Below are 56,088 nucleotides of genomic sequence, written 5' to 3' on the forward strand. Positions count from 1 at the left end.
GCGCGACGGCGGTGTTATTGAAGCCGACGCTCGGGCGGTTGGGATCCTGCGCCCAGGCCTGCACACACGGGATGCGCTTGCGTTCTATCAGGTCCCATAACTTCGGATCGTGGGTACGACCGACCACCATCAGCGCATCGACGCCATGCTCCAGCATGGTCTGAACTTCCTTCAGCTCGACCTGCGCATCGAAACCGAAACTGGCGACCAGAAGGGTGTAGCCGGCTTCGTGAACCCGTTCCTGGAAGGCCGCGAGCGTGCGGGAGAATGTTTCCGTTGCCAGTGTCGGCACGACCGCTCCGATGGTCATGCTGCGGCGAGATGCCAAGGTCCTAGCGGCGGCATTGAGTACGTACCCGAGTTCGTCGCAGGCGCGCTGGACGGCCTGTCGCTTGTCGTCACTGACGGCGGCGCTACCGTTGATCACCCGCGATACGGTAGCCGTCGAAACCCCTGCGAGGCGGGCGACATCGTGCAGGCTGGCACGTGATAAGCCTGTTGGGGGAGGGGACATCGAATTACCCATCGTCGAATCCTTGGACTGGCCATTTGGCGAATGGCGTTTGACATTAGGAAAAACCGAAACTAAGTTTTTGTAAACGCTTACATCGGATTATTTATCAAATGTAAGCGATTACATAGCTGCTGTCGCTCCGTATCGACGTTGAAGAGCACAGCCTACGAATCAACGAAAAGACAGGCTTTGAAAGCGTTTACATCGGTTTCGCCGGCCTAAGACAGGACAAGAATCAATGGCAAAGATCAGCTCCATCTCCGTATGCGCAGCCCGCGTGCCGCTGGACAAGGTCACCTCGTTCTCCAACCGCACCGTTCACGCCCGGGACTACGGGCTGGTCAAAGTGACATCCGAGGATGGCGTGACCGGTATCGGCTTCTGCTACGTCGGCAGTGCTGGTGGCGAGCTGCTGCCAATCGCGGTGGAAAAGCTGCTGGCCCCCGTATTGCTGGGTCGCGATTCGCTGGATGTCGAGGCGCTGTGGAAGGAGATGTACCAGGAAGCGCTGCTGCAGGGCCGCGCCGGTGTAGTGATGCGTGCGCTCAGCATTCTCGACACGGCGCTGTGGGATCTCAATGCACGCAGCGCCGGCCTGCCGCTGCACCGCTACCTCGGTGCAGCCAGGGCCGATCGTGTGCCGGCTTACGCCAGCGGCGGCTACTACCTCGACGGCAAGACCCCCGCACTGCTCGGCGAGGAGATGGCGCACTACGTCTCGCTCGGCTTCAAGGCGGTGAAGATGAAAACCGGTCGTTTGTCGCCCAAGGAAGAAGAAGCGCGGGTCGCAGCGGCACGCGAAGCCATCGGCCCCGATGTCGAGCTGATGCTCGACGTCAATAATGGCTGGAGCGACGTTACCGAGGCGCTGCGGTACGTGCGCCGCTTCGAGCGATACGAGCCAAGCTTCGTCGAAGAGCCATTCCTGGTCGATGACATCGACAGCCACGCGCGGCTGGCGCGCGCCACGCCGATTCCCATCGCGACCGGCGAGGTCGAGGCCGGCCGCTGGCGCCACAAGGAACTGCTCGACAAGGGCGGCGCGGCCATCCTGCAGACCGACGCGCTGGTTTGCGGCGGTATCACCGAGTGGCGCCGCATCGCGGCGATGGCGGCCGGTTACGGCGTGCCGATGTACCCGCACTGGTTTCACGATGTGCACGCGCCGCTGGTCGCGGCCACGCCGAACGCCCGTTACGTGGAGTTCTTCTGGGACGACCAGGTGCTCAATTTCCGCCGTCTGATCGACCGCCAGCTGGAGCAGGAAGGCGGCTACATCAAGCTGCACCAATCCCCAGGGCTCGGCTTCAACTTCGATGAGCACGCCGTTGCGCGCTACTCGATCGCGGCTGACAACCAGCCCTGGATGACATTCAAAAACAACCGCTGAGCAGAGATTGGCATCACCCGCTGTAGGGGCGGTGGCGCACGGTTGCCGCCCCTGACCACGTCTTGGCTCGCGTGGCCAGACACCATAAGTCCAACAAGAAATGTGGAGTGAGCGAAATGAAGATCAACCAGAAACTGTCCGTTGCCGTCCTTTCCGCCGTTACGGCGTTTGCCGTTCCCTTCGCCGCCCAGGCGGACTATGTCGCCGGTGACGAAATCGCCGTGCTGCAAGGCTTCAAGCCCGGTGGCGGCAGCGACGTCCTGGCGCAGCTGGTGCAGCCGTACCTAAGCAAGAAGCTGGACGTGAACTTCGTCAACGAGTACATCCCGGGTGCCACTGGCGCGATCGCCTGGACACGTCTGGCCAGACAATCGAAGAAGGACGGCACGGTAGTCAGCATCACCAACACGCCCATGCTGATGACCAACTACATCATGAACGACGCGATCACTTACAACATCGAGGACCTGACCCCGATCGCCAATGTGGTGACCGATTCGGGCATCGCCGTGGTGGCCAAGGACAGCCCCTACAAGACGATCGAGGACCTGTTGGCCGCGGCCAAGGAAAAGCCCGGCCGTGTCACCGTCGGTAACTCCGGGGTGGGCGGCGACGATTTCTTCACCACGCTGGTGATCGAGAAGGCCACGGGTCTTTCCTTCAAGAAGGTGCCGTTCCAGGGCGATGGCCCTTCAGCCACCGCGGCCATGGGCAACAAGATCGACGTCAGCTTCAACAACGTGGGCAACGTCTACAGCCAGATCCAAAGCGGCAACCTCAGAGCACTGGCGGTATTCGCCGACAAGCGCTTCGACAGCCTGCCCGATGTCCCGACGCTGAAAGAGAAGGGCATCGATGTGGTGGCAGGCTCCTCGCGTGGCTACAGCGCACCGGCCGGCATTCCGGACGAGGCCCGCGATCAGCTGATCGCCGCATTCGAAGCGCTGAAAAACGATGAGGCGTTCCTTGCCGACGCCAAGAAGCGGGCCCTCCACATCGACATCGTCACGGGCGACGACTACGGGCAAATGTTTGAAAGCATGGAGACGGAGTTCCAAGGCATCTGGAAGGAAGTAGGCGATCAGCAGCAGTGATTCCATTCGTTGAATGCAGCGAGGGGAGGCGTCCATGAACAAGAACAGGTTGGTACTCGGGCTCTTTGGAATAGTCCTGGCCGCGGTGTTTTTTACCAACGCTCACGGCTATCCGGAGGCTGCCGCACAGATGCCGCTGATCTACTCGGTAACGGTCGCGCTGCTCTCGCTGGCCATGGTGTGTTCGGAATTGCTGCGCTGGCGCGCGGCAAGCCAGCGTGACGACGCGCCAGCAGTCGCCACCGATGAAGTGGAGGTCCGGTCGCGCTACCTCGTGACGGCCGTCGTTTTCGTCCTGGCGGTCGCCTACGTTTCGGTCATCGGCACGCTTGGGTACTTGCTGTCGACCCTGTTGTTCATGGGCCTGTCGCTGCTGCTGATCCGCACCGTTTCGGTGCGTTTCGCAGTGATCGGCACAGTGGTGCTGGTAACGGTGGTGTGCCTGGTGTTCGTGCAGTTCCTGGGTCTTCCCGTGCCGCTGTTGCCAGCAGCGTTCGCCTGATCGCTTCCCTCCATTTCTCGACGAGGTTTTTTGCGTGGAAAGTTCGATCGTCATGACCGGGTTGGCCAACGTGCTGACCCTGGCCAACTTCGCTGCCATTTTCGGCGGCATCCTGCTTGGGCTGTTCGTCGGCGCGATGCCGGGCCTTTCGGCCACCATGGCGTTGGCGCTGCTGTTGCCGCTGACCTTCAACATGGACACCGCCACCGGGTTGAGCATGCTGGCCTCGCTCTATGTCGGCGCATCTTACGGCGGCTCGATCGCCGCGATTCTGCTGCGCACGCCGGGCACGCCTTCGGCCGCCGCGACGGTGCTCGACGGCTTTCCGATGTCGCAGCAGGGTCAGGCGGGCAAGGCGCTGGGGATCTCATTGTTCGCCTCCTTCATCGGCGGCACCATCAGTGGCATTGCCTTGCTGATGGCGGCGCCGCTGCTGGGCAGCATCGTCGTTGAATTCGGGCCAATCGAGCTGTTCGCTATCGCGGTGCTCGGCATTACCATCATCGGCTCGCTGGCCCAGGGCTCGGTGATCAACGGACTGTTTTCCGGTGGCGTCGGGCTGCTGATCAGCACTGTGGGCATGGACCTGACGACTGGCACGCCGCGCATGGCGTTTGGCAACATCAACCTGTTTTCCGGGATCAGCTTCACGGTGGCGTTGATTGGGTTGTTCTCGATCCCGCAGGCGTTGTCGCTGATCGAAAACTCCCATGGTGCCGCCAAGGTGGCCAGCCGTATCACGGATCGGCTGATTCCCAAGTTCAGCGAATTGAAAGCGCTGATGCCGAATATCCTGCGCTCGAGCGGCATTGGTGTGATCGTCGGGCTCATACCGGGCACCGGCGGCGACACCGCAAGCTGGTTTGCCTATAACGAGGCCAAGCGTTTCGCCAAGGACAAGAGCCGCTTCGGCCTCGGCGAGCCCGCCGGGGTCGCGGCACCCGAGGCGGCGAACAATGCGGTGGTCGGTGGCGCGCTGATTCCTACCATCGCGCTCGGCATTCCTGGCAGCTCGGCCACCGCGATCCTGCTCGGCGCGCTGATGGTGCAGGGCATCCTGCCGGGGCCGAATCTGCTAACCGACTACGGCGACGTGACCTACACGCTGATCTGGGCGGTGATCTTCGCCAACATCGGCCTGCTTGCCGTCGGCCTGATGTTCACCAAGGCCAGCGTGGCGGTCACGCGCATCCCGGACGGCTTCATCGCCTGCGCGATCATCGCCTTGTGCATCATCGGCGCCTACGCGATCAACAACAGCTTGTTCGAGGTGGGGCTGATGCTCGGCTTCGGCCTGTTCGGCTATTGGCTGGCCAAGGCGGGCGTGTCGCCGGCTCCGATGGTCATCGGCCTGATTCTTGGCCCGGTGATGGAGAACGCCTTCCATCAGTCGATGCTGATCGGTAACGACGACTACCGGATCTTCCTGACCAGCCCGATCGCCGTGGTGCTGCTGAGCATCGCTGTGTTCTCGGTGCTGCAGGCGACGCCCCTGTTCCGCTGGCTGCTCGCGCCGCTTCGGCGCCGGGCACGACTCGCCTGACGTCGCGCACAGGCGGCCCCTGGGGCAGCCTGGATAACTACAAAAGAGGAGATAGCCATGAGTCATGGTCGCGTCTGGTCGCCGGTCATTACACCCTTTTCGGCAGATCTCTCGCCGGACACGGAACGCTTTGTGGCGCATTGCCGCTGGCTGCTGGACAAGGAACTGGGCCTGGCAGTATTCGGCACCAACTCGGAAGCCAATTCACTGGCCGTCGAGGAGAAAATCCGCTTGCTCGATACGCTCATCGATGCGGGCGTTCCCGCCGCGCGGCTGATGCCAGGTACCGGTAGTTGCGCACTGCCGGATACCGTGGCGCAAACCCGCCACGCGGTGGCCAAGGGCGTCGAAGGGGTGCTGATGCTGCCGCCGTTCTACTACAAAGGTGTATCCGATGAGGGGCTGTTCCGCTACTTCAGTGAGGTAATCGAGCGGGTCGGCGACGAGCGTCTACGCATCTACCTCTACCACATCCCGCCGGTGTCGCAGGTGCCGCTGTCTCTGGCGCTGATCGAGCGTCTGCTCAAGGCCTACCCGGCCAATGTGGTCGGCCTGAAGGACAGCTCCGGCGATTGGTCCAACACCCAGGCCGTGATCGAGCAATTCGCCGGTGACGGTTTCCAGGTCTACGCCGGCAGCGAGTCCTTTTTGCTGCAAACCCTGCGCGCTGGCGGCGCTGGCTGTATCAGCGCCACGGCAAACGTCAACCCGGGTCCGATTGCGCGGCTCGCCAAAACCTGGCAGGCAGCGGATGCGGATGATCAACAGGCCGCTTTGGTACGCACCCGCAAAATCTTTGAGCGTTTCCCGTTGATCGGCGCGCTCAAGGCCGTTACCGCGAGGTTCGGCGACAGCGAGCAGTGGACGCGCCTGCGCCCGCCGCTGGTGGAACTCGACCAGCAGCAGCGCGGTGAGCTGTTCGCGCTGCTCGACGACCTTGGATTCGACATGCCGGGCCTCAAGCAAAGCTGATCATGGAGTTACCGATGCACAAGAAACGAATCGTCGCCCTGCGCCGGCTGAAGGAATCGCATCTGCAGCGCTTGCGTGAAGCCTTTGAAGTCGCCTATTTCGAAGAGCCGGAGCTACAACCTGAGGCGGTTGCCGCCGCGCTGCGCCAGGCTCATGGGCTGATTGGCGGCAAACTGCAGGTCACCTCGGCGATGCTCGACGAGGCGCCCGCATTGGAGGCCGTCGCCACCATCTCGGTGGGCTACGACAACCTGCCGGTGGCTGAGCTGAGCCGCCGCGGGATCCTCCTGACCAATACCCCCGATGTGCTCACCGAAACCACCGCCGACACCGGATTCATGCTGATCATGGCCAGCGCCCGGCGTCTGGTGGAACTGGCCAACATGGTGCGTGAGGGCCGTTGGACTCAGCACGTCGGCGAGCCGCACTTTGGCCACGATGTGCACGGCAAGACCCTCGGCCTGGTCGGGCTCGGGCGCATCGGCCGAGCCATCGCCCGTCGCGCCTTGGGCTTCAATATGCGCGTGCTGTATAGCAACGCCTCGCCCAAGCCCGATCTGGAGGCCCAGTGGGGGCTGGAGCGCCGCAGCTTCGAACAGTTGCTGGCCGAGTCGGACTTCGTCTGCCTGACCGTGCCACTGACCGAACAGACCGACCACCTGCTCGGCTACGAGCAATGCCAGGCAATGAAACGCTCGGCATTTCTCATCAATGTCTCCCGCGGCCGAGTGGTCGATGAGGCCGGATTGATCCGCGCGCTGGATGAGCGGCTGATTGCGGGGGCGGGGTTGGACGTATTCGAGCAGGAGCCGGTCGCAGCTGATTCGCCGCTGCTGCGCATGGACAATGTAGTCACCCTGCCGCACATTGGTTCGGCCACTCATGAAACCCGTGCAGCGATGGCCAGTTGCGCGGTGGAGAATATCTGTCAGGCCCTGCGCGGTGAGCGCCCGCGGGACCTGGTCAATCCAGAAGCCCGCCCAGGCGGGTTCGTACAACCCCAGCAGGAACAGCCCGTAGATGCCAAGTAATCATTCGCGACGCTTGGCGTCGATTTTGAACCTGCACGACCTTGATCGCGTTGCGAAACGCCATCTGCCGCGACCTATCTACGGCTATATCGCCAACGTCGCCGAGGATGGACACACCGCCCGGGCCAATCGAAGCGCCTTCGATGCCTATTCGTTCCTGCCGCGCGCATTGGTGGACGTTTCCAATATCTCCCTCGAAACCGAACTGCTCGGCCAGCGCTATGCATTGCCGATCGGCATCGCCCCGATGGGTATCAGTGCGCTGTCAGCCTACCGCGGCGACTTGATGCAGGCGCAGGCGGCGGCGAAAGCCGGCATTCCGATGATCCTCAGCGGCAGCTCGCTGATCCGCATGGAAGACGTACTTAACAACGGCAAGACCGACTGGTTCCAGGCCTATCTGCCCGGCGATCACGCCGGTATCGAGGCGCTGATCGAGCGCGTGCGCAACGCCGGCTTCGATAAGCTGGTGATCACCGTCGACTATCCGGTGCCGCCGAACAGCGACAACAACACCCGCTCGGGCTTCTATTCGCCGTTGCGCCCCAGTCTGCGTCTGGCCTATGACGGCCTGGTGCGGCCGCGCTGGCTGTTCGGCACCTTCCTGCGCACGCTGATCAATCACGGGATGCCGCATTTCGAAAACAACTACGCCACGCGCGGCATCGCGGTCATCTCCGGCAACGTCAAGCGCGACTTTTCGGGTCGTAGTCACCTCAACTGGAGCTATATTGAATTGGTCCGCCGCCTATGGCCGGGCAAGCTGGTGATCAAGGGCATCCTCCACCCGGATGACGCCCGTAAATCCCGCGATGCCGGCGCGGATGCGCTGATCGTCTCCAACCACGGTGGGCGCCAGCTTGACGGCACGCTCTCGGCGCTGGAGGCATTGCCCGGGGTGGTCGAAGCGGTCAGCGAGCTGCCGGTGATGATCGACAGCGGTTTCCGCCGCGGTACAGATGTGCTGAAAGCATTGGCGCTGGGCGCGCGCATGGTGTTCATCGGCCGCCCGTTCAACTACGCCGCGGCCTACGCGGGCGAGGCGGGTGTTTCCCATGCGATTGATCTGCTGGGGGCCGAATTGCAGCGTGACATGGCGCTGCTGGGGCTGACCCGGATTGAAGAGGTCACCAGGGACTGCCTGGTCAATAACAAGAAATAGCGCAGAGCCGGTAGCGGAGGGCTTATGGGACGCGGACTGTTGTCAGGACTGTGGGACGTAGAGGCCGCCATTTACACCGGTCCTCCTCCTTTGGAGGATGGTTGCCGGCTCGGCGTACAGCGCACCGAAGCGGCGCTACGTGCGGCGCGTGCCGAGGCCGAACGCAATGGCTGGGCGGTATCCATCGCGGTCGTCGACACCCTCGGCGAGCCGCTTGGGCTGGTCAAACTCGACGGCAGTCCGCCCGACAGTGCTCGGTGTGCGATCAAAAAGGCCCAGCAGGCCACGGCCGCCGAGCAATGCGGCTTAGTCGACGAGGCACCCTTCTCGTCCCACTCGCGGCAGGTGCGATTCCCGGCAGATGCTATCCCCGTCTATGCAGAGGACAAGTGCATCGGCGCGATCGGTGTTCACGGAGTCCATCGGGGCGAAGCCGCACAGGTGGCGAATGCCGGCGCGGAGGCGATAGAGCACGGTCTCTGAGCTGATTCGGCAGGCTAGCGGTTGCTTAGTAATTTCCCGGGCGATTACGCCAGGCGTATCCGCAGCTGCCCCGGCTTGCTCTGCTATCGTCAGCAAGCCATCACCCAATACGGAGCCATAGCATGCAGCCTCGAATCACCGTCATCACCCTTGGGGTTGAGGATCTCGAGGCTTCATTGCGCTTTTATCGCGACGGCTTGGGTTTTGCGAGCGAAGGCATCATCGGGCAGGAGCTCGAGCACGGTGCTGTTGCGTTTATCCAGCTACAGGCTGGCCTGCGTCTGGCCCTTTGGCCGCGCAGCAGCATCGCTCACGACACCGGACTGGCCCTCGGTCCGGCCAGTGCCACCGAAATGACCTTGGGTCACAACGTCGCGTCGAAGGCGGAGGTCGACGCCGTCATGGCAATCGCGGATGCGGCCGGAGCCGTCATCATCAAGCCGGCACATGATACGTTCTGGGGCGGCTATTCCGGGTATTTCAAGGACCCGGACGGCCACCTCTGGGAGATCGTGTGGAACCCGCAGTTGACTGACTGACGCCTGCAGGGCATGCCCTGCCTCCGGTTGGCATCAGAGAAGATGCTTGGAAATCTGCTTGGATATTTCCACGATCGACGTTTTGCCGGTGAATTCGAACTTCACTTGGCCCAACGAAGAAAAATAGATCTCCAGTTCGGAATCCAGATCGAAGGTTCCGGACGTTTCTACTGAATAAGCGACGATGTTCTTGTAGGGCAGGGAGGTGAAGTCCTTCTTGCTCCCGGTGAGGCCCTGCACGTTGACCGCGATGATTCGCTTGGTGGTAAACACCACGCCGTCGCGCATCGATTTGTAGGCGTCGATGACCTGCTCGCCGTCCACCAGCAGAGACCTGACCCGCTCCGCATACTCATCGTTCTGCTTCAGCTTGAAGAAGCCCTTGTTGTCGAAATCGATCATCCGCGTTCCTCGTTATGGAGTGTTTGGAGCGTGCTGTCGCACCAGGTCGACATCTACCATAACGGCCGGAACAACTTGCGCAACAAGGCGCTGAAAACGAAGAAGAGCCAAATATCGAGGCAATCTCGGGATGGCGTTGATTGGACCGAGCCATGGCCCGTCGTCGTTTGGCTGCATTGCTTTGCCAAACACGCGAGAAGATGGGGATAAGGCTAGCGCTTGAAGGTGGCCGCTGATCGCTCTGTGCGACTCGATCACTCAAGGAAAACAGAGAAAAACAAAGGGCCTAGGTTTTCACCTAAGCCCTTGTCTATTTGGCGCACCAGGCGGGATTCGAACCCACGACCCCTGCCTTCGGAGGGCAGTACTCTATCCAGCTGAGCTACTGGTGCGGCGCGGGCGCAATCATACGCATCTCGCCGGCGGTCGTCCATGGCGCTTCGGCGGCTAGGAACGGAACCCTTGCTCAGGTCCGGCCATCTTCGTGTCTTTATCAGGCTAGGCTATGAAGCGTTAGTTTTTTCGAACATGGTGTTGCCTGAAGTCTCGCGGCGGGCCTAGCATTTCGTTTGAGATTTCGAACGCTCGCTGCGCTATAGGAACCCGGCTGTTGCCTTTTACTCTGACTGGGTAAGGTCATGCCATGCGGGCCTCCCCTCATATGCGGCCAGACGGCCATGTCCAATTTCCGGCGCCAGGCGCCGGCTCGTAGGAGACTGTCATGCAACTCAAAGATACTTCGCTGTTCCGCCAGCAGGCCTATATCGACGGAGCCTGGCAGGACGCGGACGGCGGCCAGACCATCAAGGTCAACAACCCGGCCAGCAATGAGGTTCTAGGCACCGTGCCGAAGATGGGTGCCGCTGAAGCTCGCCGTGCCATCGAGGCCGCCGAGCGTGCGCTGCCAGCCTGGCGCGACCTGACGGCCAAAGAGCGTTCGCAGAAGCTGCGTCGCTGGTTCGAACTGGTGATGGAAAACCAGGATGACCTGGGCCGCCTGATGACGCTGGAGCAGGGCAAGCCGTTGGCCGAATCCAAGGGCGAGATTGCCTATGCCGCGTCGTTTATCGAGTGGTTCGCCGAGGAGGCCAAACGTGTCTATGGCGATACCATTCCCGGCCACCAGAAGGACAAGCGGATCATCGTGATCAAGCAGCCGATCGGGGTCACCGCGGCCATCACGCCATGGAACTTCCCCGCAGCGATGATCACTCGTAAGGCCGCTCCGGCACTCGCGGCGGGTTGCACCATGGTGGTCAAGCCGGCCAGCCAGACCCCGTTCTCCGCGCTGGCGCTGGCCGAGCTGGCCGAGCGTGCCGGCATTCCCAAGGGGGTGTTTAGCGTCATCACCGGTTCGGCCGGCGATATCGGCAGCGAGCTGACCGCCAATCCCACTGTGCGCAAGATCAGCTTCACCGGCTCCACTGAGGTTGGTGCCAAGTTGATGGCGCAATGCGCGCCGGGGATCAAGAAGGTTTCGTTGGAGCTGGGCGGCAACGCGCCTTTCCTGGTCTTCGACGACGCCGACCTCGACGAGGCGGTCAAAGGCGCCATGCAGTCCAAGTACCGAAATGCCGGGCAGACCTGTGTCTGCGTCAACCGCATTTATGTACAGGAGGGGGTGTACGACGCCTTCGCCGAGAAATTTCAGGCGGCAGTGGCGAAGCTGAAGGTCGGCAACGGCCTCGATGAAGGCATCGACATCGGTCCGCTGATTGATGAGCGGGCCGCCGCCAAGGTCAGAGAGCATATCGAGGATGCCGTCGCCAACGGTGCCCAGGTGGTCACCGGCGGTAAAGCGCATAGCCTCGGCGGTAGCTATTTCGAGCCGACGCTGATGGTCAATGTGCCGCATGACGCTAAGGTCGCCAAGGAAGAGACCTTCGGCCCGCTGGCGCCGCTGTTCCGCTTCAAGGACGAGGCCGAAGGCATTGCGCTGGCCAACGACACTGAGTTCGGTCTGGCTGCGTACTTCTATGCCCGCGACCTGGGGCGGGTGTTCCGTGTGGCCGAGGCGATCGAGTCGGGAATGGTCGGCGTCAACACCGGCATGATTTCCACGGAGGTGGCGCCGTTCGGCGGGGTGAAGTCCTCCGGCCTGGGCCGCGAGGGTTCCAAGTACGGTATCGAGGATTACCTGGAGATCAAGTACCTCTGCCTGGGGCTGTAGGCCGCGCGGCACCACGAGGAGCCAGTTCCTGTCTTGGGGGCTGGCTCCTTTTTGTTTATGGGCCGGTATCCCGTTCGCCAATGACCCACCCCTGTCGTCGCTGAGCCCACTAGAGTGCCTGGTGTCGCCCGCATTCGTATTGAGCTGGCGACACCGGCCGGCGCGTCGATCGGGCGCGAAAACAGGCGAAAAGCGATGTCCGGGGCATTCAGTGACGTGACGGCGCTTGCCAGTCCGGATGAATATTGCCAGTCTCTCGACATGCAGAAATGACTCGACTATTCTGCTGTGCGAAACCTAATTCCGTGAAATTACAAATCCAATCATCATTTCACAAGCGGAGGCCTGCCATGACGGATGTCGTACGGCTCGAATTCCAGGGCGAGATCGCTCTGATCACGGTCAACAACCCACCAGTCAACGCGCTCGGCCAAGCCGTGCGTGAAGGCCTGCTGCAGGCCTTTCAGAGCGCCGAGGCGGATGCACAGGTCCGTGCCGTCGTGCTGATCTGCGAGGGCAGTACTTTCATTGCCGGCGCTGACATCAAGGAATTCGGCAAGCCGCCGCAGGCACCGAGTCTGCCGGAGGTGATCGAGGTCATCGAAGGCAGCGGCACGCCGAGCGTCGCGGTGATTCACGGCACTGCCCTGGGTGGCGGGCTGGAAGTCGCGCTGGGCTGCCATTACCGCATCGCTCGGCGGGACGCCAAAGTCGGCCTGCCGGAAGTGAAGCTGGGTCTGTTGCCGGGTGCTGGCGGCACCCAGCGCTTGCCGCGTCTGGCCGGCGTTGAGAAGGCGCTGGACATGATCGTCAGCGGCACGCCGATCGATGCGGCAGAGGCGGTGGAGCACAACGTCATCGATGAGCTGTTCGACGGCGACCTGAGGGAAGCCGGCCTGGCTTATGCCCGTCGTATGATCGAGGAAGGTCGCGCACCGCGTCGCACTGGCGAGCAGACTCGCGGTCTGGAGAATGCCGACAACGAGGCCCTGATCAGGGCCAAGCACGCCGAGGTGGCCAAGCGCATGCCCGGCCTGTTCTCGCCGCTGCGCTGCATCGCGGCGGTCGAGGCGGCCACCAAGCTGCCGCTGGCCGAGGGTCTCAAGCGTGAGCGTGAGTTGTTCGCCGAGTGCCTGAACTCGCCACAGCGTGGTGCGTTGGTCCATTCCTTCTTCGCCGAGCGTCAGGCGAGCAAGATCACCGATCTGCCGGCCGACGTGAAACCGCGCCCGATCAATAGCGCCGCGGTGATTGGCGGAGGCACCATGGGTGTCGGTATCGCCCTGAGTTTTGCTAATGCTGGTGTGCCGGTAAAGTTGCTGGAAATCAATGACGAGGCACTGCAGCGCGGCTTGCAGCGTGCCCGCGATACCTATGCCGCCAGCGTAAAGCGCGGCAGCCTGACCGAGGAGGCAATGGAAAAACGCCTCAAGCTGGTCACTGGTGTTACCAATTACAGCGCCCTGGCCGACGCCGACGTGGTGGTCGAGGCGGTGTTCGAGGAAATGGGCGTCAAGCAGCAGGTCTTCGAGCAGCTGGACGCCGTCTGCAAGCCAGGCGCAATCCTCGCCTCCAATACATCGTCACTGGATTTGAATGCCATCGCGGCCTTCACCAAACGTCCCGAAGATGTGGTGGGTTTGCATTTCTTCAGCCCGGCCAACGTGATGCGCCTGCTGGAAGTGGTGCGTGGCGAGAAGACCAGTCACGAAGTGCTGGCCACCGCCATGGCGATCGGCAAGAAGCTGAAGAAGGTCTCGGTGGTGGTTGGTGTCTGCGACGGCTTCGTCGGCAACCGCATGGTCTTTCAGTATGGCCGCGAGGCGGAATTCCTGCTTGAAGAGGGCGCCACGCCGCAGCAGGTCGACGGCGCGCTGCGCAACTTCGGCATGGCCATGGGGCCCTTTGCGATGCGCGATCTGTCTGGATTGGATATCGGCCAGGCGATTCGCAAGCGCCAGCGGGTCGACCTACCGGCCGATCGCGACTTCCCCACCGTCTCCGACAAGCTCTGCGCGGCCGGCATGCTCGGGCAGAAGACGGGTGCGGGTTATTACCGCTACGAGCCGGGCAACCGTACGCCGCTGGAGAACCCTGAATTGGCGCCTATGCTCGACGCGGCGTCGCGGGAAAAAGGCATCGAGCGCCGTGAGCTGGATGAGCAGTACATCGTCGAGCGGACCATCTTCGCGCTGGTCAACGAAGGCGCGAAGATTCTCGAAGAGGGCATCGCCCAACGCTCCAGCGACATCGACGTCATTTACCTGAACGGTTACGGATTCCCGGCCTTCCGGGGTGGGCCGATGTATTACGCCGACAGCGTTGGCCTGGACAAGGTGCTCGCGCGTGTTCGCGAACTTCACGCACGGTGCGGTGACTGGTGGAAGCCGGCGCCGCTATTGGAAAAACTGGCCGCCGAAGGCCGTACTTTCACCGAATGGCAGGCCGGGCAATGAGCGCCGCCCGCCTGCACTCTGCCGATCGGATATCGAGGATTCATCCATGAACGTCAACTACACGGCCGAAGAGCTCGCCTTCCGCGATGAAGTGCGCGCCTTCCTGAAAAGCGAGCTGCCGGCGGATATCGCCGCCAAGGTAAAGCTCGGCAAGCACATGTCCAAGGAAGATCACCAGCGCTGGCAGCAGATTCTGGTCAAGCGCGGCTGGTACGCACCGGGCTGGCCGGAGGAGTTCGGCGGGACCACCTGGGGGCCTGTAGAAAAACATATCTTCGACGAAGAATGCGCGGCCTTCGGTGCCCCACGCACCGTGCCGTTCGGCGTCAACATGGTCGCCCCGGTGATCATCAAGTTCGGTACCCAGCAGCAGAAGGACCATTACCTGCCGCGCATCCTCTCCGGTGAAGACTGGTGGTGCCAGGGCTATTCCGAGCCGGGCGCCGGTTCTGACCTGGCCAGCCTCAAGACCCGCGCCGTGCGTGACGGCGACCATTATGTGGTCAACGGCCAGAAGACCTGGACCACCCTTGGTCAGCACGCCAACATGATCTTCTGCCTGGTGCGCACCGACCCGGAAGCCAAGCAGCAGCGCGGCATCAGCTTCCTGTTGATCGACATGAGCACGCCGGGCATCAGCGTGCGGCCGATCATCACCCTGGACGGCGATCACGAGGTCAACGAAGTCTTCTTCGACAACGTCCGCGTGCCGGTGGAAAACCTCGTCGGCGAGGAAAACCAGGGCTGGACCTGCGCCAAGTACCTGCTCACCCACGAGCGCACGGGCCTGGCCGGCATCGGCGCCTCGAAGGCGGCGCTGGCGCACCTCAAGCGCATCGCTATGAAGGAAGTCTGCGACGGCAAGCCGATGCTGGAAGACCCGCTATTCCGTGCCCAGGTGGCGGAAGTGGAGATGCAGCTGATGGCCATCGAGATGAGCACCCTGCGCATTCTCGCCGCGGCGAAGGAGGGCGGCGTGCCTGGCGCCGAGTCGTCGATCCTCAAGGTCAAGGGCACCGAAATCCGCCAGGCCATCACCAGCCTGCTGCGCAAGGTCATTGGCCCCTACGCGCTGCCGTTCCTGGAAGAGGAGCTGCAGCTGGACTACGACGGCGAGCTGCTGCACGCCGACTACAGTGCGGCGCTGGCCGGCGACTACTTCAACATGCGCAAGCTGTCGATCTTCGGCGGCTCCAACGAAATCCAGAAGAATATCGTCTCGAAGATGATTCTCGAGCTGTAAGGGGGCACCGCAATGGACTTCAAACTGACTGAAGAGCAGCAAATGCTGCAAGACACCGCGGCGCGCCTGGTGCGCGACGCTTACCCGTTCGAGCAGCGCGAGAAATTCAGCGAGTTGGAGCTGGGCTTCTCCGCCGAGTTCTGGGGCCAGCTGGGCGAGCTGGGCCTGACCGCCGTGCCGTTTGATGAAGAGATCGGCGGCTTTGGCGGCGGCGGCGTGGAATCCATGCTGGTGATGACCGAGCTGGGCCGTGGTCTGACGCTGGAGCCTTACCTGCAATCGGTGATCTTCGGCGGCGGGCTGCTCAACCAGCTGGGTAGCGACGCGCAGAAGCAGGACCTGCTGCCGCAAGTTGCGGCCGGTTCGCTGCAGCTGGCGGTGGCCTTCGAAGAACCGCAGAGCCACTACAACCTCAACGACGTGCAGACCAAAGCCGAGACGGTCGACGGCGGTTATCGGCTGTCCGGGCGCAAGGCCGTGGTGATCGGCGGGCACAGCGCCGGGCAGATCATCGTCTCCGCGCGCACCTCAGGTGACAGCCGCGACGAAGCCGGCATCAGCCTGTTCCTCGTCGACCCGAACGCCCAAGGCGTCAGCCGCCGCGTGTATCCGACCATCGACGGGCGCAAGGGCTGCGAGCTGTTCCTCGACAATGTGCAGGTGGGCGCCGACGCGGTGCTCGGCGAAATCGGCAACGCCTTGCTGGCACTGCGCTACCAGCAGGGCCGCGCCATCGCCGCGCAGTGCGCCGATGCGCTGGGCAGCATGGACGAAGCCTGCAAGCTGACCCTCGACTACCTGAAAACGCGCAAGCAGTTTGGCGTGCCGATCGGCAAGTTCCAGGTCCTGCAGCACCGCATGGTAGACATGCAGACCGAGCTGGAGCAGGCCACCAGCATGGCGATCCTCGCCGCGACCTTTGCCGACGGCGAAGACAACGACGACCGCCGCCGCATCATCGCTGCCGCCAAGTACATCTGCGCCCGCGCCGCCCGTAAGGTGGCTGAGGAAGCGATCCAGCTGCATGGCGGCATCGGCATGACCTGGGAATACAACCTCGCCCATCACGCCAAGCGTTTGGTCATGATCGCCCACCAGTTCGGTGACGATGACCATCACCTGAAGGCCTATACGAAGCTGATGCAAGTGGCATAAGGGCGAATCGCAGCACAGCAAAACCGGGTCAATGGCCCGGTTTTGCTTTTTCAGGCATGTGTCCGCAGCGCTCAGCCGTCTTCCGGTGTGGCAACGGTTACCATCCGGTCGTCCCGCTTGCTTATGTCAGCCCGCAATTCCTGCAGTAAGCCGAAGCCCTGCGCCAATCCTTCCTAAAAAGGCCTTCTTCGGCCAGTTGATGCCTCAATACCTAATGACGAACCGGCCAGCGTATTGCTGGAGCGTATCCGCGCGGAGCAAGGGATCCTGCCAACGGTGCGCGAAAGTAAGGGTGAGCATGAACAGGGCTTTCGTGGTTTCGTAGGGTGGGCCGGGCGGCGTTCCGCTTCAGCACACCGTTATGGCGCTGGCGGTGGGCTCAGCGGCCGAGGTACCCATGCAGAGCGTCGCAGGCGAGTTGTGTAGGAGCCAGCTTGCTGGCGATCCGAGATCGCGAAGAAGGCTTTGATCGCCAGCAAGCTGGCTCCTACAGGGAGACCTTGGGTCCGGGCCCCTTACACTAACCGTTGCTCTGATGCAGATGCAGCGGACCTGCGATTCTGAGCCTTTCCTCAGGCCACTGCCTGATCGCCTCCAACGCTGAGCTCCGGCAGCAAATAGTTCGACCAGAGCGTCGGTGCGAAGGAGTTGCGGAAAAAGCCGAAGTGGCCGATGCGATCCGCGCCGACTTCTGCCGGGGCGATGCGGCGCATCTGCTTGGCTGCGCCGGAATAAAACCCATGCAGCGATTCGGTGTTGCGCGCCGACATCATCTCGTCGTCGGTGAACGACAACGAGGTCAGCGGCGTTTGCACAGCGGCGAACGCGCGACGCATGGGTTCGCCTTCGACGCCCACCAGGTACTCGGGGTGCAGACACCAGCGACGCCACTGTCGGATGACCCCGGCCGGTAGATCACCGACCGCGCCGATACGATCTCCGGGAAAGTATCCCGCGACGGCTGTCAGTAGCGGGGCCAGACCATGCCAGAGCAACCATGCCTGGCGGCGGATCTGCGGGCTGTTCTCGCGCCAGTAGCCGCTGCCTGCGGCGATGGTGATGATTCGGGTGAGTCGCTCATGGCCTTCCACCAAGGGCAAGATCTGCGCGCCGACGCTGTGACCGATCCAGTAGAGGGGCATATCTCCTGCCGTTTCCGCAACGTTTGCCAGCACGGCGCTGCAGTCATGGCGGGCCCAGTCGAGGAGGTCCACTTTGAGCTGGCGCAGAGGCACCTGGCGGGACTGGCCCATGCCGAGATAGTCGAACGTCACCACCAGAAACCCGCGTTCGGCAAGCCAGCTCGCGAAATTGGCGTAGAAGCGTTGTTTCACGCCCATCGCCGGGGCGATCAGCACGGCGCCCCGCGGTGCGCCCGCAGGGTGATACCAGCAGCTGGCCAGTCGGTGGCCGTTACCGTTGTCGATCGAGCGTGCTTCAGCCTCTATTGTCGCCATGCCTGTTCTCCGGTCTTTTTGTATTGCCTGGATCGGCGCAGTATACGAGCAGCAGAAATTATTTCTAGAATATTATTCTAGTCGGAGGCCGAATGGCGCGAAGTAGCCGCAAGCAAGAAATCCTTCAGGCCGCGCTTGCCTGTTTTACCGAATACGGGGTGGAAGCCACGACAATAGAGATGATCCGCGACCGTTCCGGTGCCAGCATCGGCAGCCTGTACCACCATTTCGGCAATCGCGAGCGAATCATCGCCGCGCTCTATCTGGAAGGCATCGGCCAATACGCGGGGCTGCTGGAGGCCGGGTTGATCGAGACGCTGGACGCCGAAGCCTGCGTCAAGTTGTTCGTCACCCGCTACATCGACTGGGTGGTGGTGAACCCGGACTGGGCGCGCTTCGTCCTGCATAACCGTGGACGGGTCGAGGCGGGAGAGATGGGCGAGCGGCTGAGGGAGGTGAATCGAAGCCATGGTGAGCGGGTCGCTGCGATTCTGCGTCGCCATCGCGACAGCGGCGCTTTTCGCCGCATGCCCGGGGATTGTTTTCTCGCGGTTGTGATCGGGCCCTGTCACGACATGGCGCGCAATTGGCTGGCGGGACGCTCGCGAACGCAACTGGCCGATTGCCGCGAGCTGCTCGCCGACATTGCCTGGGCGAGTGTCAGAGCCCAGCCGGGGTCCGGAAAATCACCAGCCTAGCCTCGGCCACGCCGCGTTCTCGATCGTTCGCAGGAAATCACACGCCAAGGCTCTCGATATCACGGGCGAGCATTTCCAGCTGATGCGCCAGCGAGCCCCGGAGGGCTTCTTCGCTGAGCTGGAACGACGGCGCACCGCAGCTCAGCGCCATGATGCTGCCGTCGGCCAGGCGAAGCGGCACGCCGGCGGCCTTCACGTTGCGATCCCAATCACCAAGTGACAGGCAAAAGCCGTGCTGACTGAACTCATCGAAAGACTCTTCCAGCGACCGTTTCATCGTCGGCCAGTCGTCGCCGTATTTGGTTTCCAGCGCGGCCATCAGGTGCTCGCGCTCCTTTTCCGGAGTGGCGGCCAGGAAGGCACGGCCAGCGGCGGTGGTAGCCAGCGGCAGACGCACACCCACATCCATGCGCAGCGTCGATACCTCGGCGGGGCGGCAGTTCTCCACGTAGATCATCGACAGCCGATCGCGGCAGGTCAGGCCGACTGAGGTATTGGTGCGACGAGCGAACTCGTCCATGTACGGTTTGGCCAGCTGGCGCACGCGCAGGTTGGAAACGTAGGCATAACCCAGCGCGAGCACGCCGGAGTCGAGCTGATATTTCTCGAGCTGCTGGGAGTAGCTGAGGTAGCCGAGTTTGGTCAGGGTGTAGGTCATGCGCGAAACCGTAGGCTTCGGTAACCCGGTGATGCGTGCGATATCCTGATTGCCCATCACCACCGAGCCATGGGTGAAGGCGCGCAGTACATCCAGCCCGCGAGACAAGGCCTCGACGAATTTGCGGTCCTTTGGGTTCTCGATGTCTTCAACGTCGCTCATGGTGATATCGGTCTGTCTGGTAGTGGGGCAGCGGGCGAACGATAGCAGATCGCCCTTATGGCAGGCAGTGCAGCCGCTGCAGGGCACCTTGGGGCTTGGCATTGCCCGTATTGCTGCAAAGGCCTTTATTCCATAGTAGCTGAAAAAGTCGATCCTGCATTCCGCACAGTAAAACTATAATTCGCTTTTGGAGGGTGGCGCGCAGTTATCTTGAATACCGGCGGGCTTGAGGGTCGCTGCGCATTTATTCCGTATCCCTCGGTGGTGGCTGGGCGGAAATACTCAACGATGGCATCGCGACGGCGCCGCTTCGACTATATAAGCTGAGCGATCGGTGGTTGTCAGGCGACGAACGGCGAATCCATGAATGCCTGTTCCAGGCCGGTCTGGCCGGGGTTTGAGACCAAAGAGGCCGGCAAGGAAAAGTTACGCCATGCTTGTTGCTATGGGGGCTTTCTGATATAAAGCAGCGCTCTTTTCTAGGGGCCCGGTTTCTTCGCTTGCCGCGTAGCCGGTAAGACCCCAACGAAACGTGGCGCTGAGCGCCAAAAGACAATTGAATTCAAGCGGCCAACCCATGCCGGGTTGGGCATGTGGTTTTAGAGGGCTGAGGCATGTCGAGAGTCTGTCAAGTTACCGGTAAGGGTCCGGTAACCGGGAACAACATTTCCCACGCGAACAACAAAACCCGTCGTCGTTTTCTGCCGAACCTGCAGCATCATCGCTTCTGGGTCGAGTCCGAGAACCGCTTCGTACGTCTGCGTCTGACCGCCAAGGGCATGCGCGTTATCGACAAGCGCGGCATCGACGCCGTTCTGGCTGAAATCCGCGCTCGCGGCGAAAAGGTTTAAGGAGAATTATCATGCGTGACCTGATCCGTTTGGTGTCCAGCGCCGGTACCGGCCACTTCTACACCACCGACAAGAACAAGCGCACCACCCCCGACAAGATCGAAATCAAGAAGTACGATCCTGTCGTGCGTAAGCACGTGATCTACAAGGAAGCCAAGATCAAGTAATTGATCGGCCCTTGAAGAAAAACCCGCCAATCGGCGGGTTTTTTCGTTTCTGGCGGCTGCTGTTCTGCCCACTCGTCTCGTGGATCGCATCGATGCTCAATGCTCGGGCTTAAAGCCGGCAAAAGCGCCATGTTTTGGTTGTAGAGGAGCATTCGAAAAACGTTTGTGGTGCGACGAGATCATCATTGGGGAAGGCTCGCGCCGGCGGCGCGGTCTGACGGCTATGCTGTAACGCAACGTCATTCGCACAGGGTGTGCTCGGCGATCTATGTTTAAAAAAACGAACATAACAAGGCGTAAATGACGCCTTTCGTAAAAAATATTGATAGCCCTGGCGCTGCTGGTTTAGGGTGCCTTTCTGATTATTGACGAATACCAGAGGACGCTCCCATGACCACCCCGACCCTCTCCGATTGGCAACAGCGTGCCCGTGACCTGCGCATCGAAGGACGCGCCTTCATCCAGGGCGAATACACGGCATCCAGCGCAGCGGCCAGCTTCGATTGCATCAGTCCAGTCGATGGGCGTGTGTTGGCGCAAGTGGCGAGCTGCGACGAAGCCGATGCCGACCGCGCCGTGATCAGCGCGCGCATGGCCTTCGAGTCGGGCGTCTGGTCGCGACTGGCGCCGGCCAAGCGCAAGGCGGTCATGATTCGTTTCGCCAATCTCCTCCAAGCCAACGCCGAAGAGCTGGCGTTGCTGGAAACTCTGGACATGGGCAAGCCCATCAGCGATTCGCTGAGCATCGATATCCCCGGGGCGGCCAATGCGTTGCGCTGGTCTGGTGAGGCTATCGACAAGATTTACGACGAAGTTGCGGCGACTCCGCATGATCAGCTGGGCTTGGTCACCCGTGAGCCGGTCGGGGTGGTGGCGGCCATCGTGCCGTGGAACTTCCCGCTGATGATGGCGTGCTGGAAGCTCGGTCCGGCGTTGTCCACCGGCAACTCGGTGATACTCAAACCGTCCGAGAAATCGCCACTGAGTGCGATCCGTGTGGCGCAACTGGCCCTCGAAGCGGGCATTCCGCCGGGGGTGCTCAATGTGCTGCCGGGTTACGGACACACCGTGGGCAAAGCGCTGGCGCTGCATATGGACGTCGATACGCTGGTGTTCACCGGCTCCACGCGGGTCGCCAAGCAGCTGATGATCTACGCTGGCGAATCCAATATGAAGCGGGTCTGGCTGGAAGCAGGAGGCAAGAGCCCGAACATCGTCTTCGCCGACGCGCCCGATCTCGAAGCTGCCGCCCGCTCGGCTGCCAGCGCCATCGCTTTCAACCAGGGGGAGGTCTGCACGGCCGGCTCGCGTCTGTTGGTGGAAAGCTCGGTGAAGGAGCGCTTCCTGCCGCTGGTGGTTGAGGCACTGAAGGGCTGGAAGCCAGGCAATCCGCTGGACCCAGCTACCAATGTCGGAGCCCTGGTCGACACGCAGCAGCTGGATACCGTGCTCGGCTACATCGAAGCCGGCCGTAACGATGGCGCTCAGGTGCTTATTGGCGGGCAGCGGACCCTGCAAGACACTGGCGGTCTCTACGTCGAGCCGACGATCTTCGATGGTGTCAGCAATGCGATGAAAATCGCCCGGGAGGAAATCTTTGGCCCGGTATTGTCGGTGATTACGTTCGACACGCCAGCAGAGGCCGTCGCAATCGCCAACGACACTCCGTACGGCCTCGCAGCGGCAGTGTGGACTGCGGATTTGTCCAAGGCCCATCTGACCGCCAAGGCGCTGCGGGCCGGCAGCGTCTGGGTCAATCAGTACGACGGTGGCGACATGACCGCGCCGTTCGGTGGCTTCAAGCAGTCCGGCAACGGTCGCGACAAGTCGCTGCATGCCTTCGACAAATACACCGAGCTGAAGGCAACCTGGATAAAGCTTTAAACAGAGAGCGGCAAGTCAAACCTGAAGGGTGTCGTCGGCGATCAGCTCGTGCGCCGAACGCCTACCGGTGCGGCTGACCCTCAACGTGGTTAGCCGAGGAGACGATGCAGAGGCCGGCGAGCTTCAGCAGCGACGCCGGCGCTGCTCCGGTTCGAGCTCGCGACAAGCGGTCGGCCCGCTGCGCGAAGTCGTCAGTGTCGGCCACAGGCGTTTGGTAACCTGCTGCGCAGCGCCAGATTGGCGCCGTCATCGCTCCTCGGCATTCCAGATTTCTTGCAGTTGCGTCGCCAGTTGCAGGGGGTCGAATGGCTTCTGCAGTAGCTTGCGGACACCGAGCCGCTGCAGCTCGTCAGCATCGGCTGGCCCGTTCGGTTGTCCGGTCAGCAGCACTACCGGCGTCCGCTGTAGATCAATCTGCGGCGAGAGCTGACGCAGTAATTCCATGCCGCCCATCTGCGGCAGCATTACATCCAGCAGGATCATGTCAGGTGCGAAGCGCTGCGCTTGCTCCAGCGCTTCCAGGCCAGACGCGCAGCTGAGCACCTGGAAGCCGCCAAGCTTCTCCAGGGCGATCCGCGTCACCACTCGAATGGATGGGACGTCTTCGACATGAAGGATCCGCTGCAATGGCCTCATGGCTGAGCCTCATGCAACGGATAGCAGGGCAGTTCGAACCAGAAACAGGCGCCTGCGCCAGGGGCCGAATCGAAACCGATCTGTCCGTCCATATGCTCGATCAACTCCTTGCTGATGGCCAGGCCGAGGCCGGTGCCGCCCTGCTGGCGCGTATCCGAAGCATCCGCCTGCGCGAACTTGCTGAATATCCGTTCGCGGAAGGCATCGGCAATCCCTGGCCCCTTGTCGCAAATGCTGACGCGGACTTTATGGGCATCGACCGTTTCGGCCCATAGTTCAACGGTCTCGCCAGGCGGCGAGTATTTGGCTGCGTTGGATAGCAGATTGCTTAATACCTGCTCCAGCCGCATCGTATCGACTCTGATCGATACCGGTGGGCAGCGGACCAGCTCGGTGGTGACCGAATAACTCTCGGCGTAACCCTGGTTGCTGCGCAGGGCCTGCTCTAGCAGCGGCTGCAGGGGTTGCAGCTGCAGCTCGAAGCGCATCTTGCCGGCAGAGAGCTTGTCGATATCCAGGAGGTCGTCGATCAGCGCGCTCAAGCGCTTGCTGTTCTGATGGGCAATATCCAGCAGCTCCTGCAAATGCCCCGGCACCTCGCCGATCACCTCGCTGCAGATCAGCCCCAGCGAGGCCGTGATGGAGGTCAGTGGTGTGCGCAACTCATGGCTGACGGTGGAGACGAAGTCCCGTTGCAGCGTCTCGATCTGCTTGCGCTCGGTGATGTCATGCAGCACCACCACCGCACCGCTTTGCTGGCCGTTGGAGGCATACATCGGATCGGCATTGGCCGATACGTGGCGGATCATGCCCTGGTTCACGATGGACAGCTCCACGTTGCGGATGCGTTCGCCGCGTAACGCACGCGTCAGCGGGACCTCTTCATAGCTCATCGGTGTCACCCCGTCCGCATGATAGAGATGGTAGGCGTCCGGCCACCGTTCCGGCGTCAGGCGCTGCGCATCGATTCCGTGCCAGAGCCGGGCGGTGTGGTTGAACAGCGTGAGGTGACCTTCGGAGTCGCAGGCGACGACGGCTTCGGATAGGGCTTCGAGCAGACGTCGGTTCATTTCCTGCTGCTTGTCCAGTTCCAACTGCTCAGCCTTGCGCTCGGTGATGTCGGTCACCAGGCCGTGCCAGAGCACTGAACCGTCCGCCTGACGCATCGGCGTGGCGCGTGCCTCGACCCAGATAAGGCCCTTGCGCGGGTGCTCGATACGGTGCTCGAAGTGCCAGGGCGTGAGCGTCGAAGCAGCCTGGCCGATGCTTGCCAGCACGGGCTCGCGGTCTTGGGGATGAATGCGGTTGTAGACCGGGCCGATATCCGGCGCCATCTCGGCCGCACTCAGCCCGTAGATATCCTCGACCCCTTCGCTGAGGTACGGGAACGAGCTGGTTCCGTCGGGTCGCCAGCAGAACTGGAACAGCATGCCGGGAACCTGCGCCGCGATTTGTTGTAGACGCAGCTGCAAGCGCTCCTGATGGGCCAGGTCATAGGCACTGATGATGTAGCCGCGCAGCAGCTCGCGTTCGTCATGAATTGCCGACACATTCAGCAGCACCGGCACGCTCTCACCTGTGCGGTGCAGCAGGCGCCATTCGCGCATTTCGCGACGGCCTTCGAGCAACGGCGCGGTGAGCACGGCGAACCCTGGCTCGATGGTCTCGCCCAGTTCGTTGCTGAGGATGCTTGCGCGGCGAGCCAGGGCGTCCGGCGGAAACAATATCGAGGTCAGCGGTTGATCGATCAGCATCTGCTCGGGATAGCCGAACAGGCGTTCGGCGGTCGGGTTGACGCCCGATATCCGTCCGTCGGCGGTGGTCAGCAGCATAGCGCTGGCGGCGCTGTTGATCAGCGCCTGCTGCAGCGCCGCCTGTTCGGCGTAGCGGTGGCTCTGCAGGCGCTCCTCGAACAGTCGCATGATCTGTCGGCTCAGATTCGCCAGGGCGTCGCGTTGCGCATCGCTGAGCTGGCGCGGCTGATGATCGATTACGCAGAGCGTGCCGAGGTTGTAGCCATCCGGCGAAGTCAGTGGCGCGCCGGCATAGAAGCGGATGCGAGGGGCGCCAGTTACCAACGGGTTTTCCTGAAAGCGTTGATCCTGTTGTGCGTCGCTGACCTCGAAGATGCCCTGGCCTTCGATGGTATGGGTGCAGAACGAGATCTCCCGCGGGGTTTCGCTGACATCGAGGCCGAAGCGGCTCTTGAACCACTGGCGACGATCATCGACCAGCGAGATCAGCGCAATCGGGGTGTCGCAGATATACGACGCCAGCTGAGTGAAGTCATCGAAGGCGGACTCGTCCGGTGTATCGAGAATTTCGTAGCGCAGCAGGGCGGCGAGCCGGGACAATTCGCGGGAAGGAGGGGAAGGCGCCGGCATCGATTTCAGTGACTCCATCTGCTAATTGTCTCGTTGGGTTGGGGCGGCGGTTTATGCGTCACCGGCTTCCCAGATTGCTTGGATCCGGCTGGCCAGGCGCATCGGATCGAACGGTTTGATGATCACGTCGCGTGCGCCGAGTTTGCGCAGATTTTCGATTTCGCCGGGCTGAGCCTTGGCAGTCATGAAGACCACCGGTACCTGCGCCAGGTCGACCTGTCCGCCGAGCCGGGTGAGGGTTTCCGTGCCGCCCATGCCCGGCATCATCACATCGAGCAGAATAAACTGCGGTGCGAACCGTTCAACCTCTCCCAGCGCCTGCAGACCGGACGAGCAGGACAGCACCTGATAACCTCCGATCGCCTCCAGCGCTACTTTGACGACCGCCTGGATGGATGGGTCGTCCTCGACATGCAGAATCCTTTTCAGCTCGGTCATGCGGGACCTCCAGCAGCGCTCCAGCACTCGATAGCAGTTTGGCAGTTTGATCGTCGGCTGGCGCATTGCTCAGGAAAAATAGCTCGGCGGAAAGCAGCGCCCGGGACCGTCACGAATCCGGCTGACGCGTCGGGCGAAACGGATCGAGCCAGATTCTGCGGTCCGCACCCTGTCGCGGTCGGAATGCCGTGCCGCTCGGGTCTGACGCTGTATCAGGAGGCGATTTCATTCAGCTTAGGCGTTTTGCTCATCGTCTGCCGCCGATCGGTTGATCAGCATCTTGAGCCGAGCGACACCGAACGTTGGCGAGCTTGCGGTGATCGTTGAGCTAGAGCGGTCCATCGCGTCAACCGCGCACAGACGAGCCGTGCAGTCCGTTGTCTTATTCGGTATCTGCGTACCCCGGCGTCCGTCGAAAAACCGCATTACTGCGACGGGCGGGCGCGCAATGTATCGTCATGGGCAGATAATGGCCCGGCGCTGGCGCTGCCGGCCCGTGTTTTTCTTCGCTGCGAGGCTGCTACACATGTGGTACACCGGATTTCTAAACCTCTCGGCCTGGCAAGTGGTCGCGGCCACTCTGCTGCTGACTCATGTGACAATTATCGCTGTCACCGTCTATCTGCACCGCTATTCCGCTCACCGTTCGCTCGAACTGAATGCTGGGCTCAAGCATTTCTTCCGCTTCTGGTTGTGGTTGACCACGGCGATGAATACCCGCGAGTGGACGGCCATCCATCGCAAGCACCACGCCAAATGCGAAACGCCGGACGACCCGCACAGCCCGGTACAGAAAGGCCTGGGCACGGTGTTAACCCGTGGCGCCGAGCTGTACATGGAAGAAGCGAAGAACGAAGAAACCCTACGCATCTATGGCAAGAACTGCCCGGGCGACTGGATCGAGCGCAACCTGTATTCGCGCTTTCCCAATCTGGGCATCGTCCTGATGCTTGGCCTCGATCTGGCGCTGTTCGGTGTAATCGGCCTGACCGTATGGGCGGTGCAGATGATCTGGATTCCGCTCTGGGCCGCCGGGGTGGTCAACGGGCTCGGACATGCGGTGGGTTATCGCAACTTCGAATGCCGTGATGCGGCGACCAACCTGCTGCCGTGGGGCATCCTCATCGGCGGCGAAGAGCTGCATAACAATCACCATACCTATCCGAACTCGGCCAAGCTGTCGGTGCGCAAGTGGGAGTTCGATATGGGCTGGGCCTGGATCAAGCTGTTCAGCGTATTTGGTCTGGCGAAAGTGAATCGCACCGCGCCCATCGCTCACCGCGTCACGCCCAAGCATCAGTTGGACATGGATAGCGCCATGGCGATACTCAACAACCGCTTTCAGATCATGGCGCAATACCGAAAGCTGGTGATCAAACCGCTCGTGCGCCTGGAGCTGGAACGCGCCGATGCCTCGATGCGCCATCAGTTTCGCCGGGCCAAGCGGCTGCTGTCGCGTGAACCGAGCCTGCTGCAGGATGAGCAACAGGCGCGTATCGCGGTGATCCTGGAGCAGAGCCAGTCGCTGCGCATCATTTACGAGCAGCGTCTGGCCTTGCAACAGATCTGGACCCGTACCAGCGCCAACGGCCATGACATGCTCGCCGCGATGAAACAGTGGGTGCAGGATGCTGAAGCCAGCGGTATCCACTCGCTACGCGAGTTCGCCGAGCACCTGAGAACCTACTCGCTGAGGCCGGCGGTCGCCCACGCATGACCTCCGATCGGCGCGCTCTCCGAGGGGCGCGCAGGCCGGAACTTTGCTCAGCCGACGCTCTCTGAACTGCATTCTGGTGCTAACGCGACAGCAACCCCTGGTGGGTCTCCGCTGGGTGCCTGGCGCCATTTGGGAACGCAGGTATGAATTTGGTGAAGTCGCGAAGCGATACGGGGGTTGGCATTCTTCCTCCGACTGAGGCGCAAACGCTGCTGGCGCTCATGCATGCCCGTGGTGAGGTTGAACGCCTGAGCGAGAGAGAGCAGCTGTTCAGCACCCTGATGGGCGCGGTCAAGGCTGTACTCTGGGCGTTTGATTGGAAGGCCCAGCAGATGATCTACGTCAGCCCCGCCTACGAGCAGGTGTTCGGCCGCTCCGTCGCGTTGCTGCTGGCGGATTTCGGCGAATGGCGCAACAGCATCTATCCCGATGACCTGGAATATGCTCAGCGCAGCATGCTCGAGGTCTTGGACAAGGGGGCCGTCGAAGAGCGTGAGTACCGCATCATCCGCGCCGACGGGCAACTGCGCTGGCTCAGCGACAAGTGCTTCATCGCGCGCAATGAGGATAGCGCGCGCGGGCCAATCATCGTCGGCATCGCCGAAGACATTACGGAGAAGAAGCAGCTCGAAGGCGAACTGCAGCGGCTGGCCACCACCGACGTGCTGACCCAGAGCAGCAACCGGCGCTACTTCTTCGAATGTGCTCAGCGCGAGTTCGACCTGGCCCGGCAATACGCGAGTCCGCTGGCGTTTCAGCTGCTGGATATCGATGACTTCAAGCGAATCAACGATACCCATGGTCATCAGACGGGCGATCAGGTACTGCAGCGCGTGGCACAGTGTGGGTCATCCGTGCTGCGCCGCGGCGATCTGTTCGGTCGCATTGGCGGTGAAGAATTCGCTTTGCTGTTGCCCGGCTGCCAGCCTGACCTCGCCGAGCAGATCGCCGAGAGGCTGCAGCGCGAGATCCAACGGCTAGTGTTCACCAGCCCAGACGGCCAGCGCTTCGGTGTCACCATCAGCCTCGGCGTGACCTACCTCAGGGCCGGCGATCCCGATCTGAGCGCGTTGTTTGCCCGGGCCGATGCGGCGATGTATACCGCCAAGCGCTTGGGCAAGAATCAGGTGATCGTCTCCTGAGCAGAGTGATCGGCCGGCGGCGCCTATGGTGATTGCTACGCCGAAGCGCGGCTCGACGCGGCGGGCTGCTGCTGGGTGATGCAGTGGATATTGCCGCCTCCGAGCAGAATCTCGCGCCCCGGCACCATGACGACCTGATGCTGCGCAAACACGCGGCTAAGAATAGCCTCTGCTTCGCTATCCAGCGGATCGCCAAATGACGGGGCGATGATGCCGCCGTTAACGATCAGGAAGTTCACGTAGCTGCCGGCCAGGCGGATCGAGGGATCACGCGGCTGGGTGCCGACCAGCGGCACGACACCGGCACATTCTTCTTCGGTAGCGTGCAGCGGTCCGGGAATCGGCATCTTGTGTACCACCAGTTGTCGATCCCAGGCATCACGCGCCTGCCCCAGCACTCGCATGGCGGCCTGGCAGCGCTCGTAATTGGGGTTGTCGCGATCATCGGTCCAGGCCAGCAATACCTCGCCTGGACGAACGAAACAGCAGAAGTTGTCCACGTGCCCGTCGGTTTCGTCGTTGTACAGTCCGTATGGCAGCCAGATGACCTTATCGATCGCAAGATGATCGGCCAGCACCCGTTCGATCTCTTCGCGAGAGCGGTGCGGGTTGCGATTGTGGTTGAGCAGACACTCTTCGGTGGTGATCAGCGTGCCTTCACCATCGACATGAATCGAGCCGCCTTCGAGGACGAAACCCTCGGTGCGGTAACGGTCGCAACGTTCGATCTCGAGGATCTTGCGCGCCACCTCGTCGTCGCGCTGCCAGTCTTCGTAGAGCCCACCGTTCAGCCCGCCCCAGGCGTTGAATGTCCAGTCGACGCCGCGCAGGCCGCCCTTGCCGTTGATCACGAAGGTCGGGCCGGTGTCCCGCACCCAGGCATCGTCGCTACTGATCTCCACCACGCGAATACGCGGGTCGTCGAGTTGCTCCCGCGCAGCCACGTACTGCTCGGCGGTGGCACAGACCGTGACCGGCTCGAAGCGCGCAATGGCTTTGGCCACAGCGGTAAAGGCCGCTTGCGCCGGCGCGCCCTGGTCGCGCCAGTTGTCAGGGCGCTGCGGCCAGACCATCCAGGTCTGGCTATGCGGTGCCCACTCGGCTGGCATGTGATAGTCGTCGGCACGCGGCGTGGTGGTGAGAGTGGTCATCGGTCGTTTCCGTAGAGTGCGCTGCCTTGTAGGAGCGAGCTTGCTCGTAATGCGGCGCAGCAGCTCGCGCTCCTACTGTAGGTCAAAGGTTCGATCAGGACTCCAGCGAGCCATCCAGCGTCTTGATTGGGCTATACAGATTCGGTCGGCGGTCACGGAACACGCCCCAGGCACTGCGAATGTGCTCAAGCTGATCGAGATCGAACTGGTGCACCAGCACGCCTTCACTGGTCTCGTCCATTTCCTCGACCTTGGCACCAAACTGGTCGGCAATGAATGAGGAGCCGTAGAAGGTGATGTCGTAGCCGTCCTGTTCTTCGGTGCCAATGCGATTGCTCGCGATCAGCGGCATCAAGTTGGCGCCGGCATGGCCCTGCTGCACCCGCTGCCAGTGATCACGTGAGGTGATGTTCGGGTCATGCGGCTCGCTGCCGATGGCCGTTGGATAGAACAGCAGTTCGGCACCCATCAGCGCCATGCTGCGCGCAGTTTCCGGGAACCATTGGTCCCAACAGATGGCCACACCGATCTTGGCGTAGCGGGTATTCCAGACCTTGAAGCCGGTGTCGCCCGGATTGAAGTAATACTTCTCGTGGTAGCCGGGGCCGTCCGGGATATGGCTCTTGCGATAGACGCCGAGTACCTTGCCGTCGGCGTCGATGATGGCAATGGAGTTGAAGCGCGCGCGGCCAGCCACCTCGAAGAAGCTGATCGGCAGCACAACCTGCAGCTCAGCGGCGACTTTCTGGAAATGCTGGATCGCCGGGTTCTCCTCGACGGAGCTGGCCAGCTGCAGATATTCGGGATTCGGCTTTTGGCAGAAGTAGGGCGTCTCGAACAGCTCTTGGATCAAAATCACCTGCGCGCCCTTGGCAGCCGCTTCACGGACCAGCTTCTCGGCATTGGCAATGTTGGCTTGGCGATCCCAGGAGCAGGCCATCTGGGTGGCGGCGACGGTAACGGTGCGGGACATTGAAAAACCTCGCGAATGCTGGCGTGAGTGGACCCTGCCTCGGGTGTTGCGAAATCTATTCGATACTTATCCGGTTTTGAAGTGTTATTTTCCACCGCAACAGCTTTTCCGACGAGAAATTTACCGATAAGTATCGATTATCCGTTTGGTTGCTCACGCTTGGACAGGAAGGGCGGCAGGTAAAGCCCCAGGTACGCATCGAGGACGCGCATACCCTCTTCCGCCATTCGCGCAGTAATTCGACCATGCAAATGCACTGATCGTGCGTAAACCCGGTCGCCAAGCTCCAGCGCGAGGGCGAATACCTCGACATCGTCGGGCAGCGCGGGTAGATGGAAATGCCGTTCAAAAAGGACCTGCATCAGTTCGCCGAGTTCGGTGTCGTGCTGCCGGTCCGCCTGAGTCACTTCGGTCAGCCCATGCTGGGCGAGGATCAGTTGACGCGCCGCGGGGTCCGCCTCGTAGATGGCCAGCATGCGCCGCTCGATCAGCCGCGACAGATCCTGCCAGCTGTTCAGGGCCAGGTGATCGACGGGCTGCGCGAGGCTTGAACGAAAGGCCGAATGCACGTCGGCGGTCAAGGCTTCGAGAAGTGCTGGAACGCTGGCGAAGAAGTGATAGACCGAAGACGGTGGAATGCCGGCGCGTTCGGCGACGCTGTAGATCGAAAGCCCGACCACGCCTTGGGCAGCAAGCAGCTCGCGAGCGGCGCGGAGGATCTGCGCGATACGCGCCTGGCTGCTGGCGCGAGGCTTGCGGCTTGGAATGGGGTGGGACGAGCTGTCGGGTATTTTCATAGTCGGCTATTGGAAGCCACTTGGCTGCCTCATGGCAAACAGGCAGGCCACCACGGGCGCCGTACTCATGGCATGCGCGGCGAAGAGGCGTACCGTTGCCGAGCGGGGTCGGCAGGCTTGAGCCAACCGCCGGTTGCGCGGGGCGGACCTAGCGCAACCGGGCTTCCGGTCAAACGGTATGCAGGTACCAGTTGTATTCCAGGTCGGAGATCGAGTGTTCGAACTCGGCCAGCTCACTCTCCTTACAAGCAACGAAGATATCGATGTAGGTTGAGTCTATGTAGCGCGCCATGATCTCGCTGTCGTCCAGCTCGCGCAGCGCATCGCGCAGGTTGGTCGGCAGGCTTTGCTCGACCTGCTCGTAGGAGTTGCCTTCTATTGGCTCGTCCGGCGCGATTTTATTGGTCAGCCCGTGATGGATGCCGGCCAGCACGCCGGCGAGCAGCAGGTACGGGTTGGCATCCGCCCCGGCGACACGGTGCTCGATGCGCACGGCGTCCGCGCTGTCGGTTGGGACACGCAGTGCCACGGTGCGGTTATCCAGGCCCCAGCAAGGTGCATTGGGGACATAGAACTGCGCGCCAAAACGGCGGTACGAGTTGACGTTGGGGCAGAGGAAGGCCATCGACGCCGCCATGGTCTGCTGAATGCCGCCAATGGCATGGCGCAGCGTTTCGCTTTCCAGCGGATTGTCGGTGGCGAAGATATTGTTGCCATTCTTGTCGAGCAGCGAGATGTGGACATGCAACCCGTTGCCGGCCTGGCCGGGGTAGGGCTTGGCCATGAAGGTGGTGTCCATCTCGTGGTCGTAGGCGATGTTCTTGATCAGTCGCTTGAGCAGTACCGCGTAGTCGCAGGCCTTGATCGGGTCGGCAACGTGATGAAGGTTGACCTCGAATTGCGCCGGGGCGCTTTCCTTGACGATGGCATCGGCTGGAATGCCCTGTTCCTTGGCGCCTTCGAGGACGTCCTGCAGACAGTCGACATATTCATCGAGGTCATCGATCAGATAGACCTGGGTCGAGTGGGGGCGCTTGCCGGAAATTGGCGAGCGCGGCGGCTGCGGTCGACCGTTCACGTTCTCCTGGTCGATCAGGTAGAACTCCAGCTCGAACGCGGCGCAGACGGTCAGGCCCAGCGCATCGAACTTGCTGACCACCTGGCGCAGCACCTCGCGCGGATCGGCGAAGAACGGCGAGCCGTCGCGCTCGTGCATGGTCATCAACAGCTGCGCGGTGGGGCGCTTCTGCCAGGGTTCGTTGCTCAGGGTGTTGGGGATGGGGAAGCAGGTCCGGTCCGAATCACCGATGTCCATGCCCAGCCCGGTGCTTTCTACGGTGATGCCATTGATGTCGAGCGCGAACAGTGAAGCGGGGAGGTTAATGCCTTTTTCGTACACCCGGTGCAGGCTGGCGCGCTCGATGCGCTTGCCTCGCACGACACCGTTCATGTCTGCGATCAGCAGGTCAACGTATTGGACCTCCGGGTGTTCTTTCAGAAACGCGTTCGCTTCATTGAGCTGAACGGCACGCGGCGGCGGAAGCATGATGAAAACACCTTAATTGTTAAAAATTTCAATCACCAAACAGCATGTCTTGGAGTCAATCGGAAAGCCCACTCGCTGTCAATAGCGCCTCTGAATGCCCCGATAGTGCCCGCAGTGGGCGGTTTCGGGGCGGTGCCGAAAAAAGCTGCGCGGCGCTGCGATGACTTTCGGAAGGTCGATCGGTCGGCTATTGTCTATAAAAATGAACAAGACTACTCTCCGACGAGCCCACCCTGGAAAGACGAGTATCCCATGCCTCGCGTGCCATTGATCGGCGTTTCGGCCTGTACCAGGCAGATCGGCCACCACAGCTTCCACATTGCCGGTGACAAGTACCTGCGCGCGGCTGCCATCGCCGGTTTACCGTTGGTCGTCCCGGCGCTGGGCGATCTGATTGACCCTGCTGCTCTCCTCTATAGCGTAGACGGCCTGTTCTTTACCGGCTCGCCGTCCAACGTCGAACCTCACCGTTATGGCGGGCCGTCTAGCGCCGAAGGTACGCCGCACGATCCATCCCGCGATCAACTGACACTGCCACTGATCCGCTTGGCGGTCGAGGCGGGTATCCCAGTATTCGGTGTCTGCCGCGGCTTTCAGGAAATGAACGTCGCGTTCGGCGGCAGCCTGCACCAGAAGGTGCACGAGACGGGTGTCTACGCAGATCACCGTGAACGTGCCGAAGATCCAGTCGAGATTCAGTACGGGCTCAGCCATGCCCTGCACGTGCAGCCCGGTGGTCTGTTGGAGCGTCTCGGCCTGCCGTCGCAAATCGAAGTCAACTCGGTGCACGGCCAGGGCGTCGAGCGTCTCGGCGACGGGTTGCGCATCGAAGCGCTGGCGCCCGATGGGCTGATCGAAGCCTTTTCCGTCGAAGCGGCGCAGGGCTTCGCGCTCGGCGTGCAATGGCATCCGGAGTGGAAGGTGCATGAGCACCCTTATTACCTGGCACTGTTCGAGGGCTTTGCTCGCGCTTGCCGGGAACGCGCAGAACGGCGCTGAGCAGGCCGGTACGGCGCTCGTTTCAACAATTCTTGAGGTCGATATGTCCAGCAAGCTCGACCAGCTCACCGGCTGGCTGAAAGAACGCAAGATCACCGAGGTGGAATGCCTGATCAGCGACCTGACCGGGATCGCCCGCGGCAAGATTTCCCCTACCAACAAGTTCCTCGATGAGAAGGGTATGCGCCTTCCTGAGAGCGTGCTGTTGCAGACCGTCACGGGCGACTACGTCGAGGATGACATCTACTACGAGCTGCTCGATCCCGCCGATATCGACATGTTCTGCCGCCCCGATCCGGACGCAGTATTTCTGGTGCCTTGGGCCATCGAGCCGACCGCTCAGGTGATCCACGATACTTACGACAAGATGGGCAACCCCATCGAAATCTCGCCGCGCAACATCCTCAAACGGGTGCTGAAGATGTACGCCGCCAAGGGTTGGCAGCCGATCGTCGCGCCGGAGATGGAGTTCTACCTGACCAAGCGCTGCGAGGACCCGGATCTGCCGTTCCAGCCGCCCATCGGCCGCTCGGGTCGCCAGGAAACGGGCCGGCAGTCGTTCTCCATCGATGCGGCGAACGAATTCGATCCGCTATTCGAAGACATGTACGACTGGTGCGAGGCCCAGGGGCTGGATCTGGATACCCTGATCCACGAAGAAGGCACCGCGCAGATGGAAATCAACTTCCGTCATGGCGAGGCGTTGCACCTGGCCGACCAGATCTTGGTATTCAAGCGCACCATGCGCGAGGCCGCGCTCAAGCACAACGTCGCTGCCACCTTCATGGCCAAGCCGATGACCGGCGAGCCGGGCAGCGCCATGCACCTGCACCAGAGCGTGATCGACGAGACCGGCCGCAATATCTTCTCCAACAGCGACGGCACCATGAGTCAGCTGTTCCTGCACCACGTCGGCGGTCTGCAGAAGTACATTCCCGAGCTGCTGCCGCTGTTCGCGCCGAACGTAAATTCGTTCCGCCGTTTCCTGCCCGACACCTCGGCGCCGGTGAACGTTGAGTGGGGCGAGGAGAACCGCACCGTCGGCCTGCGCGTACCGGATTCCGACCCGCAGAACCGTCGTGTCGAGAACCGCCTGCCAGGTGCCGATGCCAATCCGTATCTCGCCATCGCTGCCAGCCTGCTATGTGGCTACATCGGCATGGTCGAGGAGCTGACGCCGAGCCAGCCCGTCAAGGGGCGCGGCTATGAACGCCGTAACTTGCGCCTGCCGTTGACGCTGGAAGCGGCGCTGGAGCGGATGGAGAACTGCCGCGAACTCGAGAAGTACCTGAGCCCGAAGTTCATCACCGGCTACGTCGCGGTCAAGCGTGCCGAACAGGAAAATTACCACCGGGTGATCAGCTCCTGGGAACGCGAGTTCCTGATGCTCTCGGTGTAAAGCGGTCGTAGGGTGGAGGCTTCGGGTGGATGAGTTTTTCATCCATCGAAAATCACGGATAAAAGAGGTGACTGATGAGCGATTCGCAAACCCTGCAATGGCAAGCTCTGAGCCGCGACCATCACCTGCCGCCGTTTACCGATTTCAAGGCGCTCAACGCCAAGGGCACGCGGATCATCACCCGCGGCGAGGGCGTCTATTTGTGGGACAGCGAAGGTCACAAGATCCTCGACGCCATGGCCGGGCTCTGGTGTGTGAACCTGGGTTACGGTCGCGAGGAGCTGGTCGAGGCGGCGACTCGCCAGATGCGCGAGCTGCCGTACTACAACCTGTTCTTTCAAACCGCGCATCCGCCAGCGCTGGCATTGGCCCAGGCCATCGCCGAAATCGCCCCGGAAGGCATGAACCACGTGTTCTTTACCGGTTCCGGCTCGGAGGCCAACGACACTGTGCTGCGTATGGTGCGGCATTACTGGGCGATCAAGGGCCAGCCGGCGAAGAAGGTCGTCATCGGTCGCTGGAACGGCTATCACGGCTCGACCATCGCCGGTGCCAGCCTTGGCGGCATGAAGGCGATGCACGAGCAGGGCGATGGACCGATCCCGGGGATTGAGCATATCGACCAGCCCTACTGGTTCGGCGAGGGTGGTGATCTGGATCCGGACGAGTTCGGCACGCGCGTGGCCGAACAGCTCGAGCAGAAGATTCTTGAGGTGGGCGAAGACAAGGTCGCCGCCTTCATCGCCGAGCCGATCCAGGGCGCGGGCGGCGTGATTATTCCACCGGACAGCTACTGGCCGAAGATCCGCGAGATCCTCGCGCGTTACGACATCCTGTTCATCGCCGACGAAGTCATCTGCGGCTTCGGCCGTACCGGCGAGTGGTTCGGCAGTGACTACTACGGCAACGCGCCGGACCTGATGCCTATCGCCAAGGGACTGACCTCCGGATATCTACCCATGGGCGGCGTGGTGGTGCGCGACGAAGTGGTGCACACCCTTAATGAGGGGGGCGAGTTCTACCACGGCTTCACCTATTCGGGGCATCCGGTGGCGGCCGCGGTGGCGCTGGAAAACATCCGCATCATGCGCGAAGAAAAAATCGTCGAGCGGGTCAAGAGCAAGACGGCACCTTATTTGCAATCTCGCTGGCAGGAGCTGGTCGACCACCCGCTGGTGGGGGAAGCGAGGGGTGTGGGCATGCTCGGCGCGCTGGAGCTGGTAAAGAACAAGAAGACCCGTGAGCGTTTTGCCGATCCGGGGGTGGGCATGCTCTGTCGCGAGCATTGCTTTCGTAACGGTCTGGTGATGCGCGCGGTGGGCGACACCATGATCATCTCGCCACCGCTGGTGATAAACGAAGAGCAGATCGACGAGCTGATCGGCAAGGTTCGCCTGTGCCTGGATGCCACCGCCAAGGACGCGCTCGGCTGACCGAAAGGGTGCGAGCGAAAGTGCTCAGCGGCCGGCACGGACTAATGTTACGAGCGTGCGAGCGAACCTCGTTCGGGTTGTTGAAAAACGGACACCGACCTTGCCAGACTGCGCGCGTGCTTTGGCCTGACTACCGAGGGGTGTGTCGATGCCGGCACAACCCAGTTACTGCCAGGAAGCGGTGGGAGATGGTGTTCATCTTTCCGACCTGTCCCTAGCCCCGATACAAAACGACGACAACAGGAGCTGCACGGATGAAACCCTTTGCCAAAACCCTACTTGCCCTGACGCTGGCTGGCGCCGTAGCTGGCGCTGCGCAGGCCGAAGACAAGGTGCTGCACGTCTTCAACTGGTCCGATTACATCGCCGAAGACACTCTGGACAATTTCACCAAGGAAACCGGTATCAAGGTGGTCTACGACGTCTTCGACAGCAACGAGGTGCTGGAAGCCAAGCTTCTTGCGGGCAGCTCGGGCTATGACGTGGTCGTGCCGTCCAACCCGTTCCTGGCCAAGCAGATCAAGGCCGGGGTATTCCAGAAACTCGACAAGAGCAAATTGCCGAACTGGGAAAACCTCGACAAGGATCTGCTCAAGGCGCTGGAGCCGAGCGATCCGGGCAACCAGTACGCGGTTCCTTACATGTGGGGCACCATCGGCATCGGCTACAACCCCGAGAAGGTCAAGGCCGCGCTCGGCGAAGACGCCCCGGTGAATTCCTGGGATCTGGTGTTCAAGCCTGAAAACATGGAAAAGCTGAAATCCTGCGGTGTCTCTTTCCTCGACTCGCCGACCGAGATCATCCCAGCGGCGCTGCACTATCTCGGTTATGAACCAGACTCCACCAAGCCTGACGAGCTGAAGAAGGCCGAAGAGCTGTTCATGCAGATCCGCCCGCACGTGGCCTACTTTCATTCCTCCAAATACATCTCCGATCTGGCCAACGGCAACGTCTGCGTCGCCATCGGTTATTCGGGGGACGTTTACCAGGCCAAGGCGCGTGCCGAGGAAGCGGGCAATGCGGTCACGGTGAAATACAACATTCCTCAGGAAGGCGCCGGCACCTTCTTCGACATGCTGGCCATTCCGGCCGACGCAAAGAACGTCGAGAGCGCGCATACCTTCTTGAATTACCTGATGAAGCCCGAAGTGATGGCGTCGATTACCGACTACGTTCAGTTCCCCAACGGAAACGCGGCGGCGACGCCGCTGGTGGATGAAGCGATCCGAACCGATCCGGGTATCTATCCGAGCCAGGCTGTCCTGCAGAAGCTCTACACCTTCCCGGATCTCGATCCGAAAACCCAACGGACCATGACCCGCAGCTGGACCAAGATCAAGTCGGGTCGTTGATCGAGGCGCTCAGGCTGGCTCTTCGGAGCGGCCTGGCGATACGCCGGCGGGACTACCGCCGGCATCCTTATCGGGAGGGTGGCATGCACGGAACTGCATTTCTGGCCGGCATTCTTCGCGTGCAGTTTATTTCTGGAGCATGGCCGCATCGCCAGTTGCGTTCTTCCAGTTGATTTTTCGAGGTTTTTCCAATAAACAGCCCGCCTTCCGCCCGCCGCGACAGGTGCGGTCTGCAACAAGAGGACAATCCCATGCACTCGACACTGAAGTCGCTCATCATCGCCGCTGCCGTTGGCGGCGCCGCTACCGCGCAGGCCGCCACCGTTCACATCTACAACTGGTCTGATTACATCGGCGAAACCACGCTGGAAGAATTCGAGAAAGAGACCGGCATCAAGCCTGTTTATGATGTCTTCGACTCCAACGAAACCCTCGAAGGTAAACTCCTCGCCGGCCGTACGGGCTATGACGTGGTAGTGCCTTCCAACCATTTCCTCGGCAAGCAGATCCAGGCCGGGGCTTTTCAGAAGCTGGACAAGAGCAAGCTGCCGAACTGGGAGAACCTGGACCCGGCGCTGCTAAAGCAGCTGCAGAAGAACGATCCTGGCAACGCCTATGCTGCCCCTTATCTCTGGGGAACCAACGGCATTGGCTACAACGTCGAGAAAGTGACCGCCGCGCTGGGGATCGAGAAGGTGGATTCCTGGGCCGTATTGTTCGAGCCGGAAAACGCCAAGAAGCTCGCCGGTTGCGGCATTGCATTTCTAGACTCGGCCGACGAGATGATTCCGGCCATGCTCAACTACCTGGGCCTCGACCCCAACAGTGAGAACCCGGAAGACTACGCCTTGGCCGAAGCCAAACTGTTGGAAGTGCGCCCATACGTGCGGTATTTCCATTCGTCCAAGTACATTTCCGATCTGGCCAATGGCAATATTTGCATTGCCGCCGGTTTCTCGGGGGATGTCTTCCAGGCCGCCGCACGCGCCGACGAGGCGGGCAAGGGCATCGACATCGCTTACTCGATTCCCAAGGAAGGCGGCAATCTCTGGTTCGACATGCTCGCCATTCCCGCAGACGCACAGAATGTCGACGAAGCTCACGCGTTCATCAACTATTTGCTGAAGCCGGACGTGATCGCGTCGGTCAGCGATTACGTGGGCTATGCCAACCCCAACCTGAACGCCGATGAACTGATGGATCAGGAAGTGCGCAATGACCCTTCAGTCTATCCGCCCCAGGAAGTGCTGGATCGGCTGTATGTCTCCGCCGAGCTGCCGCAGAAGGTGTTGCGCTTGAAAACCCGCAGCTGGACCAAAGTGAAGTCCGGCCAGTAACGACGACAAGTGGTGGGTGCGTGCCGTCGCGCCCACCCGATACTCCCGGCGTGGCCGGGCCTATTTTTCCAATCGGGAGTTCGCGCATGGCAGTTGCCTCCAGCGCCTACAAAAAAGCCCTCACCGGTGAGAGCCAGAACAAGCAGGTGCTGCTGAAGATCGACCGCGTCACCAAGAAGTTCGATGAAACGGTGGCGGTCGATGATGTCTCGCTGAGTATCCATCAGGGCGAAATATTCGCGCTGCTTGGTGGCTCGGGCTCGGGCAAATCAACCTTGCTGCGCATACTGGCGGGTTTCGAACGGCCTACTGAAGGCCGGATTTTTCTCGACGGTCAGGACATCACCGATATGCCGCCCTACGAGCGGCCGATCAACATGATGTTCCAGTCCTATGCCTTGTTTCCGCACATGAGCGTGGAGCAGAACATCGCCTTCGGCCTCAAGCAGGACGGATTGGCTAAGGCCGAGGTCGACGAGCGGGTGAAAGAAATGCTCGGCCTGGTGCAGATGACTCAATATGCCAAGCGCAAGCCGCATCAGCTTTCCGGTGGTCAGCGGCAGCGGGTGGCGCTGGCGCGGTCACTGGCCAAGCGACCGAAGCTGCTGCTGCTCGATGAGCCCATGGGTGCCCTGGATAAAAAGCTGCGCTCGCAGATGCAGCTGGAGCTGGTGCAGATCATTGAGCGGGTCGGTGTGACTTGCGTGATGGTGACCCATGACCAGGAAGAGGCCATGACTATGGCCGAGCGCATCGCCATCATGCACCTGGGCTGGATCGCCCAGGTCGGCAGTCCGATGGATATCTACGAAACGCCGGCCAGCCGCCTGGTCTGCGAGTTCATCGGCAACGTCAACCTGTTCGATGGCGAGCTGATCGAAGACTCCGAAGCCTATGCCGTGATCGCCTGTCCGCAACTGGAGCGGCCGATCTATGTCGGCCACGGTATCAGCACCCGGGCCCAGGATAAGCGGGTGACCTACGCCCTGCGCCCGGAAAAGCTCCTCATGAGTCTGGAGAGGCCGGTGCTGGAGCTGGCCGACTACAACTGGGTGCAGGGCGAGGTGCATGACATTGCTTACCTGGGCGGCCACTCGGTGTACTACATCAAGCTGGAATCGGGGATGCTGCTGCAGGCCTTCGTCGCCAACGCCGAGCGCCACGTGAAATGGCCCACCTGGGAAGAGCAGGTCTATCTGCACTGGCTAAGCGACAGCGGCGTGGTGCTGCAGGCATGAGGCGCTCGCCCTTGAACACCGGACGCCGACTGGTCATCGGCGTGCCCTTCCTCTGGCTGATGCTGTTCTTTCTGCTGCCGTTCGCCATCGTGCTGAAGATCAGCTTCTCCGAAGCCGATGTGGCGATCCCTCCGTATACGGACATCTTCGCCTACGCCGAGCAACAGCTGCAGGTGGTGATCAATCTCGGCAATTACATCTTTCTCAGCGAAGACGATCTGTACTGGGCGGCCTATGCCGGCTCGCTGAAAATTGCCTTCTTCAGCACCCTTCTTTGCCTGCTGATCGGCTACCCCATGGCTTACGCCATCGCCCGGGCGCGCAAGGATCTGCAGACCGTACTGTTGTTGCTGATCATGATGCCGACCTGGACTGCGATCCTGATCCGCGTCTATGCCTGGATGGGTATCCTCAGCAGCAACGGCATCCTCAATGGCCTGCTCATGGGGCTGGGGCTGGTCGACGAGCCGCTGCGCATCCTCAACACCGATCTGGCTGTATACATCGGCGTGGTTTATTCCTACTTGCCGTTCATGATCCTGCCGCTCTACGCCAATCTGGTGAAGCACGACTTCAGCCTGCTCGAGGCCGCCTCGGACCTCGGTGCGCGCAACCTCACCAGCTTCTGGAAGATCACCGTGCCGCTGTCGAAGAACGGAATCATTGCTGGCTGCATGTTGGTGTTCATTCCGGTAGTGGGCGAGTTCGTCATCCCCGAACTGCTGGGCGGGCCGGAAACGTTAATGATTGGTAAGGTGCTTTGGCAGGAGTTCTTCAACAACCGTGACTGGCCAGTGGCGTCCGCCCTCGCTGTGGTGATGCTGGCGATCCTGCTGGTGCCGATCATCCTGTTCAACCGTAACCAAGCCAAAGAGCTTGAGGGCAAGCTATGACTCATCTAAGTAGCTGGCTGCCCTGTTCAACCGGCACTCAACCCACAAGCATGGCGAAAGAGTTGGAGGGCAAGCTATGAAACGTTTGAGCTTTTCCAATCTGATCCTGGTGCTTGGGCTGCTGTTCATCTATCTGCCGATGGTGCTGCTGGTCATCTATTCGTTCAACGCGTCGCGGCTGGTGACGGTGTGGGGCGGCTGGTCACTGAAGTGGTATATCGGTTTGCTGGACAACAGCCAGCTGATGGGCGCGGTAATGCGCTCGTTGGAGATTGCGTTGTACACCGCCGTGGCAGCGGTGGCGCTGGGTACCATGGCGGCGTTCGTGCTGACCCGGATTCCCAATTTCCGAGGCCGCACGTTGTTTGGTGGGTTGGTGACCGCGCCGCTGGTCATGCCCGAGGTGATCACCGGTCTATCGTTGCTGCTGTTGTTTGTCGCGATGGCGCAGCTGATCGGATGGCCGGCACAGCGGGGCATCATGACCATCTGGATCGCGCATACCACCTTTTGCTCAGCTTATGTCGCGGTGGTCGTGATGGCACGTCTGCGCGAGCTCGACCAATCCATCGAGGAAGCGGCGATGGACCTCGGTGCGCGGCCTTGGAAGGTGTTCTTCCTGATCACCATGCCAATGATCGCGCCATCGCTGGCAGCCGGTGGGATGCTTTCGTTCGCCCTGTCGCTGGACGATCTGGTCCTGGCCAGCTTCGTTTCCGGGCCGGGCTCGACCACCTTGCCAATGGAGATTTTCTCCGCCGTCAGGCTTGGCGTGAAGCCCGAGATCAACGCGGTGGCCAGTCTGATCCTGTTGGTGGTGTCGCTGGCGACCTTTCTCGCCTGGTACTTCAGCCGTCGTGCAGAGAAGCGCCGGGTTCGCGCGATGCGCCAGGCCATGGATGAGGGCGCCCAGTCGAACTGGCGGCCGGCAGTCGACAATACGGTCGCGACGCCACCCTCGGCCCATAGCTGAGCTACCTGGCCGCTCCCTGGCTGGCGGGGTTCCAGTCACAGAAGCAGCCCACCGCGAGCGAATGCGTGGCGTTGACCTGACGGCCCGCCAGCACCGCTTCGAGGATCGGCTCGATGAAGCTGTTGCTGGAGTTGCACACGGCGCCCTCGCTATAGGGGCCGACATAGACCAGACGACCGCTCGCATCCCAGATACCCACGGCCGGGCTGGCAGGCAGGCTGTCTGCGCCGGGCAAGGCGGGAAGGGTTTGCAGGCCGGCCAGCTGGTCCGGCAGACGGCCCCGAGTGCCCGGCTTTTGCAGCGCATAAAAGCGCACACCTCGATCGCCGAAGCGCTGCACCAGTTCGGACAGGTGTTGCTGGTTGCCTGCGTTGCAGGGGCAGGCTGGGTCCCAGAAATGCACCACGCGGATCGGCCCGTCGCCGGCCAGGGCTGGGGGCAGCGCCAGGTCGTCACCTGAAAACAATTGCGTACGTTCGCTTTCGAAGGGGCGCAGATAGCGCGCCTCGAACCACCAGAAGGCGGCCAGCATGGCGCCGCCCCAGAGTAGCGCGATGAGCGCTGCTATCAGATATTTGCTGCGTAGGGACATGGAGGCGCTCTTCGATGGAGGCGCCAGCTTGCCACGTCGCGCTGCAGAGCTGAATATCCGTTCAACTTGAGTAAGAAAACCTGTCATGCCTTCGCAAATCGATCCCGACGCCCTCCGCGCACAGCTGAGGCCTCTCAGCCATGGCGCCGAGCTCACCGCTGACGCACGTTTCTATCAGGCCTACTACGGCCTCGACCTGCCCCACCACGATGGTATCCAGCGGCGTCTGGGCTGCTTTTCAGTGCACGGTTATCAGGTTGCCGCGCAGGCGTGGTATCCCGAACAGCCGGTGGCGACGCTGCTGATCCTGCACGGTTATTACGACCATATGGGCCTTTACCGGCACGTCGTGGATTGGGGCCTGCACATGGGCTTCGCGGTGCTCGCCTGCGACCTGCCGGGGCATGGTCTATCCAGCGGCCCGCGCGCCAGCATCAATGAGTTCGATGAATATCAGGCAGTGCTGCACGGCCTGCTGAATGAGGCTGAAAGGCTGGAGCTGCCGCGGCCCTGGCATCTGTTGGGGCAGAGTACCGGGGCTGCGATCGTGCTCGATTATCTGCTCAGTCAGCCGGAACACCCGCAGCTGGGGCGCGGGATTCTGCTGGCGCCGCTGGTGCGGCCACGCGCCTGGGGCTGGTCGCGGTTCAGTTACGAAATGGTACGGCGCTTCGTCAAGCAGATCCCTCGCCGCTTCAGCGAGAACTCGGGCGATCCGGCGTTTCTCCAGTTCATCCAGTCGAGCGATCCGCTGCAGCCGGATATTCTACCGACCGCCTGGGTCGGCGCACTGTCACGGTGGATTCCCCGTATCGAGGATGCGCCGCGAAGCCCGCACAGCCCGATCATCGTTCAGGGAGAGGCTGACATGACCGTCGACTGGCAGCACAACCTTCCAGTACTCGAACGCAAATTCACCGCGCCGGACATCCTTCGCCTCCCCGGCGCACGTCATCATCTGGTCAACGAGCGCGAAGCAATACGCCGCGAGTATTTCGATTTTCTCAGCGAGCGGCTGAAGTAGCGTCGAGCGCTTTATCCGCAGCGCCAGCCTGTGCTTGAATTTCGCTGCCGCTCATGCCGACCGCAAGGCCGGCACGCAGGGCTTGTAGCGCGGCCTGGTAGTAGCGCTGGCCCGCTTCCGATTGGGCGAACTCGACGAATTCCTCCAGTTCGGCGTCGGAGAGGTCGCGATAGATGTACAGCAAGGTGTTGTCCAGGTCGCTCTCGACCTGCTGCTGCAAACGCTCGCGCTGGCTGTCGAGCAGCCCCTGCGCCTGCCCGCCACCGAGCAGGCCGGGAATCATCTGGCTGAGGCTATCAGCCGCGACCCCGGCGAGCGCCAGGCTGACCTCGGCACCGGCTTCGGCCGCCGGCAATGCCTGCGCGAGATGACGGATCAGCAGTTGCCGATTGCTGCCGGCTTCCATTCGTGGCAAGCCATTTTCGTAGCGGGCCAGCTGCTCGCGGCGGCCAGCCAATGTTTCCGCCGCGACTACCTTGTGGCCCAGCGGTGACTGGAAGAAGCCCAGTGCTGGCTGCGGGTCCTGCAGATTGTTCCGTAATGCCTGCTTGGCACGCTGGTCAATGGCGTTGACCGCGAAGCGTCGGTTGCTGTTGTTCACCAGCGCTTGATAAACCGCGGGCGGCAAGCTGTTCTTGTAGCGTTGCTGAGCGGCGGTCAGGGCATCGGAAAAGTTGGCGCGTTGCTCGGCCCAGCCTGCGGCCTCGTAAAGTTCATCGTAGCTATCGGCCAGAGTGTTCAGGCTGAAGGCGAGTAGTACACAAGCAATAAGGGCGCGCATGGAAGCTCCTCTGTGGCGGGCGGTTTATTTTCGGCGTCGCGCCCCGGGCTTGTCGAGGAGCGAAAGCACTGCTGCTAGACTCAGCCGCTGTTTCCGAGCGGGCCCACCGAGGCCACAGGGAAACGTCATCCGACCCATTGGAGTCACCTTCCTTGCCGTTCTCTATGATCATTGACGATCTCGCCGCGAGCGGCTGGTCGTTGCAGAGTTCCTTCCTGTCCAATGATGTGACCCGGGAGTTGGCCGACGAGTGCCGCAGACGCTATGCCGAGGGCGCGCTGGCGCCAGCCGGTGTTGGTCGAGGCGAGGAGCAGGCGGTGCGCGAAGGCATTCGCGGCGACCATATTCATTGGCTGGAGGAGGGGCAGGCGGAGGTCTGCGATGCCTACCTGGCGCTGATGGACGAGCTGCGGCAGATGCTCAATCGCGAGCTGTTTCTTGGCCTGGAAGAGTTCGAGTGCCACTTCGCGCTCTATCCGCCGGGTGCCTTCTATCAGACTCATCTGGATCGTTTCCGCGATGACGACAGCCGTTGCGTCAGCGCCGTGCTCTACCTGAACCCGAACTGGCAACCCGCCGATGGGGGTGAGCTGCGCATGCATTTCGCCGATGGATCGACCCGGGACATCCCGCCGCAGGCCGGCGACCTGCTGATCTTTATGTCCGGTGATTTTCCCCATGAAGTGTTGGTCACCCGCAGCGATCGGGTGTCGTTGACCGGCTGGTTTCGCCGGCGTCCGGTGGATGTGTTGGCGCTCTAAGACCGAAACGCTCTGGACACGCATAAAAAAGCCCGGCACTAAGGCCGGGCTAAAGAAAAAAGCATATGCGGCGTTATTACATCCCCAGCAGGTTAGGCAGGCCCAGGGAGATGGCCGGAACATAGGTGATGACCATCAGGAATGTCAGCAGCAAGGCCAGCCACGGCAGCACTGCGCGAATCACCTGAGTGACCGGCATACCGGTTACCGCCGAGGCGACGAACAGGTTCAGCCCCACTGGCGGGGTGATCAGGCCGATTTCCATATTGACCACCATGATGATGCCGAGGTGAATCGGGTCGATACCCAGCTGCACGGCGATCGGGAACAGGATCGGCGCCAGGATCAGGATGATCGCCGACGGCTCCATGAACGCACCGGCAATCAACAGCACAACGTTCACTACCAGCAGGAACATCCAGGGTTGCAGCCCAGCCTCAAGCACCATGGCGGTGATTTGTTGCGGAATCTGCTCAGTTGTCAGCACGTGTGCGAAGAGCATCGCGTTGGCGATGATGAACATCAGCATGATGGTGAGCTTGCCCGACTCCAGCAGCACCTTCGGGCAATCGCGGATGCTGATGTCCTTGTAGACGAACAGCGCGATGAAGGCCGAATACACCGCCGCCACCGCGGCCGCTTCAGTCGGGGTGAACATGCCGGAGTAAATCCCGCCGAGAATGATCACCATCAGCAGCAGGCCCCATACCGCCTTGCGTGCCGATGACAGCCACTCACGGAAGGTCGCCCGCGGCATCGCCGGCAGGTTCTTCTTCACCGCAATGATATAGATCGCCACCATCAGCCCGGCACCCAGCAGAATGCCTGGCACCACACCGGCCATGAACAGCTTGCCCACCGAGGTTTCGGTAGCGGCGGCGTAGACCACCATGACGATAGACGGCGGAATCAGAATGCCCAGGGTACCGGCGTTACAGACGATGCCGGCGCCGAAGGCCTGCGGATAGCCGGAGCGGACCATGCCGGCGATGGCGATGGAACCGACCGCGGCTACAGTCGCTGGCGACGAACCCGACAGCGCGGCGAATAGCATGCAGGCCATTACCGCACCGATGGCCAGGCCACCACGGATGTGGCCGACTGTGGCGTTGGCGAAGTCGATCAAGCGCTTGGCTACACCGCCGGTGGTCATGAAGGCGCCAGCCAGCAGGAAGAACGGAATAGCCAGCAGGGTGTAGTGCTCGGACGTCTCGAACAGCTTGATCGCCAACGAAGTAACCGAGTCCGGGCTGAACAGCAAAATGGTCAGCGAGCCGGCCAGGCCGAGCGAAACGGCCACCGGCACGCCGATGAACATCAGGGCAAATAGCGCCAGGAAGAGGAACAGGATAGTCATTTACTTCGGCTCCTCTTCACCGAGCTTGGCCGCTTCGGCAGCTTCGTCTGCCAGGCCCAGGCCGGTTTGCTCGTTGCGCAGGATGCGCACGAAAATCTCGACGAAACGGATAAAGACCAAAGCGAATCCGATCGGCACGATCATTCCGATATGCCATTGCTTGACACCGAAATGACCAAGGTCTTCAGCGCCGATATTGGCGTTGAACAACGCCTGGATCCATTCGAAACTGGCCACGCTCAGCAGGGCGGCATAACCCAGACAGAACAGGCAGGCAACGATGCCGATGTATCGCTGTACCGGGCGCGACGCGAGCTTGACCAACGCATCGACGCCGATATGGCCGGCGGTACGCACGCCGTAGGCCAGGCCGGAGAAGATCAGCCAGGCGAACAGTGCCTTGGTCAGCGCGGTGCTCCAGGTCATCGCCTGGGCGAAGCCGATAACGAAATCGCCAATGGCGAAGAAGAAGTCTTCAGCTGCCGGAAAGGACTCGGCAAGGCTGTAGAAAACGGTGTAGAGGTTGTTCAGGACCACGTAAACGAAGGTCACCAGAGTCATGGCGGCCAGCAGGAAGGCAATGAAACCCTCCTCGAAGTGGTCCCAGACGCGCCAGAGGGCGTTCATGGATGACATCTCCCGATGGAATGCTGTGTTTCGATAGGCGTACAGAACGTGCGCGATGAGCCGGTCTGGTAACCGGATGACAGAGCAGTGAAAAGGCTTGTTCTGGACAAGGCGAGAAAGAGGCTGATTCAGCTGCCGCCTGGTCGCAATGTCGTTATGTTTTTTCGCTGCGCTGTCGGTACTGCCCGTGCTGAATGAAGGGAGCGAGTAGCCTCGCTCCCTTTCAGTCAGTACTTACTGAGCGTTGGACGCTTCAGCGGCCTTGATCAGGTCTGCGCCGATTTCGCTCTCGAACTTCTTCCAGACCGGCTTCATAGCTTCGCGCCACTTGGCACGTTCTTCCGGGGTCAGTACGAGGATTTCGGTAGTGCCAGCGGCCAGGATGTCGGCTTTGGCCTTCTGGTTCAGCTCGTCGGCCTGCTTGTTCACCTCAACAGTAACCTCTTCCAGGATGGTTTCCAGCTCGCCGCGAACGTCAGCCGGCAGACCATTCCAGAACTTGGTGTTGGTGATCAGCATGTAGTCGAGCAGACCATGGTCAGACTCGGTGATGTGCTTCTGCACTTCATGCATCTTCTGCGAGTAGATGTTCGAGTAGGGGTTCTCAGCACCGTTGACCACGCCGGTCTGCAGACCCTGATAAACCTCGGCGAAGCTCATCTTGCGCGGGTTGGCGCGCAGCGCCTTGAACTGCTCGTCCAGTACAGCGGATGCCTGTACGCGGAACTTCAGACCACGTGCGTCTTTCGGCTCGCGCAGTTCCTTGTTGGCGGACAGCTGCTTCATACCGTTGTGCCAGTAGCCCAGGCCGGTGATGTTCTTGTCTTCCATGGAGCTCAGCAGGTTCTGGCCGGCTTCGCTCTGCTGGAAGCGGTCTACCGCCTGGATGTTGTCGAACAGGAACGGCAGGTCGAACACCTGAACGCCCTTGGAGTAGTGCTCGAACTTGGCCAGCGAAGGCGCGATCAGCTGCACGTCGCCCAGCAGCAGCGCTTCCATTTCCTTGCCGTCACCGAACAGGGAGGAGTTCGGGTAGACCTGAACTTCAACCTTGCCGGGCAGACGCTCTTCTACCAGCTTCTTGAACAGGTTAGCGCCCTGGCCTTTTGGTGTGTTGTCCGCAACCACGTGGGAGAACTTGATCAGGATCGGGTCGGCAGCCTGGGCCAGGCCTGCGATACCCAGTGACAGAGCGCAGGCAAGCGCCGTGGCGGTCAGTTTGAACATTGTTGTTTTTCCTCTTGTTGTGAATTGAGCCGCCGCTTCGAAACGGCAACTCGGCTGTGGCCAGCAAGACAAGTCTAGGCGTCATCGAGGAAAAGTCGCGGCGCCAACGGTAGACCTGTTTCACCAACTCGTGGGTTAGCGAGAGCAAGTGCTGTGCCAGAAGACACATAGCCCGCCCTCGTGATGCGGGAGTTTACCGGTGTAGTGGCAGAATGCTGACGAATATTTCTCAACCAGCGTGTCTAACTCGCAGCCTCCACTGTTTGCGGGTGGGTTCGGCTGCGTGCGTTATCTAGCCGGACAACTGTTGCAAAGACGTGGCAAAAGGGCACTGCGGCGGAAAATGCAGTTCCCTGTCATTGGCTCGTGGCGGAAATCCGCCAGCTATTCGCCGTCGTCCGGCGAGGTTCCGCCAGCATCGTTGAAGACCAGGCCGTGCTTGCGCAACTTATCGTGGAGTGTCTTGCGGGGCAGGCCGAGGGCTTCGGCGACACTGCGCAACGAGCCATGCGGCCGGGCCAACTCGGCGGCGATCAGGGCCCGTTCGAAGGCGTCGACTTGCTCGTTTAGTGCGCTGGCGGTCGCTGCAGCTGTGCCGGCGGCGATATGGGTTGGGTCTTCGAGGCCCAGCTCGAGGCCCAGGGCAAATCGCTCCGCGGTGTTCTGCAGTTCGCGGACGTTGCCCGGCCACAGGTGCCTGAGCAATTGCGCGCGTTGCTCCGGGCGCAGCTCGCGGATTGGCAGGCCGTGGCGGCTGGCCGCGGTCTCGGTGAAATGCTGAAACAGGAACAGCAAGTCCTCGCTGCGCTCGCGCAACGGTGGGATGCGTAGTGGCGCCACGTTCAGCCGGTAGTAGAGGTCCGCACGGAAGCGGCCCTGGTCGGCAGCCTGGCGTAGATCTTCCTTGGTGGCGGCGATCACACGGATATCCAGTGCAATGGATTGGTTTCCGCCCAAGCGTTCAACGACCCGCTCCTGCAGCATACGCAGCAGCTTGACCTGCACATCCAAGCTCATGCTTTCGATTTCATCGAGAAAAAGGGTGCCCCCATTGGCGAACTCGAACTTGCCGATGCGGCGTTTCTGCGCGCCGGTAAAGGCGCCCGCCTCGTGGCCGAACAGCTCGCTTTCGACCACCGATTCGGCCAGCGCGCCGGCGTTGATCGCGACGAAGGGACCCGTGCGACGATTGGATAAGTCATGCAGTGCGCGCGCTACGACCTCCTTACCGGCGCCGGTTTCGCCGAGGATCAACACGTCGGCCTGGGTACCGGCCAACGCCCCGATCTGCTCGCGCAAGCGCTGCATGGCCGGCGACTGGCCGAGCAGGCGCGTCGACAGCTGCTGACGATCGGCCAGCGCCAGGCGCAGGCTGCGGTTGTCGAGTACCAATTGGCGCAGCGCCAATGCGCGGCGCACGCTGTCGAGCAGCGCCTCGCTGGGAAAGGGTTTCTCGAGGAAGTCATAGGCGCCGGCGCGCATCGCCTGCACCGCCAGCTGAATATCGCCATGACCGGTGATCAGCAGAACCGGGAGGCCGCTGTCGATGGCTTGCAGCTGCTGCTGGAGTTCGAGGCCGTCGAGCCCCGGCATTCGAATATCGCTGACCACCACGCCGGGCCAATCCACCGGCAGCTGGCCGGGCAGACCGCGGGCATCGCCCAGGCTGAGCACCTTGAGCCCGGCAAGGTCGAGCGTCTGGCTCAGCGCCTTGCGTAGGTGGGGATCGTCATCGACCAAGACTACCTGATACTGCGGGTCGATCTGGCTGGTCATGCTAGTCCTCGCTCGGGAAGGCGACACCGGGGTCGGCGGATCGCAGGTAGAGGCTGAGCTGGGCGCCGCCTTCGGGATGATTGGCGATCGTCAGCTCGCCGTCCAGGGCGCGTGTCAGGGTATCGCAAATGGCCAAACCCAGCCCCAGACCCTGCGCGCTGGTCTTGGTGGTGAAGAAAGGCTCGCGGGCGCGCTGCAGCGCCTCGGTGGAAAACCCCGGGCCGTTGTCGCGCAGCGTCAGCAATACGCCGTCGCCCTGGCGTTCGGCGCGCAGCCAGATGCGTCGTACCGGTGGCCGCTCATTGAGCGCGTCGAGTGCATTGGCTAGCAGGTTGGAGAGGATTTGCCGCAGCCGTGTTTCACCCGCCTGAACCCACAACGTCGCGTCCGGAAGATCGCGAATCAGCTCGACGCCCATGGCTTGGCGACGCTTGGCCAGCAAGGCCAAGGCGTCGTCCAGCGCCGGCTGTAGCGCCACCCGCTCCGGCGCGTGCCGATCGCGACGGGCAAAAGCCCGCAGGTGGGCAATGATCGATGCCATGCGTGCGGTCAGTTCGCTGATCAGTCGGAGGTTGTCGCGGGCTTCTTCGTTGCGCTGCTGGTCGAGCAGCACACCGGCATTATCCGCATAACTGCGAATCGCCCCCAGCGGTTGATTGAGTTCGTGGCTGATGCTCGCCGACATGGTGCCCAGCGCGGACAGCTTGCCGGCTTGCAACAGTTCGTCCTGCGCACGGACCAGCTCCTGTTGGGCCTGCTCGCGTTCCAGTACTTCCTCCTTGAGCCGGCTGTTCAGCGCCTCCAGATCCTGCGTCCGCTCCTGCACGCGGCGCTCTAGCTGCTGCCGCGCCTTGGCATCCAGGGCGATGCGCTCCAGGTAGTGGCGGCGCCGCTGCATCAACAACCCGAGCAGCAGCAATACCGCGGCGAGGGTGGCTGCACCGATCGCGACGACGGTCCGCACCGGCCGTTCGGCCAGGCTGATCGGCGCTAGAATGCGCACGGTCCAGCCGGTTTCCTTGAGCTCACGACTCTGGATCAACCACGCATCGATATCGAGCGTCAGATCCTGGGGCTCGAGCGTCGGGTAGGGCCGTTCGGACGCGATCTGCTCGCGTTCTTCGATATCCAGCGCCCGGCTTGCGCGGAATCGCCATTCCGGCTTGGAGGTGAGGATCACCACACCGAAATTGTCGGTCACCATGAGCTGCTCGGGCGTGTTGCCCCAGAGTGTCTCGGTGTAGTCCAGGTCCACCTTGACCACCAGCGCGCCGAGCACCTCGTCGCCGTCGCGCACGGCCGCGCCGAAGTAGTAGCCGCGTTTGCCAGAAGTAGTGCCGAGGCCGAAGAAGCGTCCCAGCTTGCCGGCCATGGCTTCCCTGAAATAGGGCCGGAAGGCGAAGTTGCGATTGACGAAGCTGTCTTCGTCGTTCCAGTTCGACGCCGCCAGGGTCTTGCCATCCGGTGCCATCAGGTAGATCACATCGGCACCGGTTTCCTTGCGCAGTTGATCCAGCAGGCGATTGGCTTGGTCCTTGGCGGTAGGGCTGTCCGGCTGCCGCAGCGCCGCGCGCAGGGTTGGCAAGTCGCCGAGGATGCGTGGCAGCACCTCGTAGCGACGCAGCGAGCCGAGCAGGTTGGCCACGTAGAGGTCGAGCGTCTGTCGGTTCTGCTCGATCAGCTCGTTACTGTAATAACGTTCGGCCAGTTGTTGCAGCGGCCACAGCAGCGGCGCTAGCAATAGCGCGACCAGGGCCAGATTGCGCCAGCGTGGGCGGCGAGGAGGTTCGAGTGGTGTCATGCAGATGCGCCTGTGATTCGGGCGGCATTATGCACCTTAAGCACAGGGCAGGGCGCCTCTGGCGCGGGGGAGATGAACGGCCGAGTCGATGCCGAGCGGCATTCAGATTGTTTGCGTGGCCTGATGACCCCCAATCGCCTGAAAGTTGCCAGTGTTGCCGAGGCATTGATGCAACGCGGTTTCCCAGTCCGGCAACTCGACGCCCCAGTCACGTTGCAAGCGTGCGCAGCTGAGCCGCGAATTGAGCGGGCGCTGGGCAGCGGTGGGGTAGTCCGTGGACTGGATGGGCTCGAGCCGGGCCCGCAACAGGCCCTGGCGTTCCAGGTGTTGGGCAATGCTGCAGGCGAAGCCGTACCAGGACGTTTCGCCGCTGGCGGTCAGGTGATACAGCCCGCTGGGACCGCCAGTGCCCGTGCGCCATTTGCGCACCATCTCGGCTGTCACTGCGGCGATGGTACCGGCCCAGGTCGGTGCGCCGACTTCGTCGTCAACCACCGACAGCGCGTCACGTTCCTGCAACAGGCGCTGCATGGTCAGCAGGAAGTTACGACCGTGCAGCGAATAGACCCAGCTCGTACGCAAGATCAGATGCTGGCCACCGACTGCCTGAATCGCTTGCTCGCCGGCCAGCTTGCTCGCCCCATATACGCTCAAGGGGGCCGGATGGTCCTCTTCGTTGTACGGCTCGCGCTTGCGCCCGTCGAAGACGTAATCGGTGGAGTAATGAATCAGGGGTATGCCAAGCGCCGCAGCTTCTTCGGCGAGCACGCCAGGTCCGGTGGCGTTCACCGCAAAGGCCTGATCGCGATTGTCCTGCGCTGGGTCGACCGCAGTGTAGGCGGCGGCATTGATGATCAGGTCGGGGCGCAGCAGGCGAACCTGCTGGCGAATCTGCATCGGCTCGGCCAGGTCAAGCACCTTGTGGCCCAAAGCGAGCACCTTCCCTTCACCGGCAAGCGCCAGTTGCAGCTCCTGAGACAGTTGCCCCTTGCTACCGGTGATCAGGATTTTCATGCAAACAGCTCCGCTTCGCTGAGAACCTTACCTGCCGCATCCTTCTGCGATAGCTGCGGCAGCTCCTGGAACGGCCACTCGATGCCGATCTGCGGATCGTTCCAGAGCAGTGAGCGCTCATGGGCTGGCGCGTAGTAGTCGGTGGTCTTGTAGAGGAACTCGGCACTTTCGCTGAGTACCACGAAACCGTGCGCAAAACCTTCAGGAATCCATAGCTGGCGCTGATTTTGGGCGCTCAGGCGGGTGCCGACCCAGCGGCCGAAGCTGGGCGAGCTGCGGCGCAGATCCACCGCTACGTCGAACACCTCGCCGGCCACGACCCGCACCAGCTTTCCCTGGGGTTGCTGGATTTGGTAGTGCAGCCCGCGCAGCACGCCGCGCTGGGACTTGGAATGGTTGTCCTGAACGAAGGTTCGCTTGAGTCCGGTGGCCGTCTCGAAAGCCGCCGCGTTGAAGCTTTCGTAGAAAAAACCGCGCTCATCACCGAACACCTTGGGCTCGATGATCAGCACATCGGGAATGTCGGTTTCGATGATCTTCATGCGTCTTCACCCGCCAGTTTGAACAGGTACTGGCCATAGCCGGTCTTGCCCAAGGCATCGGCGCGGCGCAGCAGCTGCTCGCGATCGATCCACTTGTTCTGGTAGGCGATCTCCTCCAGGCAGGCGACCTTGAGCCCTTGACGGTGCTCAATGGTCTGCACGTACTGGGAGGCTTCGAGCAGGCTGTCATGGGTGCCGGTGTCGAGCCAGGCGAAGCCGCGGCCGAAGCGCTCGACGTTAAGGTCGCCACGCTTGAGGTAGGCGTTGTTGACGTCGGTAATTTCCAGCTCGCCGCGTGGCGACGGCTTGATCGACTTGGCGATCTCGACCACATCGTTGTCGTAGAAATACAGGCCGGTCACCGCGTAGCTGGATTTCGGCTTGGCCGGTTTCTCTTCGATCGACAGCGCCTTGCCGTTCTCGTCGAAGTCGATCACGCCGAAACGCTCTGGATCCTTGACCCAGTAGCCGAAGACCGTGGCGCCTTTAGTCTGCGCGGAGGCGCGTTGCAGCTTCTCGGTGAAGTGCTGGCCGTGGAAGATGTTGTCCCCGAGGATCAGGCACACCGGGTCATCGCCGATGAACTCTTCGCCGATCAGGAAGGCCTGCGCCAGGCCGTCCGGGGACGGCTGTTCGGCATAGCTGAAGTTGACACCGAACTGGCTGCCGTCACCCAGCAGATTCTTGTACTGCGGCAAATCCTGCGGGGTGGATATCAGCAGGATGTCGCGAATCCCGGCAAGCATCAGCACCGAAATCGGGTAATAGGCCATGGGCTTGTCGTAGATCGGCAACAGCTGCTTGGATACGCCCAAGGTGATGGGGTGCAAACGAGTGCCGGAGCCTCCGGCGAGGATGATTCCTTTCATGCGTTCTCCAGCGCGCCAAGGCGCTCACGTTGATAGCTGCCATCCTGTACGCGACGGCACCATTCGAGGTTGTTGAGGTACCACTGCACGGTCTTGCGTAGGCCGGTCTCGAAGGTCTCCTGCGGCACCCAGCCGAGTTCGCGCTCGATCTTGCTGGCGTCGATGGCGTAGCGCAGGTCGTGGCCCGGGCGGTCTTTGACGAAAGTGATCAGGTCCTCGAAGCGTGCCAGGCCTTCGGGTTTCTGCGGCGCCAGCTCTTCGAGCAGGGCGCAGATACCGCGTACTACCTCAATGTTCTTCTGCTCGTTGTGGCCGCCGATGTTGTAGGTCTCGCCGACGGTGCCTTCGCTGACCACCTTGAACAGCGCGCGCGCGTGATCCTCGACGAACAGCCAGTCACGCACCTGGGTGCCGTTGCCATAGACCGGAAGCGGCTTGCCATCCAGCGCATTGAGGATCACCAGTGGAATTAGCTTCTCGGGGAAGTGATAGGGGCCGTAGTTGTTCGAGCAGTTGGTGATCAGCACCGGCAACCCGTAGGTACGCTGCCAGGCGCGAACCAAATGATCGGAAGAGGCCTTGCTGGCCGAATACGGTGAGCTCGGGGCGTAGGGCGTGGTTTCGGTAAACAAGTCATCGACGCCGTGCAGGTCGCCATACACCTCGTCGGTGGAGATATGGTGGAAGCGGAACGCCTCGCGGCGCTCGGCCGGCAGGGTCTGCCAGTAGACACGAGTCGCTTCGAGCAGTTGATAAGTGCCGACGATGTTGGTCTG

Annotated in this window: 51 protein-coding genes and 1 tRNA gene (2 of these 52 only partly in view); 29 read left to right on the forward strand and 23 right to left on the reverse strand. The window is 61.7% G+C overall.

The features are described 5' to 3' along the window. On the reverse strand, positions 1 to 526 hold the 5' portion of the coding sequence (locus H3028_RS05340) for a LacI family DNA-binding transcriptional regulator (RefSeq protein ID WP_219919901.1). 521 nt of this gene lie to the left of the window's left edge; 526 of the gene's 1,047 nt are visible here — the first part of the coding sequence; its start codon is at positions 524 to 526; its stop codon lies beyond the left edge, outside the window. Positions 527 to 752: 226 nt separating this feature from the next. On the opposite strand from H3028_RS05340, the gene H3028_RS05345 reads away from it, so the two are divergent. The 9 genes from H3028_RS05345 to H3028_RS05385 all read left to right on the forward strand — a co-directional run bounded on the left by H3028_RS05345 (position 753) and on the right by H3028_RS05385 (position 9,230). Continuing rightward, on the forward strand, positions 753 to 1,904 hold the full coding sequence (locus H3028_RS05345; protein ID WP_181296034.1) for a mandelate racemase/muconate lactonizing enzyme family protein: 1,152 nt from the start codon (positions 753 to 755) through the stop codon (positions 1,902 to 1,904). A gap of 116 nt (positions 1,905 to 2,020) precedes the next feature. Further along, a complete protein-coding gene (locus H3028_RS05350) occupies positions 2,021 to 2,998 on the forward strand; it encodes a tripartite tricarboxylate transporter substrate binding protein (protein WP_181296035.1) in 978 nt (325 codons plus the stop codon). A gap of 34 nt (positions 2,999 to 3,032) precedes the next feature. Then, entirely contained in the window at positions 3,033 to 3,500 is a 468-nt protein-coding gene (locus H3028_RS05355) for a tripartite tricarboxylate transporter TctB family protein (RefSeq protein ID WP_181296036.1), read from the forward strand. Positions 3,501 to 3,534: 34 nt separating this feature from the next. After that, a complete protein-coding gene (locus H3028_RS05360; protein WP_219919903.1) occupies positions 3,535 to 5,043 on the forward strand; it encodes a tripartite tricarboxylate transporter permease in 1,509 nt (502 codons plus the stop codon). A 57-nt stretch (positions 5,044 to 5,100) separates the two neighbouring features. Then, a complete protein-coding gene (locus H3028_RS05365; RefSeq protein ID WP_181296037.1) occupies positions 5,101 to 6,015 on the forward strand; it encodes a dihydrodipicolinate synthase family protein in 915 nt (304 codons plus the stop codon). A gap of 14 nt (positions 6,016 to 6,029) precedes the next feature. Then, on the forward strand, positions 6,030 to 7,046 hold the full coding sequence (locus H3028_RS05370) for a D-glycerate dehydrogenase (protein WP_181296038.1): 1,017 nt from the start codon (positions 6,030 to 6,032) through the stop codon (positions 7,044 to 7,046). Next, entirely contained in the window at positions 7,036 to 8,208 is a 1,173-nt protein-coding gene (locus H3028_RS05375) for an alpha-hydroxy acid oxidase (protein ID WP_181296039.1), read from the forward strand. The genes H3028_RS05370 and H3028_RS05375 overlap by 11 nt, the downstream gene beginning before the upstream one ends. A 39-nt stretch (positions 8,209 to 8,247) precedes the next feature. Next, positions 8,248 to 8,691, forward strand: a complete 444-nt coding sequence (locus tag H3028_RS05380) for a heme-binding protein (RefSeq protein ID WP_181296040.1) — start codon at positions 8,248 to 8,250, stop codon at positions 8,689 to 8,691. Positions 8,692 to 8,813: 122 nt separating this feature from the next. Further along, a complete protein-coding gene (locus H3028_RS05385) occupies positions 8,814 to 9,230 on the forward strand; it encodes a VOC family protein (RefSeq protein WP_181296041.1) in 417 nt (138 codons plus the stop codon). A gap of 33 nt (positions 9,231 to 9,263) precedes the next feature. Here H3028_RS05385 and H3028_RS05390 read toward each other — a convergent pair whose 3' ends face one another. Next, entirely contained in the window at positions 9,264 to 9,632 is a 369-nt protein-coding gene (locus H3028_RS05390) for a PH domain-containing protein (RefSeq protein WP_181296042.1), read from the reverse strand. 315 nt (positions 9,633 to 9,947) lie between these two features. After that, positions 9,948 to 10,024, reverse strand: a tRNA-Arg gene (locus H3028_RS05395). Positions 10,025 to 10,353: 329 nt separating this feature from the next. Here H3028_RS05395 and gabD point away from each other — a divergent pair. The 4 genes from gabD (at position 10,354) to H3028_RS05415 (ending at position 16,656) form a co-directional block, all read left to right on the forward strand. After that, positions 10,354 to 11,802, forward strand: a complete 1,449-nt coding sequence (gene gabD, locus H3028_RS05400; RefSeq protein WP_181296043.1) for an NADP-dependent succinate-semialdehyde dehydrogenase — start codon at positions 10,354 to 10,356, stop codon at positions 11,800 to 11,802. Between the two features lie 350 nt (positions 11,803 to 12,152). Then, positions 12,153 to 14,258, forward strand: a complete 2,106-nt coding sequence (locus tag H3028_RS05405; RefSeq protein WP_181296044.1) for a 3-hydroxyacyl-CoA dehydrogenase NAD-binding domain-containing protein — start codon at positions 12,153 to 12,155, stop codon at positions 14,256 to 14,258. A gap of 46 nt (positions 14,259 to 14,304) precedes the next feature. Continuing rightward, positions 14,305 to 15,501, forward strand: coding sequence for an acyl-CoA dehydrogenase family protein (locus H3028_RS05410; protein WP_181296045.1), 1,197 nt, complete (start codon positions 14,305 to 14,307; stop codon positions 15,499 to 15,501). 12 nt (positions 15,502 to 15,513) lie between these two features. Continuing rightward, positions 15,514 to 16,656: an acyl-CoA dehydrogenase family protein gene (locus H3028_RS05415; protein ID WP_181296046.1), complete on the forward strand. Its 1,143-nt coding sequence runs from the start codon at positions 15,514 to 15,516 to the stop codon at positions 16,654 to 16,656. Positions 16,657 to 17,228: 572 nt separating this feature from the next. Here H3028_RS05415 and H3028_RS05420 read toward each other — a convergent pair. Further along, on the reverse strand, positions 17,229 to 18,113 hold the full coding sequence (locus tag H3028_RS05420) for a serine aminopeptidase domain-containing protein (RefSeq protein WP_181296047.1): 885 nt from the start codon (positions 18,111 to 18,113) through the stop codon (positions 17,229 to 17,231). Positions 18,114 to 18,205: 92 nt separating this feature from the next. Here H3028_RS05420 and H3028_RS05425 point away from each other — a divergent pair, with 92 nt between their 5' ends. Beyond that, positions 18,206 to 18,811, forward strand: coding sequence for a TetR/AcrR family transcriptional regulator (locus tag H3028_RS05425; protein ID WP_181296048.1), 606 nt, complete (start codon positions 18,206 to 18,208; stop codon positions 18,809 to 18,811). A gap of 37 nt (positions 18,812 to 18,848) precedes the next feature. On the opposite strand, the gene H3028_RS05430 is transcribed toward H3028_RS05425, so the two are convergent. Further along, entirely contained in the window at positions 18,849 to 19,631 is a 783-nt protein-coding gene (locus tag H3028_RS05430) for an IclR family transcriptional regulator (RefSeq protein ID WP_181296049.1), read from the reverse strand. A gap of 614 nt (positions 19,632 to 20,245) precedes the next feature. Between H3028_RS05430 and rpmB the strand changes: the two genes are divergently transcribed. The 3 genes from rpmB (at position 20,246) to H3028_RS05445 (ending at position 22,533) form a co-directional block, all read left to right on the forward strand. Beyond that, positions 20,246 to 20,482 carry a 50S ribosomal protein L28 gene (gene rpmB, locus H3028_RS05435; RefSeq protein WP_025243688.1) on the forward strand — a complete coding sequence of 79 codons (237 nt, stop codon included), beginning with the start codon at positions 20,246 to 20,248 and terminating at the stop codon, positions 20,480 to 20,482. Between the two features lie 11 nt (positions 20,483 to 20,493). Then, a complete protein-coding gene (gene rpmG / locus H3028_RS05440) occupies positions 20,494 to 20,649 on the forward strand; it encodes a 50S ribosomal protein L33 (RefSeq protein ID WP_014854577.1) in 156 nt (51 codons plus the stop codon). A 390-nt stretch (positions 20,650 to 21,039) separates the two neighbouring features. Beyond that, on the forward strand, positions 21,040 to 22,533 hold the full coding sequence (locus H3028_RS05445; RefSeq protein WP_181296050.1) for an aldehyde dehydrogenase: 1,494 nt from the start codon (positions 21,040 to 21,042) through the stop codon (positions 22,531 to 22,533). Positions 22,534 to 22,779: 246 nt separating this feature from the next. On the opposite strand, the gene H3028_RS05450 is transcribed toward H3028_RS05445, so the two are convergent. From H3028_RS05450 to H3028_RS05460, 3 genes are read right to left on the reverse strand one after another with little or no spacing between them, the layout of a single operon-like run. Then, positions 22,780 to 23,169 (reverse strand): response regulator, encoded by a 390-nt coding sequence (locus H3028_RS05450; protein ID WP_181296051.1) that lies wholly within the window; start codon positions 23,167 to 23,169, stop codon positions 22,780 to 22,782. After that, entirely contained in the window at positions 23,166 to 25,571 is a 2,406-nt protein-coding gene (locus tag H3028_RS05455; RefSeq protein ID WP_181296052.1) for a PAS domain S-box protein, read from the reverse strand. The genes H3028_RS05450 and H3028_RS05455 overlap by 4 nt, the downstream gene beginning before the upstream one ends. Before the next feature lie 33 nt (positions 25,572 to 25,604). Then, positions 25,605 to 25,991, reverse strand: a complete 387-nt coding sequence (locus H3028_RS05460; protein ID WP_181296053.1) for a response regulator — start codon at positions 25,989 to 25,991, stop codon at positions 25,605 to 25,607. A 526-nt stretch (positions 25,992 to 26,517) separates the two neighbouring features. Here H3028_RS05460 and desA point away from each other — a divergent pair. Continuing rightward, complete coding sequence (gene desA, locus H3028_RS05465; protein WP_181296054.1) at positions 26,518 to 27,708, forward strand: delta-9 fatty acid desaturase DesA; 1,191 nt, start codon at positions 26,518 to 26,520, stop codon at positions 27,706 to 27,708. A gap of 143 nt (positions 27,709 to 27,851) precedes the next feature. Continuing rightward, positions 27,852 to 28,850 (forward strand): sensor domain-containing diguanylate cyclase, encoded by a 999-nt coding sequence (locus H3028_RS05470; RefSeq protein ID WP_181296055.1) that lies wholly within the window; start codon positions 27,852 to 27,854, stop codon positions 28,848 to 28,850. Between the two features lie 35 nt (positions 28,851 to 28,885). Here the strand turns inward: H3028_RS05470 and aguA are convergent, their stop codons facing one another. From aguA to H3028_RS05490, 4 genes are all read right to left on the reverse strand, one after another. Continuing rightward, the gene (gene aguA, locus H3028_RS05475) at positions 28,886 to 30,001 is read right to left on the reverse strand and encodes an agmatine deiminase (protein ID WP_181296056.1); all 1,116 of its coding nucleotides are present in this window, start codon (positions 29,999 to 30,001) and stop codon (positions 28,886 to 28,888) included. Positions 30,002 to 30,095: 94 nt separating this feature from the next. Then, the gene (aguB, locus tag H3028_RS05480) at positions 30,096 to 30,974 is read right to left on the reverse strand and encodes an N-carbamoylputrescine amidase (protein ID WP_181296057.1); all 879 of its coding nucleotides are present in this window, start codon (positions 30,972 to 30,974) and stop codon (positions 30,096 to 30,098) included. Positions 30,975 to 31,111: 137 nt separating this feature from the next. Next, on the reverse strand, positions 31,112 to 31,771 hold the full coding sequence (locus H3028_RS05485) for a TetR/AcrR family transcriptional regulator (RefSeq protein ID WP_181296058.1): 660 nt from the start codon (positions 31,769 to 31,771) through the stop codon (positions 31,112 to 31,114). Positions 31,772 to 31,940: 169 nt separating this feature from the next. Continuing rightward, complete coding sequence (locus H3028_RS05490; RefSeq protein ID WP_181296059.1) at positions 31,941 to 33,317, reverse strand: glutamine synthetase family protein; 1,377 nt, start codon at positions 33,315 to 33,317, stop codon at positions 31,941 to 31,943. A gap of 252 nt (positions 33,318 to 33,569) precedes the next feature. Between H3028_RS05490 and H3028_RS05495 the strand changes: the two genes are divergently transcribed. The 8 genes from H3028_RS05495 (at position 33,570) to H3028_RS05530 (ending at position 42,941) form a co-directional block, all read left to right on the forward strand. Then, positions 33,570 to 34,316 carry a gamma-glutamyl-gamma-aminobutyrate hydrolase family protein gene (locus H3028_RS05495; protein WP_181296060.1) on the forward strand — a complete coding sequence of 249 codons (747 nt, stop codon included), beginning with the start codon at positions 33,570 to 33,572 and terminating at the stop codon, positions 34,314 to 34,316. Positions 34,317 to 34,359: 43 nt separating this feature from the next. After that, positions 34,360 to 35,715 carry a glutamine synthetase family protein gene (locus tag H3028_RS05500; protein ID WP_168422654.1) on the forward strand — a complete coding sequence of 452 codons (1,356 nt, stop codon included), beginning with the start codon at positions 34,360 to 34,362 and terminating at the stop codon, positions 35,713 to 35,715. Between the two features lie 74 nt (positions 35,716 to 35,789). Then, positions 35,790 to 37,148, forward strand: a complete 1,359-nt coding sequence (locus H3028_RS05505; RefSeq protein WP_181296061.1) for an aspartate aminotransferase family protein — start codon at positions 35,790 to 35,792, stop codon at positions 37,146 to 37,148. A 254-nt stretch (positions 37,149 to 37,402) separates the two neighbouring features. Next, complete coding sequence (locus tag H3028_RS05510; RefSeq protein ID WP_181296062.1) at positions 37,403 to 38,500, forward strand: polyamine ABC transporter substrate-binding protein; 1,098 nt, start codon at positions 37,403 to 37,405, stop codon at positions 38,498 to 38,500. Between the two features lie 251 nt (positions 38,501 to 38,751). Continuing rightward, positions 38,752 to 39,837, forward strand: a complete 1,086-nt coding sequence (locus tag H3028_RS05515; RefSeq protein ID WP_181296063.1) for a polyamine ABC transporter substrate-binding protein — start codon at positions 38,752 to 38,754, stop codon at positions 39,835 to 39,837. An 86-nt stretch (positions 39,838 to 39,923) separates the two neighbouring features. After that, complete coding sequence (gene potA, locus H3028_RS05520; protein ID WP_181296064.1) at positions 39,924 to 41,075, forward strand: polyamine ABC transporter ATP-binding protein; 1,152 nt, start codon at positions 39,924 to 39,926, stop codon at positions 41,073 to 41,075. A gap of 11 nt (positions 41,076 to 41,086) precedes the next feature. Next, positions 41,087 to 41,968, forward strand: coding sequence for an ABC transporter permease subunit (locus tag H3028_RS05525; RefSeq protein ID WP_181296065.1), 882 nt, complete (start codon positions 41,087 to 41,089; stop codon positions 41,966 to 41,968). A gap of 76 nt (positions 41,969 to 42,044) precedes the next feature. Then, on the forward strand, positions 42,045 to 42,941 hold the full coding sequence (locus H3028_RS05530; RefSeq protein ID WP_181296066.1) for an ABC transporter permease subunit: 897 nt from the start codon (positions 42,045 to 42,047) through the stop codon (positions 42,939 to 42,941). 1 nt (position 42,942) lies between these two features. On the opposite strand, the gene H3028_RS05535 is transcribed toward H3028_RS05530, so the two are convergent. Continuing rightward, the gene (locus H3028_RS05535) at positions 42,943 to 43,533 is read right to left on the reverse strand and encodes a DUF6436 domain-containing protein (protein WP_181296067.1); all 591 of its coding nucleotides are present in this window, start codon (positions 43,531 to 43,533) and stop codon (positions 42,943 to 42,945) included. 85 nt (positions 43,534 to 43,618) lie between these two features. Here H3028_RS05535 and H3028_RS05540 point away from each other — a divergent pair, with 85 nt between their 5' ends. Beyond that, positions 43,619 to 44,557, forward strand: coding sequence for an alpha/beta hydrolase (locus H3028_RS05540; RefSeq protein ID WP_181296068.1), 939 nt, complete (start codon positions 43,619 to 43,621; stop codon positions 44,555 to 44,557). Here the strand turns inward: H3028_RS05540 and H3028_RS05545 are convergent. Continuing rightward, entirely contained in the window at positions 44,538 to 45,338 is an 801-nt protein-coding gene (locus H3028_RS05545; RefSeq protein WP_181296069.1) for a hypothetical protein, read from the reverse strand. The genes H3028_RS05540 and H3028_RS05545 overlap by 20 nt on opposite strands. A gap of 152 nt (positions 45,339 to 45,490) precedes the next feature. Here H3028_RS05545 and H3028_RS05550 point away from each other — a divergent pair, with 152 nt between their 5' ends. Continuing rightward, positions 45,491 to 46,099: a 2OG-Fe(II) oxygenase gene (locus H3028_RS05550; protein ID WP_181296070.1), complete on the forward strand. Its 609-nt coding sequence runs from the start codon at positions 45,491 to 45,493 to the stop codon at positions 46,097 to 46,099. Between the two features lie 76 nt (positions 46,100 to 46,175). On the opposite strand, the gene dctM is transcribed toward H3028_RS05550, so the two are convergent. The 9 genes from dctM to rfbB form a co-directional block, all read right to left on the reverse strand. Beyond that, complete coding sequence (dctM, locus tag H3028_RS05555) at positions 46,176 to 47,456, reverse strand: C4-dicarboxylate TRAP transporter large permease protein DctM (RefSeq protein ID WP_181296071.1); 1,281 nt, start codon at positions 47,454 to 47,456, stop codon at positions 46,176 to 46,178. Further along, entirely contained in the window at positions 47,457 to 48,083 is a 627-nt protein-coding gene (locus tag H3028_RS05560; protein ID WP_181296072.1) for a TRAP transporter small permease, read from the reverse strand. It abuts the gene before it with no gap. Between the two features lie 234 nt (positions 48,084 to 48,317). Beyond that, positions 48,318 to 49,310 carry a C4-dicarboxylate TRAP substrate-binding protein DctP gene (gene dctP, locus H3028_RS05565; protein WP_181296073.1) on the reverse strand — a complete coding sequence of 331 codons (993 nt, stop codon included), beginning with the start codon at positions 49,308 to 49,310 and terminating at the stop codon, positions 48,318 to 48,320. Positions 49,311 to 49,694: 384 nt separating this feature from the next. Beyond that, positions 49,695 to 51,086 (reverse strand): sigma-54 dependent transcriptional regulator, encoded by a 1,392-nt coding sequence (locus H3028_RS05570; RefSeq protein ID WP_181296074.1) that lies wholly within the window; start codon positions 51,084 to 51,086, stop codon positions 49,695 to 49,697. Between the two features lies 1 nt (position 51,087). Beyond that, positions 51,088 to 52,887, reverse strand: coding sequence for an ATP-binding protein (locus tag H3028_RS05575; protein ID WP_181296075.1), 1,800 nt, complete (start codon positions 52,885 to 52,887; stop codon positions 51,088 to 51,090). Between the two features lie 102 nt (positions 52,888 to 52,989). Continuing rightward, entirely contained in the window at positions 52,990 to 53,901 is a 912-nt protein-coding gene (gene rfbD / locus H3028_RS05580) for a dTDP-4-dehydrorhamnose reductase (RefSeq protein WP_181296076.1), read from the reverse strand. Beyond that, positions 53,898 to 54,443 (reverse strand): dTDP-4-dehydrorhamnose 3,5-epimerase, encoded by a 546-nt coding sequence (gene rfbC / locus H3028_RS05585; RefSeq protein ID WP_181296077.1) that lies wholly within the window; start codon positions 54,441 to 54,443, stop codon positions 53,898 to 53,900. The genes rfbD and rfbC overlap by 4 nt, the downstream gene beginning before the upstream one ends. Continuing rightward, a complete protein-coding gene (gene rfbA / locus H3028_RS05590) occupies positions 54,440 to 55,312 on the reverse strand; it encodes a glucose-1-phosphate thymidylyltransferase RfbA (RefSeq protein ID WP_181296078.1) in 873 nt (290 codons plus the stop codon). The genes rfbC and rfbA overlap by 4 nt, the downstream gene beginning before the upstream one ends. Continuing rightward, positions 55,309 to 56,088, reverse strand: partial view of a dTDP-glucose 4,6-dehydratase gene (gene rfbB / locus H3028_RS05595; protein WP_181296079.1) — the 3' portion only. 291 nt of this gene lie beyond the right edge of the window; only the last 780 of its 1,071 coding nucleotides appear in the window; its start codon lies off the right edge, out of view — the gene reads right to left on this strand; the stop codon is at positions 55,309 to 55,311. The genes rfbA and rfbB overlap by 4 nt, the downstream gene beginning before the upstream one ends.

Origin of the sequence: Pseudomonas sp. Q2-TVG4-2, from assembly GCF_013620795.1 — a bacterium.
Lineage (GTDB): Bacteria > Pseudomonadota > Gammaproteobacteria > Pseudomonadales > Pseudomonadaceae > Stutzerimonas.

What these genes read in the sequence shown, in the direction of transcription:
- H3028_RS05355 (WP_181296036.1), top strand. Translation starts at nt 3,033, where the DNA reads ATGAACAAGAACAGGTTGGTACTCGGGCTCTTTGGAATAGTCCTGGCC.
- H3028_RS05365 (WP_181296037.1), top strand. Translation starts at nt 5,101, where the DNA reads ATGAGTCATGGTCGCGTCTGGTCGCCGGTCATTACACCCTTTTCGGCA.
- gabD (WP_181296043.1), top strand. Translation starts at nt 10,354, where the DNA reads ATGCAACTCAAAGATACTTCGCTGTTCCGCCAGCAGGCCTATATCGAC.
- H3028_RS05505 (WP_181296061.1), top strand. Translation starts at nt 35,790, where the DNA reads ATGAGCGATTCGCAAACCCTGCAATGGCAAGCTCTGAGCCGCGACCAT.
- H3028_RS05500 (WP_168422654.1), top strand. Translation starts at nt 34,360, where the DNA reads ATGTCCAGCAAGCTCGACCAGCTCACCGGCTGGCTGAAAGAACGCAAG.
- H3028_RS05490 (WP_181296059.1), bottom strand. Translation starts at nt 33,317, where the DNA reads ATGCTTCCGCCGCCGCGTGCCGTTCAGCTCAATGAAGCGAACGCGTTT.
- aguA (WP_181296056.1), bottom strand. Translation starts at nt 30,001, where the DNA reads ATGACCACTCTCACCACCACGCCGCGTGCCGACGACTATCACATGCCA.
- desA (WP_181296054.1), top strand. Translation starts at nt 26,518, where the DNA reads ATGTGGTACACCGGATTTCTAAACCTCTCGGCCTGGCAAGTGGTCGCG.
- H3028_RS05535 (WP_181296067.1), bottom strand. Translation starts at nt 43,533, where the DNA reads ATGTCCCTACGCAGCAAATATCTGATAGCAGCGCTCATCGCGCTACTC.
- H3028_RS05450 (WP_181296051.1), bottom strand. Translation starts at nt 23,169, where the DNA reads ATGAGGCCATTGCAGCGGATCCTTCATGTCGAAGACGTCCCATCCATT.
- H3028_RS05445 (WP_181296050.1), top strand. Translation starts at nt 21,040, where the DNA reads ATGACCACCCCGACCCTCTCCGATTGGCAACAGCGTGCCCGTGACCTG.
- H3028_RS05420 (WP_181296047.1), bottom strand. Translation starts at nt 18,113, where the DNA reads ATGGCGACAATAGAGGCTGAAGCACGCTCGATCGACAACGGTAACGGC.
- H3028_RS05415 (WP_181296046.1), top strand. Translation starts at nt 15,514, where the DNA reads ATGGACTTCAAACTGACTGAAGAGCAGCAAATGCTGCAAGACACCGCG.
- H3028_RS05510 (WP_181296062.1), top strand. Translation starts at nt 37,403, where the DNA reads ATGAAACCCTTTGCCAAAACCCTACTTGCCCTGACGCTGGCTGGCGCC.
- H3028_RS05575 (WP_181296075.1), bottom strand. Translation starts at nt 52,887, where the DNA reads ATGACACCACTCGAACCTCCTCGCCGCCCACGCTGGCGCAATCTGGCC.
- H3028_RS05430 (WP_181296049.1), bottom strand. Translation starts at nt 19,631, where the DNA reads ATGAGCGACGTTGAAGACATCGAGAACCCAAAGGACCGCAAATTCGTC.
- H3028_RS05345 (WP_181296034.1), top strand. Translation starts at nt 753, where the DNA reads ATGGCAAAGATCAGCTCCATCTCCGTATGCGCAGCCCGCGTGCCGCTG.
- rfbC (WP_181296077.1), bottom strand. Translation starts at nt 54,443, where the DNA reads ATGAAGATCATCGAAACCGACATTCCCGATGTGCTGATCATCGAGCCC.
- H3028_RS05560 (WP_181296072.1), bottom strand. Translation starts at nt 48,083, where the DNA reads ATGAACGCCCTCTGGCGCGTCTGGGACCACTTCGAGGAGGGTTTCATT.
- H3028_RS05485 (WP_181296058.1), bottom strand. Translation starts at nt 31,771, where the DNA reads ATGAAAATACCCGACAGCTCGTCCCACCCCATTCCAAGCCGCAAGCCT.
- dctP (WP_181296073.1), bottom strand. Translation starts at nt 49,310, where the DNA reads ATGTTCAAACTGACCGCCACGGCGCTTGCCTGCGCTCTGTCACTGGGT.
- H3028_RS05405 (WP_181296044.1), top strand. Translation starts at nt 12,153, where the DNA reads ATGACGGATGTCGTACGGCTCGAATTCCAGGGCGAGATCGCTCTGATC.
- H3028_RS05545 (WP_181296069.1), bottom strand. Translation starts at nt 45,338, where the DNA reads ATGCGCGCCCTTATTGCTTGTGTACTACTCGCCTTCAGCCTGAACACT.
- H3028_RS05515 (WP_181296063.1), top strand. Translation starts at nt 38,752, where the DNA reads ATGCACTCGACACTGAAGTCGCTCATCATCGCCGCTGCCGTTGGCGGC.
- H3028_RS05375 (WP_181296039.1), top strand. Translation starts at nt 7,036, where the DNA reads ATGCCAAGTAATCATTCGCGACGCTTGGCGTCGATTTTGAACCTGCAC.
- H3028_RS05495 (WP_181296060.1), top strand. Translation starts at nt 33,570, where the DNA reads ATGCCTCGCGTGCCATTGATCGGCGTTTCGGCCTGTACCAGGCAGATC.
- H3028_RS05370 (WP_181296038.1), top strand. Translation starts at nt 6,030, where the DNA reads ATGCACAAGAAACGAATCGTCGCCCTGCGCCGGCTGAAGGAATCGCAT.
- H3028_RS05530 (WP_181296066.1), top strand. Translation starts at nt 42,045, where the DNA reads ATGAAACGTTTGAGCTTTTCCAATCTGATCCTGGTGCTTGGGCTGCTG.
- H3028_RS05540 (WP_181296068.1), top strand. Translation starts at nt 43,619, where the DNA reads ATGCCTTCGCAAATCGATCCCGACGCCCTCCGCGCACAGCTGAGGCCT.
- rpmB (WP_025243688.1), top strand. Translation starts at nt 20,246, where the DNA reads ATGTCGAGAGTCTGTCAAGTTACCGGTAAGGGTCCGGTAACCGGGAAC.
- H3028_RS05350 (WP_181296035.1), top strand. Translation starts at nt 2,021, where the DNA reads ATGAAGATCAACCAGAAACTGTCCGTTGCCGTCCTTTCCGCCGTTACG.
- rfbA (WP_181296078.1), bottom strand. Translation starts at nt 55,312, where the DNA reads ATGAAAGGAATCATCCTCGCCGGAGGCTCCGGCACTCGTTTGCACCCC.
- H3028_RS05410 (WP_181296045.1), top strand. Translation starts at nt 14,305, where the DNA reads ATGAACGTCAACTACACGGCCGAAGAGCTCGCCTTCCGCGATGAAGTG.
- rfbD (WP_181296076.1), bottom strand. Translation starts at nt 53,901, where the DNA reads ATGAAAATCCTGATCACCGGTAGCAAGGGGCAACTGTCTCAGGAGCTG.
- H3028_RS05470 (WP_181296055.1), top strand. Translation starts at nt 27,852, where the DNA reads ATGAATTTGGTGAAGTCGCGAAGCGATACGGGGGTTGGCATTCTTCCT.
- H3028_RS05455 (WP_181296052.1), bottom strand. Translation starts at nt 25,571, where the DNA reads ATGGAGTCACTGAAATCGATGCCGGCGCCTTCCCCTCCTTCCCGCGAA.
- H3028_RS05385 (WP_181296041.1), top strand. Translation starts at nt 8,814, where the DNA reads ATGCAGCCTCGAATCACCGTCATCACCCTTGGGGTTGAGGATCTCGAG.
- aguB (WP_181296057.1), bottom strand. Translation starts at nt 30,974, where the DNA reads ATGTCCCGCACCGTTACCGTCGCCGCCACCCAGATGGCCTGCTCCTGG.
- dctM (WP_181296071.1), bottom strand. Translation starts at nt 47,456, where the DNA reads ATGACTATCCTGTTCCTCTTCCTGGCGCTATTTGCCCTGATGTTCATC.
- H3028_RS05425 (WP_181296048.1), top strand. Translation starts at nt 18,206, where the DNA reads ATGGCGCGAAGTAGCCGCAAGCAAGAAATCCTTCAGGCCGCGCTTGCC.
- H3028_RS05570 (WP_181296074.1), bottom strand. Translation starts at nt 51,086, where the DNA reads ATGACCAGCCAGATCGACCCGCAGTATCAGGTAGTCTTGGTCGATGAC.
- potA (WP_181296064.1), top strand. Translation starts at nt 39,924, where the DNA reads ATGGCAGTTGCCTCCAGCGCCTACAAAAAAGCCCTCACCGGTGAGAGC.
- H3028_RS05390 (WP_181296042.1), bottom strand. Translation starts at nt 9,632, where the DNA reads ATGATCGATTTCGACAACAAGGGCTTCTTCAAGCTGAAGCAGAACGAT.
- rpmG (WP_014854577.1), top strand. Translation starts at nt 20,494, where the DNA reads ATGCGTGACCTGATCCGTTTGGTGTCCAGCGCCGGTACCGGCCACTTC.
- H3028_RS05460 (WP_181296053.1), bottom strand. Translation starts at nt 25,991, where the DNA reads ATGACCGAGCTGAAAAGGATTCTGCATGTCGAGGACGACCCATCCATC.